Below are 57,671 nucleotides of genomic sequence, written 5' to 3'. Positions count from 1 at the left end.
ACCTGACGGAGGGCGATGTTGATGCCGTTCTTCGGGAACTCGCGGTCGATGAAGCGGTTGATCTCGTCGGTGGCCGGGTTGCGGTCGCCGAGGTCGCGCACGTGGATGCGCAGCTCGTGGTCCAGCGTGCTTTCGCCAAAGTTGAGGAAGTAGACGATTGGCGACGGATCCTTGAGCACCCTTGGGTTTTCCTGCGCCGCTTGCAGCAGCAGCTTGCGCACCAGGTCGAGATCCGAGCCATAGCCGACGCCGACCTTGAGGGTGACGCGGGTGACCGTATCGCTCAGCGACCAGTTGATCAACTGGCCGGTGATGAAGGTCTTGTTCGGGACGATGATTTCCTTGTGGTCGAAATCGGTGATAGTGGTGGCGCGGATCCGGATCCGACTGACCGTGCCCGACAGGTTGCCGATGGTCACCACATCGCCAATGCGCACCGGCCGTTCGAACAGGATGATCAAACCTGAAATGAAGTTGGCGAAGATTTCCTGCAGGCCGAAACCCAGGCCGACCGACAGCGCCGCCACCAGCCATTGCAGCTTGTCCCAGCTCACGCCAAGGGTCGACAGTGTGCTGACGATGCCGATGCCGACCAGCACATAGGACAACAGGGTGGTCGTGGCATAGGCGCTGCCCTGCGCCAGGCGCATGCGCGACAGCACCAGCACCTCCAGCAGCCCCGGCAGGTTGCGCGCCAGGGCAACCGTAATGGCGATGATGAGAAGGGCGCCGATGACATCCAACAGGCTGATGGGAATCATGGTCGCGGCATCACCCGTGCCACTGCTGTATTGGTAAAGGCTGATGGTCTCGAGGTAGGTGAATACGCCGATGAGATCGGACCAGACCCAGTACAGGCACAGCAGGAAACCGCCCAGCAGTGCCAGGCGGATCAGGCGCAGTGACTGCTGGTTGATCTGTTCGATATCCAGCGTGGGTTCTTCGATCACGGCATCGCTGTCACTGCCCTGTGCCTGACGTTGCGCCAGCGCCCGCTGATAGGCCAGACGACGCGCCGCGACACTGAGGCCACGGACGAAGGCCGCCTCGAGTATCAGCCAGAAGATCAGCAGGTAGAGCGTGTCGATCAGGCGGTCGGTGAGTTTCAGGGCGGTGTAGTAGTAGCCCATCCCGACGGCCACCATCAATACGATGGGGAGCAGGCTGAACAACAGGCCAACGGTGGCGCGCAGGGTTGAGGTGTTCTCCCGTTGTGGCGTGCCGAGCAACAGACGGAACAGTTGCCAGGCCATCAGCGCATAACAGCTCAGTACCACGGCGATGCCGATCACGTCATTGGCCAGACTTGCCGGCTGATGCTCGGCAATGCTGGTGACCGCCACCAGGGCCAGGACCACGAAGCCCAGATTGCGGATATGGCGGCGAATGAAGCTGACACTGGCTGGCGGCCAATGGAAGTGCAGCACCGCAACGCCGTTGGGCGAGAGGATCCGGTGCAGAGTGTAGAACACCAGCCAGGCCTGCGCCATCTCGTACAGTGCCGTACCGAGGTAGAGGCTCTGCCCGCGCGGCTCCATCAGCAGGGCATAGCCGCACAGGCTGAGAAACAGCGCACCGGGTAGGGCCAGGATGAGATTCAGGCCAATGGCGAGTGGCGTATGCAGCTGGCTGTCACGTTTGTAATGGCCAATGTCGTCATGCAGGCTGCCGAGCTTGCCGAACAGATACTGGCGGCGCCAGACGATCAGTGCGCAGAGTAGCAGCAAAGGCAGAAAGACCAGCGGGCGCTCCAGCAGCACTGCGCTCAGTTCTCCGGCGACTTCGCGCCAGGGCAATTGCTCCAGCTGTTGCTGCAGATGCCGGGGAGCGCTCTCGAGCCAGTCGAGGTTCAGCGGTTTGTTGCTGGGGATCCAGAACATCTGCTCCTCGATGGTGGCGCGCAGACTACTGGCCGTGCTGGACAGCTCCTTCTGGTTGAGCTGCAGGGTGATCGATTCGTTGAGCAGCGCATTGAGCTCGCGGTTGAGGCGATCGAGCAATTCACGCCGGGTCGTGAGCTGCGCATGCAGTGCGTTGCGCAGCTCCGGGGTGACCTCCTCACTCGGCTGATCGCTGAGCAGGTTCTCCACGTAGCGGGCGGGGTCGCTGATCTCGTCGCGCTGCTTGTTCAGCTCGAACTGGTAGAGGCGAATGTCGGCGATCTCGTCGGCCAGCGAGCCGTCTTCTAGCTTGAGTTTCGGCAGCGCCTGTTTCTGCTGGTAGAGAATCTTCGACAGCAGGAGGCTGCCCTGCAGTACCCGAATCTGCTCGTCCAGCGCCTGGTTGGCCTGATTGAGGTTGTCCAGTTGCTGGCGGATTTGCAGGTTCTGCTCGGTCAGGTCATTGAGGCGTTCCGTTGCGCGCAGCAGGTAGTCGGAGAGCTTGAGATTGAGCGAGCTCTCTCTGGCCAGCAATCGATCGGAGCTGGCGCGTTCGGCCTCGAGCGATTGTTCGGCGACGGTCTGTTCCGATTCTGCACGGCGTCGTTCGTTGATCAAGCCTTGCAGGGCCTGGCGCTCCTGCTCGGCACGATTGATACGTTCTTCGAGCAGGGCGCGCTGGGCGCTACCGAGGTCCTGCAGCACGCTGTTGCCGGCCAGCTCCTGGCGGCGCAGCTGAGTTTGCGCGGCGAGCAGCGACAACTCCGCGTTGAGCTGGTCGCGGAGCTCCTGCGTCAGCGCCTTGCCGTTGTAGCGGCCACTCTTGAGCGCATCGTTGATCAGTTGGCTGCGTGCCTGGTTCTGGCTGATCTCCGCCTGCGCGCGCTCCGGGCGGGTCTGTGCGGTGATCACCAGGCTGTTGGCCTCGATGATCGCCTTGTTCCATTCGCTGATCTGACTGGAGCGTTCGTTGAGCAGCTGTTCGAGCTGAGCGAGTGGGGTGCGCGCATGGCGCGTGGAGATTTGTTGCGGGGGCGTCGCCTTGAGCCTGTCCAGATCGCGCTGGGCTTCGTTGATCAGGCGGGGGGCTTCGTCCAGCTGCCGGCGCAGATCGCTCAGACGCTGCTCGACAGCCTGGCTGTCCTGGAGCATGCGCAGGGTCTGCTCGAGGGTCTGTTTCAGGGCCGCTTGCTCGGCTTCCGGCAGTTTGCGGTCTGCCAGGCTGTCGAGGCTCTGCTGCACGTTTTCGATGTTTGGCGGTTCTTCGGCCAGAACAGGGGAGATGCCGAGACAAAAAGCAAGGAAGGCAGCAATCAGGGGACGACGCAAAAGGGACATGGTCGATCTATCTAATGAGTTGACGATGGCAGTGTAGGCCGTTTGCTGCACAACGAATACGCGGGCCATGAGGCCCGCGTGCAAGAATGTCGAATGTTGGCAGCGCGCTCTGGGTTCTGTACGGAAAGTGCCTGCGTGCGCTCATGCTGCGTTTGAACAGGCTGGAACGCCAGCCCGGTCAAATGCTCATTGACAGTGCGATGGCTCGAATGCGCGTGCAAAGCGTTCCTCGCCTGTTTACGGAGCCGCTACCGATATCGCATGAGCTGCGCGCGAGAACCTTTCGTGCGAACTCTAGAAGTGCAACCCGGGGTTCGGGCGACTGTCTTCGGGGAATTTGACGCCGACCTTGCGTATCTTGTTCCCTTCCATCTGCGCCACTGTCCAGGTCAGGCCCTGCCATTCGATCTGGTCGCCGACGATAGGTTCGCCGCCAATTGCCTGAGCAATGAAACGCCCCAGAGATTGATTGCCTTCGACATCATTGAGCTTCAGGCCATAGAGAGCTGCGATTGCTGCCAGTTCGGCATCAGCCTCGAGCACGAAGTCGCCGAAAAAACGCAGATCCTGGCCGCGTTTAGGCGCCTGGCTGAAGAGTTTACCCAGCGCCGGCAGGTCGGCGTCATGGCCGATGACGCAGAGAATATCGCCTTCCTGCAGTGTGGTACTGCCGGATGGGTGGAGCAACTCATGACCACGGAACAGCGCGGCGATACGCGTGCCCGGCGGCATATTCAGCGCCCGCAGCGGCGCCCCGATGCACCAATTTTCGGCACCCAGACGGTAGACGAACAGCTCCCACTGGCTGGTCAGGTGGATTTCCAGGCCGGCACGCGATATCGGCAAGGGCACTGGCGGCACTTCCACCCTGGCCTTGCGCGCAGCCCAGCCCAGCGTGGTGCCCTGCAGCAGCAGGGAAACCAGCACGATGAAGAAGGCGACGTTGAAGAACAGTTGTGCATTCTCCAGGCCGGCCATCAGCGGGAACACCGCGAGGATCACCGGCACTGCGCCGCGCAGGCCGATCCAGGAGATGAACACGCGTTCACGCAGGTTGAAGCTCTTGAAGGGCAGCAGGCCGATGAATACCGACAGTGGCCGCGCGAAGAAAATCATCCACAGCGACAGCAGCAGCGCCGGTACGGCGATCGGTAGCAGATTGCTCGGGGTCAGCAGCAGGCCGAGCACCAGGAACATGCCGATCTGGCTGAGCCAGGCCAGGCCATCGAACATATGCAGAATGCCGTGACGGTTGCGGATCGGCCGGTTGCCCAGCAGCAGGCCGCAGACATAGACGGCGAGGATGCCGCTGCCGCCAATAATGCCGGAAATCGCGTAAATCATGATGCCGCCGCTGACGGCAAGCAGTGGGTACAGGCCGTCAGCCACCGACAGGCGGTTGATCAGCTGCAGGAGCAGCCAGCCGCCCAGCGCGCCCAGGGCGATGCCCAGAGCGAACTGCTGAACCAGGCTGCTGAGAATGCCCCAGCTAAAGCTGTTCTGCCCTGAGGCGATCATGCTGATCAGGGTGACCGTGAGGAACATGGCCATCGGGTCGTTGCTGCCCGACTCGATTTCCAGTGTCGGGCCAACACGCTCGTTGAGCCCCTTACCGTTGAGCAGGTTGAACACCACGGCGGCATCGGTGGAGCCGACGATGGCGCCGATCAGCAGGCCTTCGATCAGGCTCAGGTTGAACAGCCAGGCGGCCGCCACGCCGGTTAAGCCGGCAGTGATCGCCACGCCCAGTGTGGCCAGTGACATGGATGGCCACAGCGCAACGCGGAAGGTCGAGGCGCGTGTACGCATGCCGCCGTCGAGAAGAATGACAGCCAGCGCCAGGTTACTGACCAGGTAGGCCAGGGAGTAGTCGTTGAAGACGATACCACCAATGCCGTCGACGCCGGCGAGCATGCCGACACCGAGGAAGATGACCAGAATTGGGATGCCCACGCGGGTGGACACCGAGCTGACCATGATGCTTAAGGCAACCAACAGGGCACCGATCAAGAACAGCTGATTGATGGCGCCTGCGTCCAATGTCTAACTCCTTGCGATGGTCATATATGCATTCAGCGTGCCAGCGATTCTAACCCGACGCCTGACGCCGCTGTCAAAAAAAACCATCCTCCTTGTTTCATTAGGTTGCGCAGGGCTTGCCAGGGCTCAGAACCAGGCGTCCTGCATGCCCAGGCAGGTGTCGTCGCGGGCTTCGAGAATGGCCAGGTCATGGTGGCAGCTGGGTACTTCCCAGGTCAGGAAGTAACGCGCCGCTTGCAGCTTGCCGCGATAGAAATCCTGTTCCTCGGCATTGTTGCTGCGGGCCAGACCCTGCTCGGCACGAATCGCCTGCTCCAGCCAGCGCCAGCCGATCACCGCGTGGCCGAACACCTTCAGGTACAGCGCCGAGTTGGCCAGCCCCTGGTTGACCTTGCCGCTCATCAGGTCGCCGAGCAGGGCCAGGGTCACCGCCTGCAGGCGTGCCAGCAATTGTTCGAGTGGCTGACGCAGGGCTGTGAGCGACTCATGTTCGCTGGCGCGCTGGCAGCAGTCGTTGATCAGCTTGAGCAGTTGCTTGAGCGCGGCGCCACCGTTCTGCGAGACCTTGCGCCCGAGCAGATCGAGCGACTGGATGCCGTGCGTGCCCTCGTGGATCGGATTGAGGCGGTTGTCGCGGTAGTACTGCTCCACCGGGTACTCGCGGGTATAGCCGTGGCCACCGAGGATCTGGATGGCCAGTTCGTTGGCCTTGAGGCAGAACTCCGACGGCCAGGATTTGACGATGGGGGTGAGCAGGTCGAGCAGTTCCAGTGCTCGGGTGCGGTCTTCGGCGGTTTCCAGGGTATGGGTGTCGTCGAACAGGCGTGCGGCGTACAGACCGAGGTCGAAAGCGCCTTCGACGTAGGCTTTCTGCGTCAGCAACATGCGCCGTACGTCGGCGTGCTCGACGATGGAAATCTGCGGGCTGTTCGGGTCCTTGCCATCGGGCTGACGGCCCTGCGGACGGTTGCGCGCGTAGTCCAGCGAATACAGGTAGCCGGCGTAGCCAAGCATGATCGCCCCCATGCCGACACCGATGCGCGCCTCGTTCATCATCTGGAACATGTAGGAAAGGCCGTGGTGCGGCTTGCCCACCAGGTAGCCGACGCACTCGCCGTTGTCGCCGAAGTTCAGCGCGGTGGACGTAGTACCGCGCCAGCCCATCTTGTGGAACAGGCCGGCCAGCGTGACGTCGTTGCGCGCACCCAGACTGCCGTCGTCATTGACGTGGAACTTGGGCACCAGGAACAGGCTGATGCCCTTCACCCCAGGCGGTGCGTCCGGCAGCTTGGCCAGCACCATGTGCACGATGTTCTCGGAGATCGGCTGGTCGCCACCGGAGATGAAGATCTTGTTGCCCTTGATGCGGTAGCTGCCGTCGGGGTGCGGCTCGGCGCGGGTTCTGATGTCCGACAGCGAGGAGCCGGCGTGCGGCTCGGTCAGCGCCATGGTGCCGAAGAAACGGCCATCGATGATCGGCTGCAGGTAGCGGGCTTTCTGCTCCTCGCTGCCGAAGGCCTCGATCAGGTTGGCCACGCCCATGGTCAGCATCGAGTAGGAGCTGGTGGCGATATTGGCCGACTGGAAATGGGCGAAGCAGGCCTGCGACAGCAGGTTGGGCAGCTGCATGCCGCCATGCTCGAAATCGCGCGTCGCATTGAGGAAGCCCGCCTCGTGGAAGGCGCGCAGGGCCGGCTCGACCTCCGGGATCAGTACCGCGCCGCCGTCGACGTACTGCGGCTCGTGTTCGTCGTTCTTGCGGTTGTGCGGGGCGAACAGCTCTTCGGCGATGCCGCGCGCGGTGCTGATCGCCGCCTCGAAGGTCTCGCGGTTGTGGTCGGCGAAGCGCGGGCGCTGGGTCAGGGCTTCGGCGTCGAGCACCTCGAAGAGTTCGAACGCCAGGTTGCGGGAGCTGAGCAGGGTCTCGGACATGGGGCGGGCCTCCAGATGATCGACCGAGTCTAGGCAGGCGGTCGCCCGGCTGCCCAGCATCATCATCGGTGGTGATAATCGCTCGTTGGTGGAAGGTAGGGCGGGTGAAACCCGCCGCTCCGGGAATGGCGGGTTGCACCCGCCCTACCAGGCTGTCAGGCGAAGCCCCGCGCCAGTTCACGGGTCAGCTCGGCCGCCGGCATTGGCCGGCAGCTGGCGACGTTCTGCCCGGCCCACAGTGGCGAGAAGTCGCCGCTGCCCTGGGCCTCGGCCGCCGCGCGCAGCGGCGCGATGGCCGCGGTGGCCAGGGGGAACTCCGGCGCCTGCGTGCTGATCGGCCCCAGCTCACGCATCAGCCGGTTGACGATGCCGCGCGCAGGGCGCCCGCTGAACAGGTTGGTCAGCGCGGTATGGCGCGCCGCCGGGCTCTGCAGGGCAGCGCGGTGAATGGCGCCGGTAGCGGCCTCCGGGCACAGCAGGTAAGCGCTGCCGACCTGCACCCCGGCAGCGCCGAGGGCCATGGCGGCCGCCACACCGCGGGCATCGCCGATGCCGCCGGCGGCGATCACCGGCACCGACAGTGCATCGACCAGTTGCGGCAGCAGGGCGAAGGTGCCGAGCTGGCGGCTCAGGTCGTGATCGAGAAAGTGCCCGCGGTGGCCGCCGGCTTCCAGCCCCTGAGCGATCACCGCATCGACGCCGTGTTCCTGCAGCCACAGCGCCTCGTCCAGCGTGGTAGCGCTGGAGAGGATCTTCGCGCCGCTGCGGCGGACTCGCTCCAGCAGGTCCGGCTGCGGCAGGCCAAAGTGGAAGCTGACCACCGCCGGGCGGAACTCCTCCACCAGCGCGGCCGCCTCGTCGTTGAACGGCAGGCGCCCAGGCCCGCTGGCGATGCTCGCCGGGTCCACGCCCAGCTCGTCATAGTAGGGCGCCAGCGCTTCGCGCCAGCCAGCCTCGCGGGGCGCGTCCGGTTCGGGCGACACATGGCTGAAGAAATTGAGATTGAACGGCCGTTCGGTCAGGCCGCGCATCGCTTGCAGTTCCTGGCGCAGGGCGGCAGGTGTGAGCATCGCGCAAGGGATCGAGCCAAGGCCACCTGCCTCGCATACGGCGGCGGCCAGGCGGTGATCCTGCGAACCGGCCATTGGCGCCTGGATCAGGGGAAGTTCGCTGCCGAGCAGCTTTTGCAGGGGCATGGCGGGGGTCTCGCTGTCCGTGGAGGAGCAGGCAGCCTAGGCCTTGAAGGTGCAATGGAGCAAGTCACGATGCGAGTCGTCAGCGGCCTGTTAAACTGCGCGCCTGATTCGAGGACTCCCGCATGAACTACCGCCACGCCTTCCATGCCGGCAACCACGCCGATGTGTTCAAGCACCTGGTGCTGACCCGCCTGATCGCCCTACTGTCGCGCAAGGAGGCGCCCTTCGCCTACCTCGACAGCCACGCTGGCATTGGCCTCTACGACCTGCGAGGCGACCAGGCCAGCCGTACTGGCGAATATCAGGACGGCATCGCTCGTCTGTGGCAGGCCACGCAGCTGCCGGATGCGGTGGAAGCCTATCTGGAGGTGGTGCGGGCGATGAACCCCGATGGTGAGCTGCGCTATTACCCCGGCTCGCCGGAGCTGGCGCGCCTGCTCAGTCGCGAGCAGGATCGCCTGCAGCTTAACGAGAAGCATCCCGAGGACGGCCGCCTGCTCAAGGACAACATGCGCGGCGATCGCCGCGTCGCCGTGCACCTGGGGGAAGGCTGGCATGTGCCGCGGGCGCTGATGCCGACCCGCGAAAAACGCGTGCTGCTGCTGATCGACCCGCCGTTCGAGAAGGGCGATGAGCTGCAGCGCTGCGTCGAGGCTTTGAACGAAGCGCACGGGCGTATGCGCCAGGCCATCGTGGCGATCTGGTACCCGATCAAGGATGAGCGCCAATTGGCGCGCTTCTATCGCGATCTGAGCAAGAGCGCCGCGCCCAAGCTACTGCGTGCCGAGCTTTACGTGCACGCGCCGGACGACGCCGCGCGCCTGAGTGGCTCGGGCCTGGTGATCAGCAATCCGCCATGGGGCCTGGAAGATGAGCTCAAGCAGCAGCTGCTGCCCTGGCTGGCCGATGTGCTTGGCCAGAGCCAGGGCGGCTGGCGCCTGGATTGGCTGATAGAGGAAGCGCCAAGCGGCAAGTCATAAGCGCGTAGCACGGATGAAATCCTGGAGCCGCGGCCCCCGATCCGCGGATTGCAGCCGGGCTACAAGGGGCTCAAGCGGGCTTGTGGTTGGGCTCGATGTGGTAGTTGAGGTTGCGCCGCGGGCTGAGGTACTCCAGAACCTCCAGCGGTAGCTGCGCGGGGCGCAGGCTGCGGACGATGGCGAGCTTCGGCTCCTGGCCGAGATCGACGATCAGGGCTTCCTGCTTGGGAATGTCGGCGTCGTAGAGAATCAGCGTCGGCTTCAACGCCTGAGTCGGGTCCATGCCCAGCCCAGCCCAGCCCAGCCCAGCCCAGCCCAGCGCATAGCGCTCATCTTCCAGCTGCACCAGGCTGCAGCGTCTTTCGCAGCAGCACAAGGGACATCTGCGCCGATGCCTGACTCGATACCTGGCTGAAAATGCTGCTCAGCTCCACGACCCGTTACCCGTGCTCAAGATTCAGGGGGTAGACATACGCCTGTTCCGCCGAGGCCGCAATAGCCGCCCGGATTCTTCGCCAGGTATTGCTGGTGATAGGTCTCGGCGTAGTAGAAGGTCGGTGCCTCGGTGATTTCAGTGGTGATGCTGCCCACTCCGGCCTTGTCCAGCTCAGCCTGGAAGCGTGCCTGGCTGGCTTTGGCGGCGCTCAGCTGCTCCTCGTCCTGGCAGTAGATCGCCGAGCGGTACTGGGTGCCCTGGTCGTTGCCCTGGCGCATGCCTTGGGTCGGGTTGTGCGCTTCCCAGAACACCTTGAGCAGCGCTTCGAAGCTGGTCTGCTGCGGATCGAACACGACCAGTACCACTTCGGTGTGTCCGGTCAGGCCCGAGCAGACCTCCTCGTAGGTGGGGTTGGGTGTGAGGCCACCGGCATAGCCGACCGCCGTGCTGAACACGCCAGGCTGTTGCCAGAAGCGCCGCTCGGCACCCCAGAAACAGCCCAGACCGAACACCGCCTGTTGCAGGCCGGCGGGGAAGGGCGCCTTGATTGGGTTGCCGTTGACGTAATGAGTGTCCGCTACTGGCATCGCCTCTGTACGGCCGGGCAAGGCCTGCTCGGCAGTCGGCAATGCATGTTTGTTTACGAGAATCTGGGAACGCAGAACCATGGCGGTCTCCTGAAAGTGAGTAGGTCGTGGACTATGCGCAGGGCGGTGTATTACGTCCGTTGGTCGGCCTGTGGCCGGCAGGGGTAGCGGCGCAGGCTGTCGATCAGTTCGCGGCCAGGAATCGGCTTGTCGAACAGGTAGCCCTGACCTACGTCGCATTGCTGGCGGCGCAGGAAACCGAGCTGGGCGCCAGTTTCGATGCCTTCTGCGACCACCTTGAGTTTGAGGTTGTGGGCCATGGCAATCACCGCTGAGGTGATCTCCATGTCGTCCTGGTTCTCGGGGATGTCCTTGATGAAGCTGCGATCGATCTTGATCACGTCGATGGGGAATTTCTTCAGGTAGCTGAGCGAGGAATAACCGGTGCCGAAGTCGTCCATGGCCAGGGTCAGGCCCAGGCTCTTGAGACGACCCAGTTGGTGGCGGGTGTCGTCGGTGGCCTCCAGCAGCAGGCTTTCGGTGAGTTCCAGTTCCAGCAGCCTGGGGTCGAGCTGTTCTTCATGCAGGATGGCGGCGATGGAGCCGACCAGATCCGGGTCGGAGAACTGTTTGGGCGACAGATTGATCGCCACCTGCAGTTGCCCCAGGCCAATGGCGGCGATCTGCTTGCTCATGCGGCAGGCCTGGCGCACCACCCACTTGCCGATGGGGATGATCAGGCCGGTTTCCTCGGCAACGCCGATGAACTGATCCGGGCGGATCATGCCCTTCTCCGGATGCTGCCAGCGCAGCAGCGCCTCCATACCCAGCAATTGCCCGCTCTTGAGGCAGAGTTTGGGTTGGTAGAAGACTTCCAGCTCGTTCTGAGTCAGCGCGCGACGCAGGTTGTTCTCGACGAACAGCTTGTAGTTGGCCTCGGCGTTCAGCGCTTCGGTGAACAACTGCATCTGATGTTTGCCGTTGGCCTTGGCTTTGTGCAGGGCGAGACCGGCGTGCTTCATCAGGGTCTGCGGGTCGTCACCGTGTTTCGGGGCGATGGCCAAGCCCACCGAGCCGGTGATGCTGATCAACTGGTTATCGACGAACAGCGGCTTGTCCAGGGTTTGCAGTACCTGATGAGCGACACGCAGGCCTGCGTCCTGATCGCAACCGTCGAGCAGGATGGCGAATTCGTTGCTGGCGAAGCGTGCCAGGGTGCCCTTGGCACCAAGACTGTTGCGCAGGCGCCGGGCCAGGGCCGAGAGCAGTTTGTCGCCGGTCTGGTGGCCGAGGCTGTCGTTGATCCGCTTGAAGTTGTCGATGTCCACCAGCAGCAGCCCGAGCGACTGAACATTGCGGGCGAAGCGCTCTTCAAGGCTGCGGATGAACGAAGGGCGATTGCCCAGATTGGTCAGGTTGTCGGTATAGGCCAGGCGTTCGATGCGCTGCTGGGCCAGCTTGGCCTCGGTAATGTCTTCGTAGATGCCGATGTAGTGGGTCAGTTCGCCATCGTCGCCATACACCTTGGAGATCGACAGATGGCCCCAGTAGGGCTCCTGATTCTTGCGCCGACTGCGGAATTCGCCTTGCCAGCTGCTGTGTTCGGCCAGGCTGGACTGTGCGTCGAACAACAGGTCGCTAAGGTTGGCCATGGCCGGTAGCTCGGACAGGCGGTGACCGCAGACCTCGTCGCTGCTGTACAGGGTGATGGCCGTGAAGCTGGGGTTGACGTACTCCACCCGGCCGTCGCGGTCGACCAGCAGAAAGGCGCTGGCGCTCTGTTCGACGGCGCGCTGGAACAGATGCAGGGCGCTGGTGGCGCTGCGTTTTTGCTGGTTGATCAGCGCCTGGGCGAACTGGTCGGCCAACTCGCCGGCGAAGGCGATCTCGTCGGCCTGCCAGGTGCGTAGGCCGCCGATATGTTCCAGGCAGAGCACGCCGACCACTTCGCCTTCGATGCGTATGCTGGCGTCGAGCATCGAGCAGATATCCAGCGGCTGCAGGTAGCTGGCGGCCAGTTCGCAGGTGCGCGGATCGTGCTGGGCGTCGTGCGCGTCGATGGCGCGGCTGCTGTGCAGTGCTTGCAGATACTGCGGGAAATTACGTGCGTTTATCGACGGTAGTTGTTCGTGGCGGTCCAGGTCGCGGCGGTACAGCGACACGGAATCCAGGTGATGACCGCCCAGCTTCCAGATGCCGGCGCGAGCGACACCGTAGACCTCGCAGGCGGCCTGGGTGATCAGTTCGGCCGCTTCCTGCTGAGGGTCGCTGGAGGTGTAGCGCTGGCGCGCCAGACGCACGATCAGCTGCTGCTGGGTATGTGAACGGGCGAGGTGTTGCAGGTGGTCATTCTGGGTGCGCTGATATTGCTGCAGCGAGCTGCGCAGTTGCTGATTCTGCGTGTACAGCTCCCGTTCGGCAGGGGCGAACTGATCGAGGCTCTCGTCTGCTACCAGCAGATAGCCGCGCAGCAACTGGCGGTTGCGCTGTTTGAAGGGTTCGCCCATCTCCAGCAGGGTCAGAGCACCTTGCGGGGTATGCAGGGTGTAGCGCACCAGGTAATGCGGGCCTTGCAGCAGTTGCTGCTGGATGGCGTCGTGCAGGCGATAGCGCGCCTCGGGCTCCATCAGGCTGGCGTAGGGGGCATCCACCAGTGCACAGAGATCGCTGGCGCTGATACCTAGCTGGCGTTCACAGGCCGGGTCGAGAAACAGCAGTGCCCAGCTTGGCTCGTTCAAGCGCTCGAAACGCAGCATGCCGAGCCGCGAGGGCACTGGCAACTGCGTCACAACCTCGGCTGCCGAGCGTGCGCTGGCATCGGGATGGCTTTTCATTGGGCGGTGGGCTTCCAGTATGCTGACCAGGCGAGGCATCCGTTCTCAGTACAGGGCCGCTGCCGCCAGAGGGCGCAGCGGCACTGACGGAGGCTGAGGCTCAGGCCTACTTCACTATAGCGTTCGGCAAGGGTGCATCATGCAAGCGAGACTGACAAGAAAACTGATGGCCGTGCTCCTGGGGGCGGTGCTGGCTTGCGTGCTACCCGGCACCGCCAGCGCTGACGACAAGGCGTTGCTGCAAGGCGCCGAACAGGCCGCTTACCTGGACGGGCTCAAGCGCCTTTACCTGACTGACAACGAGCGCCAGGCGCTGCTCGCACACAGCAACGCCTTGCTGGAAACCTACGCCCTGCGTGCCGGTTACCAGGTTGGCCAGGCGCAACGGGATGATCTCTTGTACCGCTTCGCGGTCGGCAATGCCGGCGAGTTGATCCTGCGTGAAGAGACCCGTGACACTCAGGGCACCGCCATCGCAGTGCGCAATCAGCGTCTGCCGGTATTCGGTATTGATCCGTTCATCCGTTATGAGTGTCCGACCGGCGGTATTCGTTGCGTGCTGTTCAACCCGCTCGATGACACGCCGTTGCTGAGCATTCTGCGTGATCACAAGGGCGCGGGTGAGCTGGCCAAGGCGCTGAGCTTTCTGATTCGCAACGTGCAGAAGGGCTGATTTGCCCCGCTCACAGGTTCAGCAGAAACATGGCCTTGGCTAGGAACAGAATGGCCAACATGTGCAGCAGCACGCTCAGGTGAATACGGCGCGAGCGTGGCGCGGTCATGCGGCCGTTGCGCATCAGGAAAACCACCAGCAGAAAATGCCCCAGGATGCTCAGCGCCAGGATGATTTTCAGGCTGAGCAGAATGCCGAAGCTGCTGGCCAGTGGCGCATGCAGGGCTGCGCGGTAGTGCCAGGCCAGGCCCAGGCCGGCGGCGTAAAGCACCAGTATGACCCAATGCATGACCTGCCTGGCGCGCTGGCCCAGCGCGCGTGAGAAGCCTGCCTTGGTTGCATCCGGCAGTGCCTGTGTGGCACGGCTGAGAATCATCACTTCGAAGAAGACGCCACCGATGAAGAATGCGGCTGCAGTCAGGTGGGCGAATTTGAGCAATAGATAGAGCATGAGGCGCGCACCGGATCGTGATCGATGCAACGATCATGGCGCTTGCTGCGTTCAGCGCCATGATCAGGATCAAGCCGGCCCTGATTCGTGCAGGCAAAAAGAACCCCGCCTGGATGGGCGGGGTTGAGGGTGCGAGCGTGGCGTGCTCGAAACGGTTTACAGCAGGATGGTGCGGATGTCGGCCAGCAGCTGCGACAGGCGCTGAGTGAAGCGTGCGGCAGCCGCGCCGTTGATCACCCGGTGATCGTAGGACAGCGACAGCGGCAGCATCAGCTTGGGCTGGAAGGCCTTGCCATCCCACACCGGCTGCATGGTTGCCTTGCTGACACCGAGGATCGCCACTTCCGGCGCGTTGACGATCGGCGTGAAGCCGGTGCCGCCAATGTGGCCGAGGCTGGAGATGGTGAAGCAGGCGCCCTGCATGTCATCAGCCGAGAGCTTCTTGGTGCGCGCTTTTTCCGCCAGGGCGGCGGCTTCAGCAGCCAGTTGCAGCAGACTCTTCTGGTCGACGTTCTTGATCACCGGCACCAGCAGGCCGTCCGGCGTATCGACGGCGAAGCCGATATGCACGTACTTCTTGCGGATGATCGCCTTGCCGCTCGGCGCCAGCGAACTGTTGAAGTCCGGCAGTTCCTTGAGCAGGTGGGCGCAGGCCTTGAGCAGCAGCGGCAGCACGGTCAGCTTGACGCCGGCCTTTTCCGCCACGGCCTTTTGCGCGACGCGGAAGGCTTCCAGGTCGGTGATGTCGGCCGAATCGAACTGGGTCACGTGCGGCACGTTGAGCCAGCTGCGGTGCAGGTTGGCAGCGCCGACCTGCATCAGGCGGGTCATCGGTACTTCTTCGATTTCACCGAACTTGCTGAAGTCCACGGCCGGGATCGGCGGGATGCCGGCGCCGCCGGTAGCAGCTGCAGCAGGCGCCTGCGGTGCGGCCTTGGCCTTGTGCATCATGGCCTTGACGTAAGCCTGCACGTCTTCCTTGAGAATGCGGCCTTTCGGGCCGGTGCCGGCGATATCCGCCAGCTCCACTCCGAACTCACGCGCCAGCTGACGCACGGCAGGGCCGGCGTGCACCTTGGCGCTGCTGCGCTTGGGTGCATTGGCCGGGTCGGCAGCTGCAGCCGACAGCGAGGCGATGGCGCGTACTTCTGCGGCCACTTCCGGTGCGGCGCCTTCCGGTACGCGGTGCACTTCCTGGCTGGCTTGCGCCGGCGCAGCGGCCGGTGCAGCGCCCGCGACCTTGAGCTTGAGAATCAGGTCGCCGGTGCCGATCTCGTCATCCAGCTTGACCAGCACTTCTTCCACCACGCCGGCAGCCGGCGAGGGGATTTCCATGGAGGCCTTGTCGGACTCCAGGGTCAGCAGGCTCTGGTCGGCTTCGATGCTGTCGCCGGCCTTGACCATGATCTCGATGACCTTGCCCTTGGCGCTGGAGCCGATGTCCGGCACGCGCACGTCCTGCACGCTGCTGCCGCTCGCTGCGGCGGCCGGTGCAGGGGCTGCGGCGGGTGCGGCAGCTTGCGCCGGCGCGGCCGCCGGAGCCGAGGCCGCCGGAGCAGCTCCTTCGACTTTCAGCTTGAGGATCAGGTCGCCAGTGCCGATTTCATCATCCAGCTTGACCAGCACTTGCTCCACCACGCCGGCAGCCGGCGAGGGGATTTCCATGGAGGCCTTGTCGGACTCCAGGGTGATCAGCGACTGGTCGGCTTCGATGGTGTCGCCGGCCTTGACCATGACTTCGATGACCTTGACCTTGCCGTCGGTGCCGATATCCGGCACGTGCACGTCCTGCACGCTGCTGCCGGTGGCAGCAGCGGCGGGCGCGGCTGCCGGAGCGGCCGCTTGCGGTGCTTCGGCAGGGGCGGCTGCGGCTTTCGGCGCAGGCGCCGCTTGCGCAGCACCTTCGACTTCCAGCACCAGCAGCTCGTCGCCTTCCTTCAGGCGGTCACCGATCTTGACCTTGATTTCCTTGATCACGCCGGCCTTGGGCGAGGGCACTTCCATGGAGGCCTTGTCGGACTCCAGGGTCAGTACGCTCTGATCGGCTTCGATACGGTCGCCGACCTTGACCAGCAGTTCAATCACCTCGCCTTCACCGCCGAGGTCGGGTACGCGAATCAACTCACTCATCGCTACGCTCCTTAGCAGTCCAGGGGGTTGGCTTTGTCGGCGTCGATGCCGAACTTGGTGATGGCATCGGCCAGCACCTTGGCTTCGATTTCGCCGCGGTCTACCAGGGCTTCCAGGGCGGCGAGCACGACCCAGTTACGATCCACTTCGAAGAAGTGACGCAGCTGCTTGCGGCTGTCGCTGCGGCCGAAGCCGTCGGTGCCCAGGACCTTGTATTCCTTGCTCGGTACCCACTGACGAACCTGTTCGGCGAACAGCTTCATGTAGTCGGTCGACGCGATGACCGGACCCTTGCGACCGCTCAGGCACTGCTCGATATAGGTCTGCTGCGGCTTCTGGCCCGGGTGCAGGCGGTTGCGGCGCTCCACAGCCAGACCGTCACGACGCAGTTCGTTGAAGCTGGTGACGCTCCACACATCGGCGCCGATGTTGTACTCGTCACGCAGGATCTTCGCCGCCTCGCGGACTTCGCGCAGGATGGTGCCGGAACCCAGCAGTTGTACGTGGTGCGCGGCCTCCTTGTTGTCTTCCTCGAGCAGGTACATGCCCTTGATGATGCCGTCTTCCACGCCTTGCGGCATGGCCGGCTGCTGGTACGACTCGTTCATCACGGTGATGTAGTAGAAGATGTCCTGCTGCTCTTCGATCATCTGGCGAATGCCTTCGCGGATGATCACGGCGAGCTCGTAGCCGTAGGTCGGGTCGTAGGTACGGCAGTTGGGGATGGTCGAGGCCAGAATGTGGCTATGACCGTCTTGGTGCTGCAGACCTTCACCGTTGAGGGTGGTACGGCCGGCTGTACCGCCGATCAGGAAACCACGGGTGCGGCTGTCGCCGGCGGCCCAGGCCAGGTCACCGATACGCTGGAAGCCGAACATCGAGTAGAAGATGTAGAACGGCAGCATCGGCTGGTTGTGGCAGGAGTACGAAGTACCGGCGGCGATGAAGGAACTCATGGCGCCGGCTTCGTTGATGCCTTCCTCGAGGATCTGACCCTTCTTGTCCTCTTTGTAGAACATCACCTGGTCTTTATCGACCGGCTCGTACAGCTGGCCGACCGAGGAGTAGATGCCGAGCTGACGGAACATGCCTTCCATACCAAAGGTACGGGCTTCGTCCGGGATGATCGGGACGATGCGCTGGCCGAGTTCCTTGTCCTTGACCAGTTGCGCGAGGATGCGCACGAAGGCCATGGTGGTGGAGATTTCGCGGTCGCCCGAGCCGTCGAGGATGGCCTTGAGGGTATCCAGCGGCGGGGTGGGGATGCTGAAGCTCTTCTGCCGGCGCTGCGGGACGAAGCCACCCAGCGCGTTGCGACGCTCGTGCAGGTACTTGTATTCGGCGCTGCCCGGCTCCGGGCGCACGAAGGGCAGGTTTTCCAGCTCTTCGTCCTTGACCGGGATGTCGAAACGGTCGCGGAACTGACGCAGGCTGTCGACATCGACCTTCTTGGTGTTGTGCGCGGTGTTCTTCGCTTCACCGGCGCCGGTACCGTAGCCCTTGATGGTCTTGGCCAGGATCACGGTCGGCTGGCCGCTGTGGTTCACGGCCTGGTGGTAGGCTGCGTAGACCTTGTACGGGTCGTGGCCGCCACGGTTGAGCTTCCAGATCTCGTCGTCGGAGAGATCCTTGACCATCTCCTTGAGCTCCGGGGTGTTGAAGAATTTTTCGCGCACGTAGGCGCCGTCTTTGGCCTTGTAGTTCTGGTATTCACCGTCGACCACTTCGTCCATGCGACGCTGCAGGGCACCGTCCTTGTCCTTGGCGAACAGCGGATCCCAGAAGCGACCCCAGACCACCTTGTTGACGTTCCACTGCGCACCGCGGAACACGCCTTCGAGTTCCTGGATGATCTTGCCGTTGCCGCGCACCGGGCCGTCGAGGCGCTGCAGGTTGCAGTTGATGACGAAGATCAGGTTGTCCAGCTTCTCGCGGCCGGCCAGGGAGATGGCGCCGAGGGATTCCGGCTCGTCGCACTCGCCGTCGCCCATGAAGCACCAGACTTTCTGCTTGCCGGCCGGGATGAAACCGCGGGCTTCCAGGTACTTCATGAAGCGGGCCTGGTAGATCGCCTGGATCGGGCCGAGGCCCATGGACACGGTGGGGAACTGCCAGAAGTCCGGCATCAGCCAGGGGTGCGGGTAGGACGACAGACCTTTGCCATCCACTTCGCGACGGAAGTTCTTCATCTGGTCTTCGCTGATGCGGCCTTCCATGAAGGCGCGGGCGTAGACGCCAGGGCTGGCGTGGCCCTGATAGAACACCAGGTCGCCGCCGTGTTCGTCGGTCGGGGCCTGGAAGAAGTAGTTGAAACCGATGTCATACAGCGTCGCGGAGGAGGCGAAGCTGGAAATGTGGCCGCCCAGATCCGGGTCGTCCAGGTTGGTGCGCATCACCATGGCCAGGGCGTTCCAGCGCACCAGCGAGCGAATGCGGCGTTCCACGAACAGGTCGCCGGGCATGCGCGCTTCGTGGGTTACCGGGATGGTGTTGCGGTAAGGCGTGGTGATCGCGTAGGGCAGTTGCGCACCGCTACGGGTGGCCAGCTCGCCCAGACGGGTCATCAGGTAATGGGCGCGGTCTTCACCCTCACGGTCGAGGACGGATTCAAGGGCGTCCAGCCATTCCTGGGTTTCGATCGGATCGAGGTCTTGCATGGCTTGCTCCAGGGCGGAAAGGCTTCCAGAATCGGAGGCCAGTTGGGTCTCGCCGGCTTTGTGGGCGGGCGAGTTGAAATTCTTGGATTTACCGGGGGTAGGGCCGGCCGCTTGTAGTTTTACTACATTCCGACGACGGATTCAGCCCTCTGGATACAATTCTTTCGTAGTAAAACTACAATCCGCGGCACCGCCGGCCGCGCGTGCCCCGCTGGAGCGGGGCTGCGGGCGATTGCACCGTGCGTCCGGCAGTCCGCTAAAAGGATAGACCATGAGCCTGCCGTTGCTGGTCGAGTTGCCCCCTTCCCTTATCCCCCTGGCCGAACGTGCCGAGCAGTCACTGCAAACCGCTTTGGCCGAACATCAAGCTCTGGCTGAGCGTGTCGCCGCCTGGCCGCAAGAACGCCGCAATGCCTGGCGGCAGGTTTCGGCCTTGAGCGACTTCGTTGCCGAGCAGGCTCAGCGTGATCCGCAGATGTTCGTCGCCCTGGCGGAATCTGGTGAGCTGGAGCGTAGCCTGGCGCCGGGCGAGTTGCGCCAGCAACTGGAAGTGCAACTGAATGAATGCGCCGATGAGGATGCCCTCGGGCGCTGCCTGCGGCGCTTTCGCAATCGCCAGCAGCTGCGCATTATCTGGCGCGACTTCAGTCGCCAGGCGGCGCTCGGTGAAACCTGTCGCGACCTTTCCGATCTTGCCGATGCCTGTATCGATCTGGCCTATCACTGGCTGTATCCGCGTCACTGCGCGCAGTTCGGTACGCCGGTCGGGCGGCGCAGCGGCCAGGCGCAGCACATGGTCATTCTCGGCATGGGCAAGCTGGGCGCGCACGAGCTCAACCTGTCTTCGGATATCGACCTGATCTTTGGCTACCCGGAAGGCGGCGAGACCGAGGGCGTCAAGCGCCCGCTGGACAATCAGGAGTTCTTCATTCGTCTGGGGCAGAAGCTGATCAAGGCGCTCGATGCGATCACCGTCGACGGTTTCGTATTCCGCACCGACATGCGCTTGCGTCCCTATGGTTCCTCCGGCGCACTGGTGTTCAGCTTCAATGCGCTGGAGCAGTACTACCAGGATCAGGGGCGTGACTGGGAGCGCTACGCCATGATCAAGGCGCGCGTGGTCGGCGGTGACCAGGCCGCCGGTGCCGAGTTGCTGGAGATGCTGCGGCCCTTCGTTTATCGCCGTTATCTGGACTTTTCCGCCATCGAAGCGCTGCGTGCGATGAAGCTGCTGATCCAGCAGGAGGTGCGGCGCAAGGGCATGAGCGAGAACATCAAGCTCGGCGCGGGGGGTATTCGCGAGATCGAGTTCATCGCCCAGGCCTTCCAGCTGATCCATGGCGGACGTGACCTCAGTCTGCAGCAGCGGCCGCTGCTCAAGGTGTTGACCACGCTGGAAGGGCAAGGCTACCTGCCGCCGGCGGTGGTTGCGGAGATGAAGGAAGGTTATGAGTTTCTGCGTTATACCGAGCATGCCCTGCAAGGCATCGGTGACCGGCAGACGCAGATGCTGCCGGCCGATGCGCAGGATCAGGCGCGGGTGGCGGCGATCATGGGCTTTGCCGACTGGTCGAGTTTCCATGAGCGCCTGATGCATTGGCGTGGCCGCATCGAATGGCACTTCCAGCAAGTGATCGCCGATCCCGATGAGGATGAGGCGCAGGCCGGCGAAACCGCAGTCGGCGCCGAGTGGCTGCCTTTATGGCAAGGCGCACTGGATGATGAGGCTGCCGTGCTGCAGTTGCAGGAAGCCGGCTTTGTCGAGGCCGTCACGGCCAATCGGCGCCTCGTCGATCTGCGCAGCGGGCCGCAGGTGCGTGCCATGCAGCGGCTCGGGCGCGAGCGTCTGGATGCCTTCATTCCGCGCTTGCTGGCGCAGACCGTCGAGCACGACAAGCCGGATCTGGTGCTGGAACGGGTGCTGCCGTTGGTAGAGAAGGTCGCCCGGCGCTCGGCCTACCTGGTGCTTCTGACTGAAAACCCAGGGGCGCTGGAGCGACTGATCACGCTCTGCGCCGCCAGTCCCTGGATTGCCGAGCAGATAGCCCGCTACCCGTTGCTGCTCGATGAGTTGCTCAATGAAGGTCGGTTGTATTCGCCGCCGCTGGCACCGGAACTGGCGGCCGAGTTGCGTGAGCGACTGGTGCGCATTCCCGAGGAGGATCTGGAGCAGCAGATGGAGGCGCTGCGTCATTTCAAGCTGGCCCACAGCTTACGCGTGGCCGCCTCGGAGATCGCCGGTACGCTGCCTTTGATGAAAGTGTCGGATTACCTCACCTGGCTGGCCGAGGCGATTCTCGATCAGGTGCTGGCTCTGGCCTGGCAGCATACGGTGCAGCGTCATGGTCGGCCGTTCCGTGCAGACGGCACACCGTGCGACCCGGACTTCATCATCGTCGGCTACGGTAAGGTCGGTGGCCTGGAATTCGGCCACGGCTCGGATCTGGACCTGGTGTTCATTCATGATGGCGACCCGCAGGCCGAGACCGACGGCGCCAAGCCCATCGACGGCGCGCAGTTCTTCACCCGGTTGGGCCAACGCATCATCCATTTGCTGACCACTCAGACCACCTCCGGCGCCCTGTATGAAGTGGATATGCGTCTGCGACCATCGGGCGCAGCCGGGCTTCTGGTCAGCTCGCTCGGTGCCTTCCAGCGCTATCAGGAGAACGAGGCCTGGACCTGGGAGCATCAGGCGCTGGTGCGCGCGCGGGTGCTGGTGGGATGTTCGCGTTTGGCCGGCGAATTCGCTCGCGTGCGCGCCGAGGTGCTCGGTCGTCAGCGCGATATCGAGGCGCTGCGCGTCGAGGTCAGCGAGATGCGGGCGAAGATGCGTGACAACCTTGGCAACAAAAATACCGCGGCCGGAACGGCGCCGAATGCCTTCGAGGCCACGTCCTCCTTCGATCTGAAGCAGGACGCCGGTGGTATCGTCGATATCGAATTTATGGTGCAATACGCCGCTCTGGCTTGGTCGTGGCAACACCCGGAGCTACTCGAGTTCACCGATAACATCCGCATTCTGGAAGGTCTGGAGCGGGTCGGTCTGATGGGCGCCGAGGATGCCGCGTTGCTGCGTGAGGTCTACAAAAATTACCGCTCGGCGGCCCATCGCCAGGCGCTGCAGAAGCAGCCTGGAGTGGTGCCGGGGGATCAGTTCCAGGATGAGCGCCGCGCTGTGATGCGCCTGTGGCGCGAACTGGGATTGAGTTGAATGACGGGGCCGCGGCCCCATCTTATTGTGCGAACCGTGAAGCGAATTTGAGGAGCAGGCAAGATGTCGATGTCCGACCGTGATGGCGTGATCTGGTACGACGGCAAACTGGTGCCGTGGCGCGAAGCCAACACCCATGTGCTGACCCATACCCTGCACTACGGCATGGGCGTGTTTGAGGGTGTGCGTGCCTACAACACCCCGGACGGCACCGCGATCTTCCGCCTGCAGGCGCACACCGACCGTCTGTTCGACTCCGCGCATATCTTCAACATGCAGATTCCTTTCACCAAGGAAGAGATCAACGAAGCGCAGCGTGCCGCTGTGCGCGAGAACGGCCTGGAAAGCGCCTACCTGCGCCCGATGGTGTTCTTCGGCAGCGAAGGCATGGGGCTGCGCGCCGCTGGCCTGAAGGTGCACGTGATCGTCGCCGCCTGGCACTGGGGCGCCTACATGGGCGAAGAGGCGCTGGAAGCAGGCATCAAGGTGCGTACCAGCTCCTACACCCGTCACCACGTCAACATCGCGATGACCCGTGCCAAGGCCAACGGCAACTACATCAACTCGATGCTGGCCCTGCAGGAAGCCATCTCTGGCGGTGCCGACGAAGCAATGCTGCTGGATCCGGAAGGCTACGTGGCCGAAGGTTCGGGCGAGAACATCTTCCTGGTCAAGGACGGCGTGGTGTACACCCCGGAAGTGACCTCCTGCCTCAACGGCATCACCCGCAGCACCATCCTGACCCTGGCTGAAGAGCATGGCATCAAGGTGGTCGAGAAGCGCATTACTCGCGATGAGGTGTACATCGCCGACGAGGCGTTCTTCACCGGTACTGCCGCTGAAGTCACGCCGATTCGCGAAGTCGACGGCCGCAAGATCGGCGCCGGCCGCCGTGGTCCGGTCACCGAGAAGCTGCAGAAAGCCTACTTCGACCTGGTCACCGGCAAGACCAGTGGCCACGCCGAATGGCGTACGCTGGTCAAGTAAGCGATTGCTCGAAGGCTCGACGGGGAGGCCTCAAGAGTCCGCCGGTAATCTTGCGAGCTAGCGTCAGGCTAGGCGCAACAGGGGCGAGGGCGTGAGTTTACTGCGGTAAATGAACGCCCGAGGCCCTTTGCAACGACGCATGACCGACGCGCAGCTGATTGCAGGCGGGCTCTGAGCCTCCCCGGTCGTTTCTGGAAAAGATATGAAGATACTGATCGTTGGGCCAAGCTGGGTAGGCGACATGGTGATGGCGCAGACGCTGTTCCAGTGCCTGAAACAGCGCCACCCCGAGTGCGAAATCGACGTGCTGGCGCCGGACTGGAGTCGGCCGATCCTCGAGCGCATGCCCGAGGTGCGTGCCGCGCTGAGCCTGCCGCTGGGGCATGGCGTGCTCGACCTGGCCACGCGCCGGCGTATCGGCAAGTCGCTGGCCGGCCAGTACGACCAGGCGATCCTGCTGCCCAACTCGCTCAAGTCCGCCTTGGTGCCCTGGTTCGCCGGCATCCCCAAGCGCACAGGCTGGAAAGGTGAGATGCGCTATGGCCTGCTCAACGATATCCGCACGCTGGACAAGGAACGCTACCCGCTGATGATCGAGCGCTTCATGGCGCTGGCCTATGAGCCAGGGGCTGTGTTGCCGCAGCCTTATCCGCAGCCGCGCTTGCAGATCGACGAGTCCAGCCGCGACGCGGCATTGGCCAAGTTCGGCCTGCAATTGGATCGCCCGGTGCTGGCGCTGTGCCCCGGCGCGGAGTTCGGCGAGGCCAAGCGTTGGCCGGCCGAGCACTATGCCAAGGTGGCCGAGGTCAAGATTCGCGAGGGCTGGCAGGTGTGGCTGTTTGGCTCGAAGAACGACCATGCCGGTGGCGAAGACATTCGCCTGCGCCTGATCCCTGGGCTGCGCGAGGAAGTCAGCAACCTCTCCGGGCAGACCAGCCTGGCCGAGGCCATCGACCTGATGTCGGCGGCCACGGCCGTGGTGTCCAATGATTCCGGGCTGATGCACGTGGCAGCGGCGCTGAACCGCCCGCTGGTGGCGGTCTACGGTTCCACCTCGCCGGGTTTCACGCCGCCGCTGGCTGATCGTGTCGAGATCGTGCGTCTGGGGCTGGAGTGCAGCCCCTGCTTCGAGCGTACCTGCCGCTTCGGTCACTACAACTGCCTGCGCGAACTCAAGCCGCGGCCGGTGATCGAGGCGCTGGAGCGTCTGGTTGGTGATGCCCTGACCTTGGTTGAGGGCGACTGATTTGCGGGTACTGATCATCAAGACCTCGTCGCTGGGCGACGTGGTGCACACCCTGCCGGCGTTGACTGATGCCGCGCGCGCCATTCCCGGTATTCGCTTCGATTGGGTGGTGGAAGAAGGCTTTGCCGAGATTCCCGCCTGGCATCCAGCCGTGTCCCAGGTGATCCCGGTGGCCATTCGCCGCTGGCGCAAGCATCCGCTGCGCACCTGGCGTAGCGGCGAATGGGCACGCTTCAAGCGGCGTCTGCGGGAAACCCGCTATGACCTGGTGATCGATGCCCAGGGCCTGCTCAAGAGCGCCTGGCTGACCCGTTATGTGTCGGCACCGGTCGCGGGGCTGGATCGCGACTCGGCGCGTGAGCCGCTGGCCAGTCGCTTCTATGATCGCCGCTATGCGGTACCCAAGGATCAACATGCCCTGGAACGGGTGCGCCAGCTGTTCGCCAAGGCGCTCGGTTACACGCTGCCGTCCGGCACGGGTGACTACGGCCTCAACCGTACGGCGATGATGGATGCCGCCGCGCAGCCGTACTTGGTGTTCCTGCATGGCACCACCTGGGCCAGCAAGCACTGGCCCGAAGCTGATTGGCGTGCGCTGGCCGAACGCATGGACGAGCTGGGCTGGGCCGTGCGCCTGCCCTGGGGTAACGAGACGGAGAAGGCGCGTGCCGAACGCATCGCTGCTGGTCTGACACATGCCGCCGTGCTGCCGAAGCTGAATCTGGCTGGTGTGGCCAAGGTTATCGCTGGCGCTAGCGCCTGCGTCTCCGTCGACACCGGGCTCGGCCATCTGGCTGCTGCGCTGGATGTGCCGAACATTTCCCTCTACGGTCCAACCTTGCCCGGCAAGGTGGGCGCCTATGGCCGTAGCCAGATTCACTTGTGCGCCAGCGGCCCGAACGCCGGCAGCGGTGACCGTGACAAGCCCTGCTTCGATGGTCTCGGCGCCGAGCGCGTCGGCCTGGAACTGGAGGCGCTGCTGCTCGCGCCTCCTGGCACCCTATAAGGAGCGGCTATGCAACTGGCCTTCGTTCTCTACAAATACTTCCCGTTCGGCGGGTTGCAGCGCGACTTCATGCGCATCGCCCTGGAATGCCAGGCGCGTGGCCACGCCATTCGCGTCTATACACCGATCTGGGAAGGGGATAACCCCGGCGGCTTCGATGTGCGCGTAGCGCCGGTACGCGCGCTGTTCAACCATCGCCGCAACGAAAAATTCAGTGCCTGGTTGCAGGCTGACCTGAAGCGCGATCCGGTCGACCGGGTGATCGGTTTCAACAAGATGCCGGGGCTGGATGTTTATTACGCTGCCGATGGCTGCTTCGAGGACAAGGCGCAGACCCTGCGCAACCCGATCTACCGCCGCTGGGGCCGCTACAAGCACTTCGCCGATTACGAGCGCGCGGTATTCGCGCCGGAGTCCAAGACCGAGATTCTGATGATCTCCGAGGTGCAGCAGCCGCTGTTCGTCAAACACTACAAGACCCCGCTGCATCGCTTCCACCTGCTGCCGCCGGGCATCGCCCAGGATCGCCGCGCGCCGGCCAATGCTGGCGAGATTCGCGCCGAGTTTCGTCGCGAGTTCAAGCTGGCCGACGATGACCTGCTGCTGGTGCAGATTGGCTCCGGCTTCAAGACCAAGGGCCTGGATCGCAGTCTCAAGGCGCTGGCCGCGTTGCCGCGCGAGCTGCGCAAGCGCACCCGGCTGATCGCCATCGGCCAGGACGATCCCAAGCCCTTCCTGCTGCAGATCAAGGCGCTGGGGCTGTCCGATCAGGTGCAGATTCTCAAGGGACGCAGCGACATTCCGCGCTTTCTGCTGGGGGCCGATCTGTTGATCCACCCGGCTTACAACGAGAACACCGGCACCGTGCTGCTCGAAGCACTGGTTTCCGGCCTGCCGGTGCTGGTAACCGATGTCTGCGGCTACGCCCATTACATCGCTGATGCTGATTGCGGCCGGGTCGTGCCCAGCCCCTTCGAACAGGAACAGCTCAACCGCATGCTCGCCGATATGCTGGCTGATCCCGAGCGCCGTGCATTCTGGGGGCGCAACGGCCTGGCCTATGCCGACAGCGCCGACCTGTATTCGATGCCGCAGAAGGCGGCCGACGTGATCCTCGCTTCGAGGTGCGCGTGAAGCTGATTCTCGCCGAGCCGTTCAAGCGCCTGTGGGCGGATCGCGATGCCTTCGAGGCTGTCGAGGCTTTGCAGGGCCAGGTCTATCGTGAGCTGGAGGGCCGCCGCACCCTGCGTACCGAGGTCGAAGGGCGTGGCTACTTCGTCAAGATCCATCGTGGCATCGGCTGGGGCGAAATCGTCAAGAATCTGCTCACCGCCAAGGCTCCAGTGCTGGGGGCTGCGCAGGAATGGCAAGCCATCCAGCGCCTGACTGAAGCCGGTGTGCCGACCATGACTGCCGTGGCTTACGGTGAGCGCGGCAGCAACCCTGCACGCCAGCACTCCTTTATCGTCACCGAAGAGCTGGCGCCGACCGTCGACCTGGAACAGCTCAGCCTGAACTGGGCACAGCAGCCGCCGAAGCCGACGCTGAAGTGGGCATTGATTCGCGAAGTGGCGCAGATGACTGGCAGTATGCACCGTGCCGGGGTCAATCACCGCGACTGCTATATATGCCATTTCCTGCTGCACACCGATCGACCGATTCAGGCCAGTGATCTGCACTTGTCGGTCATCGACTTGCACCGCGCCCAGGTGCGCAGCACCACGCCACGGCGCTGGCGCGACAAGGACCTGGCCGCGCTGTACTTCTCGGCGTTGGACATCGGCCTGACCCGTCGCGACAAGCTGCGTTTTCTGCGCACCTACTTCCAGCGTCCGCTACGTGAGGTGCTGCGTGAAGAGGCAAGCCTGCTGGCCTGGCTGGAGCGCAAGGCGACGAAACTGTATGAGCGTAAGCAGCGTTATGGGGATGCGCTCTGATGGCTAGCTGGAACCTAGCTCCCGAATATCGTGCGCTCGCAGCAGACTTCGGATCTCTCGAGGCTGTTTTTGCTATCGAAGGGGAGCGCTTGACCAAGGATCCACTGTCGGAGGTCGTGCGCATCGAACGTGACGGTGTTCGCTATTACATAAAGCGCTACTGGGGGGCGGGTAAAGGTCTGCGCCGTTATCTGGGGCGTCCGCGGGTCAAGGCCGAATGGCAGAACCTCAAATTGTTCGCCAAGTGGGGCATCCCTACCGCGCCTATTGTTGCGCATGGTCTTGAGCGCAAGGCAGGAGCGTTTGTGCGTGGCGCGCTGATCACGCGTGAACTGGAGAATACAGTCGATCTTGCTGAAGTCGCCAGTCGTCAGGATCTGCGCTTGGCTGATCGGACATGGGTTCAAATCATCAGTCGGCAGTTGGCCAAGTGCACACGGACGCTGCACGATCACCACTTCACCCACAATGATCTGAAGTGGCGCAATCTGCTGGTCAACGACAAGGCCGAACTGTACTTCATCGATTGCCCCACCGGCAGCTTCTGGTGGGGGCCCCTGCTGCGTTACCGCATCGTCAAGGATCTGGCCTGCCTGGACAAGGTCGCCAAGTACCACCTGTCGCGCACGCAACGCCTGCGTTTCTACCTGCAATACCGCCAGCGCAGTCGGCTGAGTCGTGGTGACAAGCAGCGTGTCCGGCAAATCCTCAAGTTCTTCGAGGGACGTGAATGACGGATTTTATCGCGGCGCAGGATCGCGCCCTGCTCGAACGCCATGGGTTGGCCAGCTTCGATGCCTTGTGGGCACTGAAGCTGGAGGCGGTGGACGTGCCCAATACCGAGCGCGGTGGCTGGAGTACGGTCTATCGTCTTGAGCTGGATGAGCGTGCCTTCTATCTCAAGCGGCAGAGCAATCACCTGACACGCAGCCTACTGCACCCTTTCGGTGAGCCGACCTTCGCCCGCGAGTTCCGCAATATTCGCCGTTATGCCGAGCTGAACATACCGGCCCTGCAGGCTGCTTTCTTTGCTGAGCGCCGAGTTCCGGGCGAGCGGCGTGCTGTTCTCCTGACCCGCGCATTGGACGGCTGGCAGGATCTGGATAGTTGGCTGCCCCGCTGGCACGAGCTCGATGCTCTGCATCGCGGGGCGATCCTGCGCGCCTGTGGTGAGCTGGCGCGACGTCTGCACCAGGCCGGGCAGATGCATGGCTGCTTTTATCCCAAGCATATTTTCCTCCGTGAACAGGACGGCCGGGTCGACGCGCAGCTGATCGATCTGGAGAAAACCCGGCCGCTGCTTCTGGGACGGCGTGATCGGATCAAGGATCTCGAACCGCTGTTGCGTCGCGCCAGAATCTGGAACGAGGCTGAAGTGCGTGAACTGTTGGCGGCCTATCTTGGTGGGGCGGCGGATGTCGACGCCTGGTGGCGCCGGCTCGGTGCGCGCCAGCGTAACAAGGAGGCACGGTGATGAGCTTGCGCGAACTGAGTCAGGCAGGGCGTGCGCCTGCATTACCGCTGACGCTGCAGATCGCTGGTGAGACACTGGTGCTCGAGCGCCTGCTGCGTGTGCTGCCTGGGCAGCGTTATGTCGCGCAGGCTCATTGGCAGGGGCGTCCGGTGCTGGCCAAATTGCTGGTAGGCAGCAAGGCGCAGCGGCATTTTCAGCGTGAGCGGGAGGGTGCCGAGCTGCTGGCCCGACAGGGGCTGGTCACGCCCGAACTCTTGGCGCAGGGCTTCGTCGAGGGGCAGGGCGGTTGGCTGCTGTTCGATTACCTGGACGGCGCGCAGAGCCTCTGGGAGGCCTGGCGCCAGGCGGCTCGCGAGCCGTTGCTGAGCGATGCGCAACAGGCGATCCTGGCTGAGGCGCTGGGGGCGATTGGGCAGATGCATGCTCAGGGCCTGTGGCAGGCCGACCTGCATCTGGACAACCTGCTCCAGCATGAAGGCCGCCTGTATCTGATCGACGGCGGCGGCGTGCGCTGCGAGACGCCTGGGCAGCCACTGTCGCGCGCGCGTGTGCTGGAAAACCTCGGCGTGTTCTTCGCCCAGTTGCCGGCTGAGCTGGACGAGCATCTGGAAGAGTTGTTGATTCACTACCTGCTGGCCAATGGTGAGCATGCGCTGCCGCTGGAAATGCTCCAGGCCGAGATTGCCAAGGTGCGCCGTTGGCGCTTGCGCGACTACCTGAAGAAGGCGGCGCGTGATTGCAGTCTGTTTGCTGCGCGCATTGGCGCCTTCGGCCTGCGCGTGGTGCGCCGTGAGGCAGAGCCGGCGTTGCAACCGCTGCTGGCCGATCTGGACGCTCGCATCGATGCCGGGCATATCTACAAGACCGGTGGTGCCGCTACGGTGGCACGTGTTGAGCTGGACGGTCGGCTGCTGGTGGTCAAGCGTTACAATGTGAAGAGCTGGCTGCACTGGCTCAAGCGCTTCTGGCGGCCCAGTCGCGCCTGGCATAGCTGGATCGAAGGCAATCGCCTGCAACTGCTAGGGTTCACGACGCCGACGCCGCTTGCCGTGATCGAGCGGCGCTGGTGCTGGTTGCGCGGGCGCGCTTACCTGATTACCGACTATTGCGGCGGGCAGGATATAATCGCGCGTTTCGAGGCATACAAGCAGGCCACACCCCCGGAAAACGAGCTGCTGGCGCTTGATCGCCTGTTCGCCGCCCTGTTGCGCGAGCGCATCAGCCACGGTGATTTCAAGGGGCACAACCTGTTCTGGGATGACGTGCAGGGCGCCTGGTCGCTGATCGACCTGGACGCCATGCGCCAGCATCACAGTACGCGCAGTTTCGCCCGGGCCTATGTCCGCGACCGCGCCCGTTTTCTGCGCAACTGGCCGGCGGATTGCGCCTTGCACCAGTTGCTCGACCAACGTTTACCGCAGGTGCCCGGCACCTGCCCGAATTAGAGGCTCAAACCTGTGGCACTGACCATTCTCGGCCTGTCCGGCGCCCTCAGTCACGATCCGTCCGCTGCGCTGTACATCGACGGCAAGTTGATCGCGGCGGTGGAGGAGGAGCGCTTCGTGCGCGACAAGCACGCGAAGAACCGCATGCCCTACGAATCGGCCAAGTTCTGCCTGGAACAAGCCGGGATCAAACCGTCGGACGTCGACGTGGTGGCGATTCCCTTCGCCCCCATCAGCATCTTCGAAAAGGCCCGCTGGCAGTACGCCAAGCGCTATGCCTACGCGCCGGATCGCGCCCTCGATGCGATCCTGTTCGGCAACCGCCGTTACAAGCGCTACAAGAAGCGTATCGAGTGGTGCCTGGTGCAGCTGGGCTTCGACCTGAAGAAGGTCAAGATCGAGCCGGTCGAGCACCACCTGGCCCACGCCTCCAGCGCCTACCACTGCTCGGGCTTCAGGGAAAAGACCGCGATCCTCGGCATCGACGGCAAGGGCGAGTACGCCACCACCTTCTTCGGCTGGGGCGAGAACGGCAAGATCCACAAGATCAAGGAATTCTACGATCCGGATTCCCTCGGCGGCCTGTACGGCGCGATCACCGAGTACCTGGGCTTCGAGATGCTCGATGGCGAGTTCAAGGTCATGGGCATGGCGCCCTATGGCGATGCTGCCAAGTACGACTTCTCGCGCCTGGCCAAGTTCGAGAACGGCGAGCTGATCATCAACACCGAGTACGCCAACGTCATCGGTTTCCGTCGCTACAAGGAAAATGGCAAGGGCTACTACTTCTCGCCCAAGCTGATCGAATGGCTGGGGCCGAAGCGTCAGGGCGACATCGCCGACGATCCCTACATCCATTACGCGGCCAGCATGCAGGCACTGTTCGAGAAGCTGGCGCTGGAGATGATGGAGTACTACTTAGGCGACATCCTCAAGGAAACCGGCAAGATCGCCTTCGCCGGCGGCTGCGCGCTGAACGTCAAGCTGAACCAGAAAATCATCGCCCGCGACGACGTCAAGGAGCTGTTCGTGCAGCCGGCCTCCGGCGATGCCGGCACCGCCGTCGGCGCCGCCGCCTATGTCTCGCACCAGCGCGGCGTACCGGTGGAGAAGATGGAGCACGTCTACCTCGGTCCCTCGTACAGCAACGAGGAGGTCATCGCCGCCTGCGCCAAGCACCCGAACAAGCCGGTGTTCAAGCGCATCGACAATACCCCCGAGCGCATCGCCAAGATCATGGTCGACGGCAACCCGGTGGCCTGGTTCCAGGGCCGCATGGAGTTCGGCCCGCGCGCCCTCGGCGGCCGCTCCATCATCGGCTGCCCGAGCGTGCCGGGCGTGGCCGACCGCATCAACGAGCAGATCAAGTTCCGCGAGCGCTGGAGACCCTTCTGCCCGTCAATGCTCGACACCGTGGCGCCGAAGATGCTCAAGGTGGATCACCCGAGCCCATTCATGACCTTCACCTTCGAGGTGAACGAGGAGTGGAAGGAGCGCGTCGGCGAAGTGGTGCACGAGGATGGCACCTCGCGCGCCCAGGTGCTGGAGCGCCAGTACAACCCGCGCTGGTACGACCTGATGCTGGAGCTGGAGAAGCTCACCGGCAACGGCGTGTCGCTGAACACCTCGCTCAACCGCCGCGGCGAACCGATGATCTGCTCGCCGACCGATGCGCTGAACATGTTCTACGGCTCCGACCTGCAGTACCTGATCATGGAGGACATTCTCGTGGTCAAGGACGGCAAGGACTGGTATGACCAAGTCTGACCAGGCTCATGGCGAGCCCGAGCGTTGGGTGCTGCAGTTCTGCCATGGCTATGACGGCCCCTTCCTGGATTGCGCGCGGCAATACGCCGTGCTGTTCAAGGGCACGCCCTACAAGGTCTGCACGGTTTACCTGACCGGCAAGCCGAGTGCCGAGGTCGAGCGCGGCTCGGCCTCCGACGAGGTGATTTTCCTCGACTACTCCAGCGCTCAGGTGCGCGGCCTCAAGCTGGGGGCGATCCGCGATTTCCGCCGGATCGCCACCTCGCGCCACTTCGCCCTGTGCATCGCCCACCGCTTCAAGCCGATCTACGTCGCGCTGCTCGGCAGCAACCTGCCGGTGATCGGCGTGCATCACGCCTTCGGTGACTACAAGCGTCCTTCCCGACAGCTGTTCGCCAACTTCTTTCGCAAGCGCCTGGCGCTGCTCGGTGTATCCAACGCCGTGCGCGACGACATGCGCGCCTGCCTGCCCGACTGGCCGGCCGAACGCATCGAAACCCTCTATAACCGCATCGACGTCGAGGCCGTGCAGGCCGAGCAGGTATCCCGCGAGGTCGCGCGCGACCATCTGGGTATGCCCCAGGATGCCTGGGTAGTCGGCAACGTCGGTCGTCTGCACCCGGACAAGGACCAGGCCACCCTGATCCGCGGCTTCGCTCTGGCGTTGCCGCAACTGCCGGCAGGCAGTCTGCTCGCGATCATGGGCAGCGGCCGCCTGGAGGTGCAGCTCAAGGCACTGGCGGCTGAACTGGGCGTCAGCGAGGCGGTGCGCTTTCTCGGCCAGGTGCCGAATGGTCGTCGTTATTTCAAGGCGTTCGACGTGTTCGTGTTGACCTCCGACCACGAGCCGTTCGGCATGGTGCTGCTGGAAGCGATGGCGGCCGGGCTGCCGGTGCTGGCGACCGATTGTGGCGGTGCTCCCGAGGTGGTGGGCGAGCCGCAAGCGCTGTTTGCGCTGGGAGACGTAGAGGGCCTGGCGCGACGCTTGTTGGTGCTTCAACAGATGCAAGAAGCGAGAGTGGATGAACCCCGCTTGCGTGATCGTTTCTCCGATGCGCCAGGTCGTACGCGGTTTCATGAAATGATGGGGCGCCTTGGCCTTTTGCCGAATGTCGCCTGATCTCAAAGGTTTACAGACTGGGCCGAGGGCATAGCTTGTGACAACGCGCGGTGCTGTCGCGTCTTTTCAAGAATTTTTCGAGGTGTGCCTTTGAACGTGCTTTTTCTGGTTCAGGCCGAGCAGCGAGCGATATTGGACCGGCTGTACGACGGCATTGCCGAGGCGTGCGACAGCTGCGACATCCGCTGGCTGAGCAGTGACGAGCAGGCCAATCTGAAGCGTTACTTCCGCGAACACGTCGATGTGGCGAAATACGACCGCATCCTGTTCTTTCTGCGCTTCAAGAAGGAAATGCGCCAGTGGCGGTTCATTCGGACGCTGCCGAACCTGGTGATCCTCGAGCATGACGCCTACCAGAACTACATTCCCTGCAAGTACACGGGCAAGTTCAGCGCCCACTATCGCCGCATGCCCTGGGTGCGCGTCATCAGTTCCGGCGCTGATGTCAGCCAGCGTCTGCGCGAAGAGGGCTTCGATGCCTGCTTCGTCCCCAAGGGCTATGACCAGGCCTTGCTGACCTGCTCGGATCGCGAGCGAGACATCGAGCTGGCGTTCGTCGGCAGCACCAAGAGCGTCGCCTATAGTGGTCGCAAGGCGCTGCTGGACGAATTGGGGCGCCACGAGAACCTGCTCGTCACCAAGACCAAATCGGGTGAGGAGTACTGCGAGACCCTCAATCGCATCCGATTCTTCGTCAGTGCGGATGTGGGCATGGGCGAGTACATGATCAAGAACTTCGAGGCGATGGCCTGTGGTTGTGTGCTGCTGGCCTACGACCATGGCGAGGTGGAGAACTCGGCGCTGGGCTTCGTCGACATGGAGAATCTGGTTCTGTACCGAACTGTCGACGAGTTGCGTGAGAAGCTGAACCTACTGCGGCAGGACCTGCCGAGAGCGGCTGCCATCGCCGAGGCCGGACGGCAATTGGCCGAGCAACGCTATGGTTTTTCCTCCATCGGCCGTCAGATCGTAGAGCTCATGCGTCCGCCGTTGCGTCAGGCGCCACAAGCCTCCTGGCTACAAACCCAATTGCGCAGAATCGGCGTTTACTGATGCAAGCACCAGTGGACATCCTCAATATCATGTGGGGCGGGGGAAGCGCATTCGTCTCCGTGCACAAGGTGCACCGTGATGTTCTGCGGTTCGCCGAGCCTGGCGTGGCGGTCGGTAGTCTCTTGTTGCAGGGGGGGGAGGCCCAGCCCCTGGCAGAAATCGGCGAGGTTTCGCGTCTCGAGCTCTCTTCGGCGCGTATCAAGGGGCGTGGTCTTGCTGCGCTGAGGCGCTGGTTCGACCGCCGCCGTCTTGCCGGCTGGTTGGCCGCCCACCAGCCACGGCTGGTGCTACTCGACGGCATCGGTGTAGCTGCCTACATGCTTCCGTTGCTGGCTGCATTGAGCAGCACGCGTGTAGTCGTGCTTTTCCATGGGCACAGGCGCCTGAGGCCTGATCAGATCAGGCTTCTGCAGGGTTTCCCTTCTGAACGGCTGGATCTGGTTGCGGTTTCAGCGACATTGGCGAGCGACCTCGAGCGTCAGATCGGGCGCAGCGTGGCAGGCGTACGCATCGCTCTGGAGCCAGCTTCGCTACGGGCGTCGCTCCGAGCGCGAGACGAGGCCTTGCGTACTTTGGGCCTCCCAGAGGTCGTGGAGGGCCGCGTAGTCGGGGCTGTAGGGCGACTGGTCAAGGAAAAGGGCTTCGCTCTGCTGATCGAAGCGGCAGCTGGCTGGCTGAGGGGGCATCCCGAGGATCGCCTGGTGATAGTTGGTCAGGGGCCGCAACGAGAGGAGTTGGCCAGGCTGGCACAGACGCTCGGTGTCGCCGCACAAGTTCATCTGCCTGGGCATGTGGCAGATGCGCCCAGCCTTTATCAGGCATTCGATCTGTTGTGTATCCCTTCTAGCCAGGAAGGCTTGGGGCTGGTGTTGCCTGAGGCCGTGATTGCCGGTGTGCCGGTATTGGCGACGGATTTGCCGGTTTTTCGCGAACAGCTAGATGGTGATTTCGGCTTGCTTGCGCTTGATCAAAAGAGCTGGGAGGCTGCTCTGAATCACTATCTGTCGAGCGATCTGAGTGCATTGGCGCGAATGCAGTGTGCAGGCCTCGACCCAGAACGCGCCTGGGCGCGCTTCTGTGAGTTTTATCGGGCGTTGTTGCGCTAGTCATCCAGAACGGCCGCGGTCAGAGCGGCTATGGGGAATTGTTCGGCGATGCCGAGATTGTCCAGTAAGCGCGAGAAGTGTGCGAGGTTGCGTCTGGCTTTGGCTTTTGACAGCGGCCGGCGCTGAAAACTGAGATCCGCAATGTCGATCAGCCCCAAAGGGCCTTCTGGCGTTCGTACGATATTGCCCAGGTGCAGGGATCGGAAATAGATGCCAAGGCGGTGCAGGTTTCGGATGAAAGCGATCAGGTCCGGTAACAGCTCGGCGAAGGCCTCCGGCTCATTCAAATAGATGTCCTTGAGCGTTTTACCCTGCAACGGGCTGTATAGCACCGCGCTCAGTGACGGGGCGTCCAGCTGGTATAGCTCCAGCGGTGAGAGGGTGGGTATGCCAAGTGAGTTCAGGCGCTTGGCATTGCGCCAGAAACGCTGCGAGTAAGGCACCAGCAGAGCCGAGGAGAGCAGGCGTTTGCGCCTGAACATCTTGAGAAAATTGCCGTCCCTCAGCCTGTACACCTTGGGGCCGAGACTGTCCTCCTCCATTACCTGCGCGCCAGCCGTCAGCTTGGCCAGCATGTCGTTAGTCAGTTTGGTTTTGATAGGCATGAATAGGGCGGACGTTCAGTTGGCTGCGAAGCGGGCGAGTATATGAGAGTGCAGAGCCTGATAATGGTTTCCGGCCAGCATTTTCAGTACAGGGTCTTTGAGCCATAGCTGCAGCTCCGCGGCCGTCAATGGTCGTCCGAGTCGTTCCTGGGCATTGATGACAGCCTTGTCCCACCAGGCGCTGGCGCATGCACGGTCGAACTCGTTGGGGTAGCTGTGGCACCCATAAAGCAGTTCACGTAAGAACTGTCGGCGCTCGCTTGGAACCAGCCGGGTTACAAGCTTTTGCCAGCTACGGTACGGCTGAGGTGGGCGCGGCAAACGGTCATTCAGAAGGAGGGTGTCTTGCATTGCCTCCTGGCTGAGGGGGGTCATGTGATGCTTGCTGAACCATGCCTCCACCTTCGCGCGAAACTGTGCCTTGCGGCTCCAGTAGTGATGAATCACATCGGTGCAGGCATTGAGTTCCATCCGTCCGTGTGCGGCGAGAGCCAGGCAAAGCTCTTCCAGGGTGTAAAGCTCTGGTGCCATCGGTCGCAATTCATCCATCCAGGCGATGGAGCGCTCCAGCAGGCTCTGATCGCTCTGCATTAGCCCTATGACCCCGGAATTGGTCTGGCGCAAGGTCGTGAGAGGAAGCTTGGCCTGTTCCAGCCGAGCCAGCATCTCGGCAGGCAGGGGAGAGGCTTCGCTGAGTGGTCGTCCTATCGCATTGCAGAGAAGTTTTCCCGGAGCGACGCGATTGAACAGTGCGGCGGGCGATTCGCGAAAAAAAGTATCGGTATCAATCAGAACGGCCTTTTCGCAATTCTGCAATGCCTCCTTGAGCACCATGTGCTTGATCCGGAAATGGTAGCGGTGCGGGCCCGCCCAGCTCGGATCGATCGCACAGATCTGCACCGGGAGTTTGTCGAAAAAGCTCGGGTCATCAGTGAATACCCGAATACTGAAAGGCTCGGTGCGTTTGCATTCATGGGCATGCGTCAGTGCACTGACGATGCTGAACACGGCTTCGCGTTGATAGGTCGCTGCGCCGAAAGCCAGGTAGACCAGTTGTGTAGCGTGGGTCATTGAGGAAGAGCCAGTATCTTGATGGCGTGTAGAATACCATCCCTGAATACAAGGCTGTCGTCAGATGGCTCATCTTAACGGAGTGAAGATGGTAGGCGTTCGCAGTACCTGGGCCGTTGGCGTCCTGTTCGCGGGTTATCTGTGGTTTTTGTTTGGCATTGTCTGGTTGCCTAGCAACAAACTTTACCAGCAAGGGTTGGTATTACTGCTCTGGCTGCCGGCACTGGTCGCATTGTTTGCGTTGTACAAACGGTTGCAGCCGATCTGGTCGGCGAACAAAGTGTTTCTGGGGTTATTGTTGGCACTGTTGGCTTGGGCGGCGCTGAGCACGCTGTGGACGGTGGCCGAAGCGCCGCCCAAGGAGCTCAAGCGGGTTGTCTACGTTGCCTTGTTTCTGGCTTTTTTTCTGATCCTGGCGGAGTTGCGCCCAGCATTCGTATGGAAGGGCTTGGGCCTGGCATTCGTTGCGCTGGCGCTGTCCTGTCCGGTCAGTTTCTATCTGTTCTATGTGCAAGGCATGAACCCGCTGGAAGCAAGGCTCGATGGTATAGGGCAGGCAGGTCATCCTATCCTCGGCGCTTATGTGATGGCGTTGGCCGTGATGTGGGGGCTGCAGTTCATACCGCGTCAGCCTTGGCAACGCCTCGTATGGGCCGGGTTGATCTCTTTGCTGATCGCATTTGTCGTGCTCGGGCAGAGCCGCGGTGCCATGTTGGCTCTCGCATTGGCTCTGCTGTCTATGCCGCTGTGGAACGGCGGGCGCATCGCCTGGCTGGTCGCGCTGATTACCTGCGCCTTGGCTGTTGTTGGTGCGGTTCTGTTCATGCCGTTCATTCTGCAGCGGGGGTTCTCCTATCGCCCGGAGATATTCGCCTCCAGCGTGCAGATGATCATGGATAATCCTTGGCTTGGTCTGGGAATTGGCTCGGAGTACCGCGTTTATACCGCCAATTTCCCTGATGGGTTCGATCATTCTCATAACGCTTTCACTCACGCTGCCATCGAACTGGGGATTCCGGGGTTGCTGCTTTGGAGTGGGCTGTGGCTTGCGGCTTTCCGTGTTGCCTGGCTTGAGCGATTTTCATGGGAGGGGCGGCTGTTGCTGAGCAGTCTTCTGGTTTCCTTTGTCGCCCTGCAATTCGATGCGGCTAGTCTCTGGGATAGTCCTCGCGCTGAGTGGTTTGTCACCTGGCTGCCCATCGGGCTGGCAATGGCACTCGCTGTCCGTCGGGGCGGCGCCGGGCCTGGCATTCAGCGGCTCGATTGAATTGGCCGGTCTTATGCCCAGTGCTGCACCATGCCTGGGTATAAAACTTCTGAGCGTGCTGGGATGCGTAACGGAAGCGTGCTGGTACAATCCGCTCCTTGCTAATCCTGCCAGTGCGTGAGGCGAGCCGAATGGCCAATTCCAACCAGCAATCCAGCATGAAGGTGTATCTGCGGTTGCTGCGCTACGTGGTCCCCTACTGGGGGCTTTTCACCATCAGTATCTTCGGCTTCCTGATCTTCGCCTCCACCCAGCCGATGCTGGGTTACATCCTCAAGTACTTCGTCGACGGTCTGTCCAACCCCGATGCCAGCCTGTTCGCAGGCGTGCCCTGGTTGCTCGAGCATGCGCCCTGGCTGGCCCATCTCAAGCTGCTGCAGGCCGTGCCGTTGCTGATCGTGCTGATCGCCCTGTGGCAAGGCGTCGGCTCGTTCCTGGGCAACTACTACCTGGCCAAGGTCTCCATGGGGCTGGTGCAGGACCTGCGTGTGGCGCTGTTCAACAACCTGCTGACCTTGCCCAATCGCTATTTCGACAACCACAACTCCGGTCACCTGATCTCGCGCATCACCTACAACGTGACCATGGTCACCGGTGCCGCCACCGATGCGATCAAGGTGGTGGTGCGCGAAGGTATGACGGTGGTGTTCCTTTTCGCCACCCTGCTGTGGATGAACTGGCGGCTGACCCTGGTGATGGTGGCGATCCTGCCGGTCATCGGCCTGATGGTCACCAGCACCAGCAAGAAATTCCGCAAGCAGAGCAAGAAGATCCAGACCAGCATGGGGGATGTCACGCATGTGACCTCGGAGAGTATTCAGGGGTATCGCGTGGTACGCAGCTTCGGTGGTGAGGACTACGAGAAACAGCGTTTTCTTGAGGCCAGCGAGGAGAACAAGCTCAAACAGTTGAAGATGGTCAAGACCAATGCCGTCTATACGCCGTCACTGCAACTGGTGATTTACAGCGCCATGGCGGTGCTGATGTTTCTGGTATTGCTGTTGCGTGGCGATGCTTCGGCGGGTGATCTGGTGGCCTACATCACGTTGGCCGGTTTGCTGCCCAAGCCGATTCGCCAGTTGTCCGAGGTCAGTTCGACGATTCAGAAAGGCCTGGCGGGTGCCGAGAGTATCTTCGAGCAACTCGACGAGGAGCCGGAAGATGATCGTGGTACCCAGGCTCGAGAACGCATCAGCGGCCGGCTGGACGTCAAGGATCTGAGCTTCAGCTACCCCGGTGCGGAAAAACCTGTGCTGAACAACATCTCTTTCGTCGCCGAGCCAGGGCAGATGGTGGCGCTGGTCGGCCGCTCCGGCAGCGGCAAGTCGACCCTGGCCAACCTGATTCCGCGTTTTTATCACCATGAGCAGGGGCAGATCCTGCTCGATGGTGTCGATGTCGAGGATTACACCCTGAGCAATTTGCGTCGCCACATTGCTCTGGTGACTCAGCACGTCACCCTGTTCAATGACACGGTGCGCAACAATATCGCCTATGGCGATCTGGCCGGCGCGCCGCTGGAAGCGGTGCAGCAGGCGGCCGCCGATGCCTATGCCGCCGAGTTCATCGAGAAGATGCCGCAGGGATATGACACCCTGGTCGGCGAGAACGGCGTGTTGCTCTCCGGTGGCCAGCGTCAGCGCCTGGCCATTGCCCGTGCGCTGCTCAAGGATGCGCCGCTGCTGATTCTCGACGAGGCCACTTCGGCCCTGGATACCGAGTCCGAGCGGCATATCCAGGCGGCGCTGGATCAGGTGATGCAGGGTCGTACCACGCTGGTGATCGCCCACCGCCTGACTACCATCGAGAAGGCCGATCTGATTCTGGTGATGGATCAGGGGCAAATCGTCGAGCGCGGTACGCATACCGAGTTGCTGGCACAGAATGGCTACTACGCCAGATTGCATGCCAAGCAGTTCGAGGATGGCGACGAGTCCGTCGTAGCTGAGCTGAACGCCTGATGCTGAATCGTCTGCAATTCTGGCGTGAGCGCGGCTGGACGCCAATCAATGCGGCTGACTACGCCGAGGTCTGGGCGCGCTTCGGTGGCAGCGTTGCCACTCACCCCGAGGTGGTGGCACGGCTGGCCGATCTGGCCGGTATCCCGGTGCGCTATCTGGGATGGCAGTCAGGTGGTGAGCTAAAAGCTGCTATCCCGACCTGGGGGCGACACCTGGCCCTGTCCAAGGATGTGCTCAAACAGCAGGGCAAGCGTGGCCTGTTCGACCTGGGCAATGCCGAGATCATCCTGCCGCTGGCTGCCGATGCGCATGTGCCGTTGCGTCATCGGGTGCGCTATCTGTCCGAGCTCAATGCCGCTCAACTTACCGGCATCAGCGAGCAGCCCGAAGGGCTGGCATTGGCCCGCGAGCCGGAGCAGTACAGCAAGAAGTTCCGCTACAACCAGCGCCGTGAACAGCGTTTGCTGGAGGAGGCGGGCGGGGTGATCCGGCCGATGCTGGAGCTGACGCCTGAGGAGCAGGCGCGCATCTACGCCGATCTGTTCCAGCGCCGCTGGGGCTTCGCGGCCACCGGCAAGGATCATCTGGCCGAGGTGTTCACCCGGCTGCGCGATTTCATGACCGGCTCGCTGATCTATCTCAACGACGAGCCGGTGGCGATCCAGGTGCTCTATCGCGTCGAGGCGCCGCAATGGGTCAGCCTGGAATACATCAACGGTGGGGTCGACCCACAGCAGCGCGAGTTCAGCCCCGGCAGCGTGCTCAGCTTCGTCAATACGCAGAGTGAATGGGAGCAGGCGCGGGCGCTGGGCAAGCCGCTGCGTTACTCCTTCGGGCGCGCCGACCGCGAATACAAGGATCGCTGGTGCAACCGGGTGCCGGTCTATCAGGTGTGAGGCGATGAACGGACGCAAGCAACAACTGCTCAGGCGCCACCGGCGCAACAAACGTATCGGCTTGTCAGTGGCGCTGCTGGCCCTGCTGGTACTGGGTGTGTGCGTTGCCTGGTGGCTGCCGCCTCTGCTGCTGGTGCTGGGCTGGGTGGCGCACGAGGCCTGGTTTGCCGATCACCTGTTCTATTCGCCGCGCGACGACTATCGCTATGACTTTCCCGATGACTGTCTGAGTCTGCCGGCGCGTATCGAGCAAGGCGTCCTGCATGTCGAGGCGGGGCTGGAGGGCCGTGACACGCAGATCCTCGAGCTGCGTCTGACGGCAACATGGCTCGGGCGCTGGCTTGACCCGCATGTTCTGCTCGGCGATGACCGTCAGGATTTCGAGCGCGGCGTTGCCGGGCGTCGTTACCTCAATTTATCCGGACAGCAGGCGAACGGGCTAAGCATCGTTCCACGGTTTTGCCGAATAGATGGCGAGCTGCGCCTGCACGCCATGCGTAACCCGGACTTCAGTAAACAGCGCATGCTGATCATCGCGCCGCATGCCGACGATGCCGAGTTGGCGGCTTTTGGTCAGTACAGCCGCTCGTCCGACACGGCAATCGTCACCCTGACTCAGGGTGAGATCGAGGCCGAAAACTATCAGCGCCTCGGCCTGGACAAGGCTGCCGCCGCTCGCCTGAAGGGGCGGCTGCGCGCCTGGGACAGCCTGGCCGCGCCGCTCTGGGGAGGGGTCACTCAAGCGCGTTGTGTGCAGCTCGGTTACTACTGCCTGCAACTGCCGGCCATGGCCGAGCAACCGCAAACGCCGTTTGGCTCGCGGGAGTCGGGCGAGAGCGATATTCGCAGCGTGCGCTGTCACAACCCGCTGACGCTGCCGGCGGACGCCGATGGCCAGCCGACCTGGAACAACCTGATCGCCGATCTGGTCGCCGTGATCGAGCATTACCGCCCCGAAGTGCTGCTCACCCCGCACCCTGAGCTGGACCCGCACCACGATCACGTCGCCAGCACCCGCGCCGTGCTCGAGGCCTGCCAGCGCACGAGCTGGCAGCCGACAACACTCTTACTCTATGCCAATCATCTGCATGACAACGACCGCTGGCCGATGGGCCCGGCCGGTAATGGCATTGCCCTGCCGCCGGCGCTGACGGCGCTGCCGGCTGATCGCTTGTGGAGCCCGACGCTGGATGCCGAGCGGCAACTGGACAAGGCCATGGCACTCGGCCTGCAGCATGATCTGCGAGGCCCGCTGCCGCTGAAAAGGCGCCTGCGCCGCTTGATTCAGCAACTGTTGGCCGGACGTCGCTGGCCGGCCACGGGCGAAGACGAGTTCTTCCGCAAGGCCGTGCGTCGCCACGAACTGTTCTGGGTTCGCCCGCTCTGAGCTGCCCGCCGTATTCGCCATGCTATGATTTTTCCCGTTTTTCTCCCCTTCTGGAGCTGCCATGAAACTATCCATGCCCCGCTATGACCAAGCCACCGTTCTGGTGGTGGGCGATGTGATGCTCGATCGCTACTGGCATGGCGGCACCTCGCGGATTTCTCCCGAAGCCCCGGTGCCCGTGGTGCGTGTCGACCAGATCGAGGACCGCCCAGGTGGTGCTGCCAACGTGGCACTGAATATCGCGGCACTTGGTGCGCGGGCGCTGCTGGTTGGCGTCACGGGTGAGGACGAAGCCGCCGACAGCCTCAGCGACAGCCTGCAGGGCGTGGGGGTGGAAACCCATTTCCAGCGTATCGATGACCAGCCCACCATCGTCAAGCTGCGGGTGATGAGCCGCCACCAGCAGTTGCTGCGCATGGACTTCGAGGAACCGTTCAGAACCGACGCCGCCGCTCTGGCACGTGAGGTCGATGCACTGCTCGATGGGGTCAAGGTGCTGGTGCTGTCGGACTATGGTAAGGGGGCGCTGCAGAACCATCAGGTACTGATCCAGGCGGCGCGCAACAAGGGCATTGCGGTGTTGGCCGATCCCAAGGGCAAGGACTTTTCCATCTACCATGGTGCCAGCCTGATCACGCCTAACTTGCACGAGTTCGAGCTGATCGTCGGCGGTTGTGCCGATGAGGCCGAGTTGGTCAGCAAAGGCGCCAAACTGATGCGCGAATTGGAGCTGGGCGCTTTGCTGGTAACCCGTGGCGAGCACGGCATGACCCTGCTGCGCCCCGAACATGCGCCGCTGCACCTGCCGGCCCGGGCCCGCGAAGTGTTCGACGTCACCGGTGCCGGAGATACGGTGATCTCTACCTTGGCTGCGTCGATCGCCGCTGGCGAAGAGTTGCCGAACGCCGTGGCTCTGGCCAATCTGGCGGCCGGCATCGTGGTTGGCAAACTGGGCACGGCGGCCATCAGCGCACCGGAACTGCGCCGCGCCGTGCAGCGCGAGGAAGGTTCCGAGCGTGGTGTGCTGAGCCTGGATCAACTGCTCATCGCCATCGAGGATGCGCGGGCTCACGGCGAGAAGATCGTATTCACCAATGGCTGCTTCGATATTCTCCATGCCGGCCACGTGACCTATCTGGAACAGGCCCGCGCGCAGGGCGACCGCCTGATCGTGGCGGTCAATGACGATGCCTCGGTCAGTCGCCTGAAAGGTCCGGGGCGTCCGATCAATGCCGTCGACCGGCGCATGGCAGTGCTCGCCGGCCTGGGGGCGGTGGATTGGGTGGTGAGCTTCGGTGAAGACACGCCCGAGCGCCTGCTCAAGCAGGTGCAGCCGGATGTGCTGGTCAAGGGCGGCGACTACGGTATTGATCAGGTGGTAGGTGCCGATATCGTCCAGGCCTATGGCGGCGAAGTGCGCGTACTCGGGCTGGTGGAGAACAGCTCCACCACCGCCATCGTCGAGAAGATCCGCAGCAAGTAACGCATTGCGTATGGCATCGCCCGTTGGCTCTGGTGTGCGCAATGTCTGTCAGTTGGCAGCAGAGAATCGTTCGGGCGCACACTGCAAACGCCTGCATGCCCATGCAGATGGGCATCCACAGCCCACACCCCCATCCAGGCTCCCGCTTTTGCGGGAGTGGCGTTGAATGGATGGAGGATATCCCTAGAAACGGAAGACTTCGGTGTCGATCTTGATCGGTTCTGCCACCGGAATCTTCGGCCCGGCTGTGTCAGGTTCCTGCGGTTTGGCTTTGGCCACCGGCGCCTTCTTGCGCGGCGCTTCGGGTGCCGGATCGGCGGCGGCGATGGGTTGAATGGCCACTGCCAACTCAGCGGCCAGGCGTTGCAGCAGCAGACTCTGAGCCTTGACCTGTTCAGCCAGGGCGCCGCCGTGTGCTTCTTCCAGGCGGATCAGGCGGCTGTCGCGCAGTTGTCCACGGCGGTCTAGCAGGCGCCATTGCGCCTCAAGCACGGCGGGTTGAGTCGGGCCGGAATCCAGGCGGGTGATGGTCAGCATGACCTGTGCATCGGCACTGAAGCCTGGTGCCGCCGGCGCCAGGGCCAGGCGCTGGCTGTCCAGGCGCCAGGCCAACTGGCGCAGCAACTGCTGGTCGATGTCGTTGGCCAGGCCGCTGGCCCAGCGAGCGTCCTGCGCGGCCACCAGGCTGCCATCGGCCTGACGTTGCAGCAGATTTTGCTGGCGCAGGTAATCGGCCACGCTGATCGGGCCGACCAGTACGGTCACACCGTTGTCCTGGGTCGGCGTCACGGCCTGGCCGCTGTCGAGTTGGTAAAGGGGAACCGGCTTCTGCTGCAGCAGACTGCAACCACTCAATACGAGCAGCGTGGTCAGAAGCAGAGCCACAGGGCGTACTACAGTCATCATTAATTCCAGGCAGCCGCTTCTGGGGCAGCTGCATATCGATCCCATATCATGCTGTGGGGTCATTTGTGCATGACCCGGGGCGCGTATCATCCGTCAAACCGCGCGATGACTCCAGCCTTGCCTGCTGGCTGGTAGCGCGGATATCCCGGACGAACGGGGGCGTGTTGCCGACGCTATTCCACCAGCAGCTGGTCGACACGCTGGAAGCCGCGCGGCAGCTTGTTACCGCGGCGGCCGCGCTCGCCCTTGTAATGCTCGAGGTCGTCGGCTTTGAGTGTCAGGGTACGCTTCCCGGCCTGCAAAACCAAACTGGCGCCGCTGGGCAGTACGGCCAGATCGGTCAGATATTCCTCACGCGAGGCCACTCGCTCGCCTGGAATGCCGATGATCTTGTTGCCCTTGCCTTTACCCAGTTGCGGCAGATCGGCGACCTTGAACAGCAGCAGGCGACCTTCGGTAGTCACCGCGGCCAACCAGTCGTCTTCCAGACTGGTGACCGGCTTGGGTGCGACCACCCTGGCGCCGGTTGGCAGGCTAAGCAGGGCCTTGCCCGCCTTGTTCTTGGCCTGCAGATCCTCGCCTTTGACCACGAAGCCGTAGCCGGCGTCCGAGGCGATCACATACAGCGCGCCGTCTTCCGGCAGCAACACGCATTCGAAGGTGGCACCCGGCGGTGGGGTCAGGCGACCGGTGAGCGGCTCGCCCTGGCCACGTGCCGAAGGCAGTGAGTGGGCCGCGAGCGAATAGCTCCTGCCGGTCGAGTCGATAAACACCGCGTACTGGTTCGAGCGCCCGGGCGCGGCGGCCTTGAAGCCGTCGCCGGCCTTGTAGGACAGGCCGGTGGCATCGATATCGTGGCCCTTGGCGCAGCGCACCCAGCCTTTTTCCGAGAGCACCACGGTGACCGGCTCGGTCGGCATCAGCTCGGTTTCCGAAAGGGCCTTAGCCTCGGCGCGGGCGACGATCGGCGAGCGGCGGTCATCGCCGTACTTCTCGGCGTCCTCGATGATTTCCTTGCGTACCAGCTTCTTCAGCTTGGCTTCGCTGCCGAGCAGGGCCAGGAGTTTCTCGCGCTCCTTGGCCAGTTCGTCCTGCTCGCCACGGATCTTCATCTCTTCCAAGCGAGCCAATTGGCGCAGGCGAGTGTCGAGGATGTAGTCGGCCTGCACCTCGGTGAGGCCGAAGCGCTCCATCAGCACCGGCTTGGGATGATCCTCGCTGCGGATGATACGGATGACTTCGTCGAGGTTGAGGAAGGCGATCAGCAAACCTTCCAACAGGTGCAGGCGGCGTTCGACTTTGTCCAGGCGGAACTGCAGGCGGCGGCGCACGGTGCCGACGCGGTACACCAGCCATTCGCTGAGCAGGGTGCGCAGATCTTTGACCTGCGGCTTGCCGTCGAGGCCGATGACGTTGGTGTTGACCCGGTAGCTGGATTCCAGGTCGGTCGTGGCGAACAGGTGGGTCATCAGCTCGTCGGCATCGACACGGCTGGAGCGCGGGATGATGACTATGCGGCACGGGTTCTCATGGTCCGACTCGTCACGCAGGTCGGCGACCATCGGCAGCTTCTTGGCCTGCATCTGCGCGGCGATCTGCTCCAGTACCTTGGCCCCGGAGACCTGGTGCGGCAGGGCGGTGACGACGATGTCGCCGTCCTCGATGCGATAGATGGCGCGCATACGTACCGAGCCGCGGCCGGTTTCGTAAATCTTCAGCAGGTCGGCCTTGGGTGTGATGACCTCGGCTTCGGTGGGGAAGTCCGGGCCCTGAATATGCTCGCACAGCTGCTCGACCGTGGCGCTGGGCTCATCGAGCAGGCGCACGCAGGCCGCCGCCACCTCCCGCAGGTTGTGCGGCGGCACGTCGGTGGCCATGCCGACTGCAATACCCGTCGTACCGTTGAGCAGCAGGTTAGGCAGCCGCGCCGGCAGCGTCGCCGGCTCGTTCAGGGTGCCGTCGAAGTTCGGCACCCAGTCGACCGTACCCTGGCCGAGTTCGGCGAGCAGCACTTCCGAATAGCGCGACAGGCGCGCTTCGGTGTAGCGCATGGCGGCGAAGGACTTGGGATCGTCCGGTGCACCCCAGTTGCCCTGGCCGTCGACCAGGGTGTAGCGGTAGCTGAACGGTTGCGCCATCAGCACCATGGCTTCATAGCAGGCGCTGTCGCCGTGCGGGTGGAACTTGCCGAGCACGTCACCGACGGTACGCGCGGATTTCTTGTGCTTGGAGTCGGCGTCCAGGCCCAATTCGCTCATGGCGTAGATGATGCGCCGTTGTACGGGTTTCAGGCCGTCGCCGATGTGCGGCAGGGCGCGGTCCATGATCACGTACATGGAGTAGTTGAGATAAGCCTGCTCGGTGAAATCGGCGAGTGACCGGCGTTCAACGCCTTCCAGGCTCAAATCGAGGGATTCGCTCATGCGGGCCTCATTGCAAGGTTGATTGGCGCAGCACCAGGGTGCCGCCCTTCTGACTGAATTCGAGTTGTTTCAGGGCGCTCATGCCCAGCAGCACTTCGTCGCCGTCCATGCCTGGGGCGATCAGTGCGGCGACGTCACGCAGTTCGATATCGCCCAGGCGCAGGCTGTCCAGGCGTGTGCGATGCCCGGTGGCACGGCCGTTGGCCGTGCTGATGATGATCGGCGCACCACGTTGCAGGCCAAGACGCTCGGCCACCGCGCTGGGTATTGCCACCTGGGTGGCGCCAGTGTCGAGCAGAAAGGTCACGTCATGCCCATCGATCTGGCCATTGACCAGGTAGTGACCCTGACGACTGCTGGCCAGGCTCACCTCGACGAAACCATCGCCATGCACCGACTGCGGCGTCTGGTTGGGGTTGCGCTGGCGATCTTCCCAGTTACCGAAGAAGTGCGTGGCCAGCAGCAGGCCGGCGCCCCAGGCGAGCACCAACATCACTCGTCCGGCACGACGGCCCGGCGTCTGTTCGCTCACGGGCGCCGGCTCCAGCCGCCCTTGGGCGCGGCAAAACGCCAGACGATGGGGCGCTCTTCGCCATCGGCGCGGGTCTGGCTGCCGTTGTCGACGCCGATCCAGGCGCCATCCTTGTCGATCCACAGCGCTTCGGCCATGCCGTAGTCCGGTGCGTAGCGGCGTGGTTCGCTCAGGGCTTCGCTGGCGAACGACCAGCAGATCTCCGCGACACCATCGCTCAGGGTGCGCCGGCAGATACGGTGGGCCTGACGCTCCAGGGTAAAGAGCTTTTCACCGAAATAGGCCAGGCCGGAGAAGTCGCGTGGCGCCATATGGCCGCCGAGCGCTTCGGGCGACGCCTCGTCACCGCTTTCGCTGGTCAGCACGCAGCCGCCGGTACAACGCCAACTGCTGCCGCGACGATGCAGTACAGTGAGGCCGCGGCGGCGCTGTTCGGCAGCCAGCCACAGGCGGTCACCGGCCGGATCGATGGCGATGCCTTCGAAGCCCTGGTTGAAATGCAGCAGCATGCCGCTGGCGCGCGCCTGGCGTACCAGGCCGCTGGGCAGGTTGAGCCACTGCGCATTGCCGTTGCTGCTCACCTGCAGTACGGCGGCGCGGGTTTCGCTGACCAGATAGCGGTTACCCTGCGCGTCGCAGGACATTCCCTCGAAATCCAGTGCGCCACCGCGTACCAGGCCGGCCGCCCAGTTGCGCATGCGCAGGCCCCAGGGCAGGGCGCTCTCGGGGGGGTCGGGGGCGACGAAGGTTTCTGCTTCGGCGCGCAGCAGGCCTTCTTCGCGGTGCAGTTGATAGAGGCGGTCATCGTCACGGTCGGATACTGCCCACAAGGTCTCGCCGCACATCGCCAGGCCCGACAGGTTGCCATTGGGCATCTCCGTCACCGGATACTCGGCCTGCAGTTGCAGCTCTTCCAGCACTACTGGCTCGGCATTGGCCACGCCAGCCAACAGACCGAGTGCAAGGAGGTGGTTGCGCATCAGGCCAGTACCTCGGCCAGGTTGCCCTTGGTTTCCAGCCAGCTCTTGCGATCACCAGCGCGCTTCTTCGCCAGCAGCATGTCCATCACTTCGCGGGTGCCTTCGAAGTCATCCAGGGTCAGCTGCACCAGGCGCCGGGTGTTCGGGTCCATGGTGGTTTCGCGCAGTTGCGGCGGGTTCATCTCGCCGAGGCCCTTGAAGCGGGTGACCTGCGGTTTGCCGCGGCGTTTCTCGGCCACCAGGCGGTCGAGGATGCCGTCGCGCTCGGCGTCGTCCAGAGCGTAGAAGATCTCCTTGCCCAGGTCGATGCGATACAGCGGCGGCATGGCCACGTAGACGTGACCGGCATCCACCAGCGGGCGGAAGTGACGGACGAACAGGGCACAGAGCAGGGTGGCGATGTGCAGGCCGTCGGAGTCGGCGTCGGCAAGGATGCAGATCTTGCCGTAGCGCAGCCCGGAGAGGTCGCTGGAGCCGGGATCGATACCGACGGCCACGGCGATATCGTGTACTTCCTGCGAGGCCAGGACTTCGCTGCCGTCCACTTCCCAGGTGTTCAGGATCTTGCCGCGCAGCGGCATGATGGCCTGGAACTCCTTGTCGCGTGCCTGCTTGGCGCTGCCGCCGGCCGAGTCACCCTCGACCAGGAACAGCTCGCAACGCAGCGGGTTCTGCCCCGCGCAGTCGGCCAGCTTGCCGGGCAGCGCCGGGCCCTGGGTGATCTTCTTGCGTTCGACCTTCTTGCCCGCCTTGAGGCGACGACCGGCGTTGCTGATGGCCAGCTCGGCCAGTTGCAGGCCGGTTTCCGGGTGGGCGTTGAGCCACAGGCTGAAGGCGTCCTTGACCACGCCGGAGACGAAGGCGGCGGCCTCGCGGGAGGACAGGCGTTCCTTGGTCTGGCCAGAGAACTGCGCGTCCTGCATCTTCATCGAGAGGACGAAGGCGATGCGCTCCCAGACGTCTTCCGGTGCCAGCTTGACGCCGCGCGGCAGCAGGTTGCGGAACTCGCAGAACTCGCGCATGGCATCGAGCAGCCCCTGGCGCAGACCATTGACGTGGGTGCCGCCCTGCGCAGTGGGAATTAGGTTGACGTAGCTTTCCTGTACCGCGTCGCCGCCCTCGGGCAGCCACAGCAGCGCCCAGTCCACGGCTTCCTTGTTGCCTGCCAAGCTGCCGCAAAACGGCTCGGCCGGCAGGCGCTCGAACTCGCTGACGGCATCGACCAGGTAGGAGCGCAGGCCGTCCTCGTAATGCCACTCGACCTTCTCGCCCGAGGCTTTGTCTTCGAAGCTGACGTTCAGGCCCGGGCAGAGTACGGCCTTGGCCTTGAGCACATGCTTGAGGCGGCTGACGGAGAACTTGAAGGAGTCGAAATACTTGGCATCCGGCCAGAAATGCACGCTGGTGCCGGTGTTGCGTTTGCCGACAGTACCGATGACTTGCAACTCGCTGGCCTTGAAGCCATCGGCGAAGCTCATCTGGTACTCGTTTCCGTCACGCTTGACGGTGACCACCACGCGGGTCGACAGGGCGTTGACCACGCTGATGCCGACGCCATGCAGGCCGCCGGAGAACTGGTAGTTCTTGTTGCTGAACTTGCCGCCGGCGTGCAGCTTGGTGAGGATCAGCTCGACGCCCGGCACACCTTCTTCCGGGTGGATGTCCACCGGCATGCCGCGACCATCGTCGAGCACCTCCAGCGAGTTGTCCTCGTGGAGGATCACCTGGATCGACTTGGCGTGCCCGGCCAGGGCTTCGTCGACGCTGTTGTCGATCACTTCCTGGGCCAAGTGGTTGGGGCGCGTGGTGTCGGTGTACATGCCCGGGCGCTTGCGCACCGGGTCGAGGCCGGAAAGGACTTCGATGGCGTCTGCGTTATAGGCGTTCTGCTGGGCCATAGGGTCTCTTGGTCATCAATTGAATGCGGAAAAGTCGGTATCACGCCAGAGTGTGGCGTTAATACCGGCAAAAGCGAAGAGGGTCGGCAGGCGTTCGGCAAAACCCTGGAAACCGTGGTCGCCACCGGCCTGGATGCGCAGGGCGCAGGCACGGTAGTAACGCTCGGCGTCGCGGTAGTCGAGGGTTTCGTCGCCGGTTTGCAGCCATACCTGGTAGCGGCTGGCGTCCAATGGCGGCGCCACCTCCAGTTCGGCCAGGGCGTGGACGTGATCCGCGGTCAGGTCCCAGGTCTCGTCGCTGTAGTAGTTCTTTTGCGGGCCCAGGTAGCCATCGAAGCGCAGGTGCGGCTTTACGGCTGGATTGATCAGCAGCGCCTTGAGCCCGTGCTGCTCGGCCAGGTAAGTGGCGTAATAGCCGCCCAGGGAGCTGCCCACCAGCAGCGGCGCGCCGAGTTCGCTGATCAGCGCCTGCAACTGGGCGATGGCCTGACGCGGATGATGATGCAGGGCCGGTACGCGCAACTGGTTTTCCAGACCCAGGTGGGCCATGGCGCGGCTCAACTGGCTGGCCTTGTGCGAGGCCGGCGAACTGTTGAGGCCGTGAATATAGAGAATGGATGCAGTCATGGTGCGGGAGGCTACTACAAAAAGCAGCGCTAAGCTGTAAGCGGCAAGCTGCAGGAAACAGCAGAGCGTGTCTGTCAGGATACGCGTTTGGCGTGGGCCTGCCGCTGTTTCAATATCCTTTGACGCTGTAATCGATTTCGAACGTGATGCCGGTTACGCGCGAGACGCCGGTATCCAGCGTGCCATCGGCATACAGGCGCAGCCAGCGGTAGCCAGGGGCTTCGCTGCTGACCTGGAACTCTTCACTGCCCGGCGCGAACTGCACGCAGGTCGAAGGTGAGGCGAGCAGGCGCAGATTGCCGCGCTGCTGGTCGAACTCCTGATGGATATGCCCCCAGAGCACGGTGCGCGCCTGCGGGTAGCGGTCGAGCACGGCGAACAGGGCGTCGGGGTTGCGCAGGCCGATGGGTTCCATCCACTTGCAGCCGATGGCGACCGGATGGTGGTGCAGGCAGATCAGGTGATGGCGCTGCGGTGCTTCGCTGAGGGCGCGTTCGAGCAGTTCGAGTTGGCCGTCGGCAAGAAAGCCGGGCACCGCGCCGGGGATCGAGGAGTCGAGCATGACGATGCGCCAGGCGCCAAGGTCGATTACTGGCTCCAGCAGCTCGCTGCCCTGGCAGGCAGCCTGCATGGGGGGGATTTCGTCATGGTTGCCGGCCAGCCAGCGGGTTGGTGCGTCGATGGCTGAGGTGAGTTGGCGAAAGCGCTGATACGACGCTTCGCTGCCATCCTGCGAAAGATCACCTGTAGCCAGAATCAGGTCGATCTGCGGCTGCTCCTGCAGGACCCGTTCGATCACCCGCTGCAGGCTGTCGCACGTATCCATGCCCAGCAGCTTGCCGTCCGCTTCGGCGAACAGATGGCTGTCGGACAACTGCACCAGCAGTACCGAGGAATCAGTGGATTGGGTGGGCAGGCTCGGCAAGACCGTCTCCTAGGGCGCAATCGGGTGAATTATGGTGGTTGCCGCAGTAAAGGGAAAACCCGGGAAGCAGACGCAGGTCACAGAAAAACGCCAGAAGCGCTTTTTGCCATCGTTCGCGACAGTCGTCAGGCAGGGCGGGCCATCCAAACAATACAACGCCGCGCTATCGGCCAGGCACCGAAAAGCTTGATCGCCGGCTTACATCACCGGCTGCGGTTCGTGCCCGCAGGCCAGGCAATGGCTCAGCCATTCGCCGAGGAACAGGTTGAGCTGACTCTTCTCGTCCGGCTGGTGCATGGCCGCGTTGGGATAGGGGTAGCGAATATGCAGGCGGCGCGCGTTCTCTGCGCTGACGACCTCGGCCATGCGCGCATCGTGATAGACCCGCACTTCCAGCTGCGGCACCGGCAGCCAGGGCAGGCTGTGTTCCTGGCGCACGCACAGGGTGGTGGTGTAGGGGCAACTTTCCAACACGTCCAGCGCCAGCACGCCGAGCAGATGCTCACCCTGGCTCAGCGCCACGCGGCGGCTTTCCGTGTGCTCACGCATGTTCGGCAGCAGGCGCATCAGGCGCGCGTAGTTGGCCTCGCAAGCCGCTTGCAGCTCGACCAGGTCGACCCGATAGCGCTCGCGTAGCAGATTCACGACCACATCCCCCGCACTTCGTCGCGGTTCAGCGCCAACCATTGCAGGGCGATGATGCTGGCGGCGTTGTTGATGCGTCCGTCGCGCACGGCAGCCAGGGCATCGGCCAGCGGCATCACGTGCACGCGAATGTCCTCGCCTTCCTCGGGCAGGCCATGCACGCCACCGGCACCGCTGCTGTCGCAGCGACCCAGAAACAGATGGACGAACTCATCGGAGCCGCCAGGGGAGGGGAAATACTGGGTAATTGGCCACAGCGGGCCAAGAATCAGATCGGCTTCTTCGACCGCTTCGCGGCGGGCGACTTCTTCGGGCTCCTCGTTCTTGTCGATCAGCCCGGCGACCAGCTCCAGCAGCCAGGGATTGGCGGCCTTGTCCATGGCACCGACGCGAAACTGCTCGATCAGCACCACTTCATCGCGCTGCGGGTCGTAAGGCAGCACGCAGACGGCATCGTGACGCACGAACAGCTCGCGGGTCAGCTGCGGGCCCATGTTGCCGGCGAACTGGCGATGGCGCAGCTTGATCCGGTCGAGGCGGTAGAAGCCGCGAAAGCAGTTCTCGCGCTCGATGATGTCGATGTCGTCTTTGCCCATGGCAGCTCCCCAGATAGTCGTAACGGGCCAAACTGCGGCCCGTTACGCATCACACTAGCGAGCATCCGCCCCGCCGATCAAGCCTGGCTGACGGAAAGTACGCCGTTACACCTTCTGGTACAGCTGGCTACCCTGCGCCTTGAACTCCGCAGCCTTGGCCTGCATGCCCTGTTCGGCGTCCAGGTCGACGGCGTCGATGCGCTGATCCTTGGCGTATTCACGCACTTCCTGGGTGATCTTCATCGAGCAGAACTTCGGCCCGCACATGGAGCAGAAGTGCGCGACCTTGGCCGAATCCTTCGGCAGCGTCTCATCGTGGTAAGCGCGTGCAGTGTCCGGGTCCAGCCCCAGGTTGAACTGATCTTCCCAGCGGAACTCGAAGCGCGCCTTGGACAGTGCGTTGTCGCGGATCTGTGCGCCCGGGTGACCTTTTGCCAGGTCGGCGGCATGCGCGGCGATCTTGTAGGTGATGATGCCGGTCTTCACGTCATCCTTGTTCGGCAGGCCCAGGTGCTCCTTGGGTGTGACGTAGCAGAGCATGGCGCAGCCGAACCAGCCGATCATCGCCGCGCCGATGCCGCTGGTGATGTGGTCATAACCCGGGGCGATGTCGGTGGTCAGCGGACCGAGGGTGTAGAACGGCGCTTCGTCGCAGCATTCGAGCTGTTTGTCCATGTTCTCCTTGATCAGTTGCATCGGCACGTGGCCGGGGCCTTCGATCATGCACTGCACGTCGTGCTTCCAGGCGATCTTGGTCAGCTCGCCGAGGGTTTCCAGTTCGCCGAACTGCGCTTCGTCGTTGGCGTCGGCAATCGAGCCCGGACGCAGGCCGTCGCCCAGCGAGAAGCTGACGTCGTAGGCCTTCATGATTTCGCAGATGTCGTCGAAATGGGTGTAGAGGAAGTTTTCCTTGTGGTGCGCCAGGCACCACTTGGCCATGATCGAGCCGCCGCGCGAAACGATGCCGGTGACGCGTTTGGCGGTCAGCGGCACGTAGCGCAGCAGAACACCGGCGTGGATGGTGAAGTAGTCCACACCCTGTTCGGCCTGCTCGATCAGGGTGTCACGGAACAGCTCCCAGGTCAGGTCCTCGGCGATGCCGCCGACCTTTTCCAGGGCCTGGTAGATCGGCACGGTGCCGATCGGCACGGGGCTGTTACGGATGATCCACTCGCGGGTCTCGTGGATGTGCTTGCCGGTGGACAGGTCCATCACCGTATCCGAGCCCCAACGGATGCCCCAGGTCAGCTTGGCCACTTCTTCCTCGATGCTCGATCCCAGCGCCGAGTTGCCGATATTGCCGTTGATCTTCACCAGGAAGTTACGGCCGATGATCATCGGCTCCAATTCGACGTGGTTGATGTTGGCCGGGATGATGGCGCGGCCACGGGCGACTTCGCTGCGCACGAACTCGGGAGTGATTTCTTTCGGAATGCTGGCGCCGAAGCTGTGGCCGGCGTGCTGCTCATTGAGCAGGCCGGCTTCACGCGCTTCGGCCAGCTTCATGTTTTCGCGGATGGCGACGTATTCCATCTCCGGAGTGATGATGCCTTTCTTGGCGTAGTGCATCTGGCTGACGTTGTGCCCGGCCTTGGCCCGGCGCGGGTTGCGCACGTGGGCGAAGCGCATCGCCGACAGCTCGGCATCGTTGAGGCGGCGCTGGCCGAACTCCGAGGACAGGCCCGGCAGCTTTTCGGTATCGCCGCGATCCTCGATCCAGGCGCTGCGCACGTCGGCCAGGCCCTTGCGCACGTCGATGGTGACGTTCGGGTCGGTGTAGGGGCCGGAGGTGTCGTAGACGGTGACTGGCGCATTGATCTCACCGCCAAAGTCGGTCGGCGTCACGTCCAGGCTGATCTCGCGCATCGGCACGCGGATGTCCGGGCGCGAGCCTTGTACGTAGACTTTCTGCGAACGGGGGAAGGGCTGTACCGACTGCTGGTCGACCTGGGCGCTTTCGCTCAGGTTCTTTTGTTGTTGTGTGCTCATCAAGGCTCTCTCCGGGATAGATGTCGGAGTTGGAACCTGAGCGGACGAAGGGCGCGAGATACACCGTGGGCGGTGCCGAGAGGACTCGCCGGTACACTGGCGAGGACATCTTGTTCCCTACGCAGGCCTTAACCTGATCAGGTTCAACGGGATCCGGCAGCTGCCAATCTCAGCCCCGCATTTGGGGCACCCCGACAAGAACTTGGGCAGTCTAAACAAGCTGATAGGAGAAAACCAACTCGGTGGTCAATAAATATCGACCCATGCGTCGGAAAGCGACTGCTCACGCTGCTGATGGCGGATTGTTGCCGACGAGCAACATAGCTTGCCGCCTGCTAGACTGATGCCGTCCATGGCGCGCTTGACCCCTGCCTGCAGCGGGCCGTAGCCTTGCCGATTACCGCCTACTCAAGGATCGACATCCATCATGTTGCGCAGACTTTCCCTGGCAATCGCCGTGGCCGCCGCTTCGGTGGGCCTGGCTCAGGCCGCAGAGGCCCCGCTGTCGAGCAAGACCGATCTGGTCACCGTGTATCAGGAAGCGGCGAAGAACAACGCAGATATTGCTGCCGCGCGCGCCGATTATCAGGCTCGCCGTGAAGTGGTGCCGCAAGCACGTGCCGGCCTGCTGCCCAACCTGTCCGCGGGCGCCAACTACGGCGATACGCGCACCGAAATCGATTCGCCCAGCGCCACCAGTTCGCGCAGTGGTCTGGTCTATCAGGCCAACCTCAGCCAGCCGCTGTTCCGCGCTGATCGCTGGTTCCAGCTGCAGGCGGCCGAGGCCACCAGCGAGCAGGCTGCGCTGGAATTGTCTGCCACCGAGCAGAACCTGATCCTGCAGAGCGCCGAAACCTACTTCGCCGTGCTGCGCGCCCAGGACAACTTGGCCTCGACCCGGGCCGAAGAGGCGGCCTTCAAGCGTCAGCTGGATCAGGCCAACGAGCGCTTCCATGTCGGCCTGTCCGACAAGACCGACGTGCTCGAAACGCAGGCCGGTTTCGATACCGCCCGTGCCAATCGCCTGCTCGCCGAGCGCGCGGTAGATGATGCCTTCGAAGCGCTGGTGACCCTGACCAACCGCGATTACGTGGCGGTCGAAGGGATCGTGCACAGCCTGCCAGTGCTGGCGCCAACGCCGAACGATGCCAAGTCCTGGGTCGATACGGCGGCGGCGCAGAACCTCAACCTGCAGGCCAGTTTGTATGCGGTGACGGCTGCCGAAGAGAACCTGCGGCAGCGCAAGGCCGGCCATGCGCCGACCCTGGATGCCGTGGCCAGTTACCAGCAGGGCGACAACGACAGCCTGGGCTTTACCAACAGTGCGGCGACTGGGCGTCCCTTCAGTGGCGACGTTTCACAGCGTTCCATCGGTCTGCAACTGAACATTCCGATCTACAGCGGTGGCCTGACCAGCTCGCAGGTACGCGAGGCCTACCAGCGCCTGGGGCAGACTGAGCAGCTGCGCGAGAGCCTGCGTCGTCAGGTGGTGCAGAATACCCGCAACCTGTTCCGTGCGGTGAACACCGATGTGGAGACCGTGCAGGCGCGGCGCCAGTCGATCATCTCCAACCAGAGTGCGCTGGAAGCCACCGAGATTGGCTATCAGGTCGGTACCCGCAATATCGTCGACGTGCTCGACGCCCAGCGTCAGCTGTACAGCGCCGTGCGCAACTACAACGATGCGCGCTACGACTACATCCTCAACAACCTGCGCCTCAAACAGGCCGCCGGCACCCTCAGCCCGGCCGATCTGGAAGCGCTGGGCAGTTTCCTCAAACCGGACTACAACCCGGACAAGGATTTCCTGCCGCCGGACCTGGCGTCTGCCGCCGAAGCACGCCTGCAGAACGCTCAGGATTTCTGAGGCAAGCGCTGGACCTTTCAAGTGCGGTTGCGTATCAGACAGAGCGTAGGGGGCGGGTGGCGAACCGCTTCAGCCAACCAACAGTGGCCGCTCTGGATGTGGTGGGCTGAAGCCCACCCTACCC

Annotated in this window: 43 protein-coding genes and 1 riboswitch (1 of these 44 running past the window's edge); of the genes, 21 read left to right on the top strand and 22 right to left on the bottom strand. The window is 63.2% G+C overall.

All coding sequences use genetic code 11. The annotated features are described in order from the left end of the window. From mscK to PSOLE_RS11540, 4 genes are all read right to left on the bottom strand, one after another. On the bottom strand, window positions 1-3,218 hold the 5' portion of the coding sequence (gene mscK / locus PSOLE_RS11555; RefSeq protein WP_074855126.1) for a mechanosensitive channel MscK. 124 nt of this gene lie to the left of the window's left edge; the window shows 3,218 of its 3,342 coding nt (coding positions 1-3,218); its start codon is at window positions 3,216-3,218; its stop codon lies beyond the left edge, outside the window. Window positions 3,219-3,512: 294 nt separating this feature from the next. After that, entirely contained in the window at window positions 3,513-5,258 is a 1,746-nt protein-coding gene (locus PSOLE_RS11550) for a potassium/proton antiporter (RefSeq protein ID WP_074855125.1), read from the bottom strand. Between the two features lie 126 nt (window positions 5,259-5,384). Continuing rightward, a complete protein-coding gene (locus PSOLE_RS11545; RefSeq protein WP_074855154.1) occupies window positions 5,385-7,190 on the bottom strand; it encodes an acyl-CoA dehydrogenase in 1,806 nt (601 codons plus the stop codon). Window positions 7,191-7,345: 155 nt separating this feature from the next. Further along, window positions 7,346-8,386, bottom strand: coding sequence for an NAD(P)H-dependent flavin oxidoreductase (locus PSOLE_RS11540; protein ID WP_074855124.1), 1,041 nt, complete (start codon window positions 8,384-8,386; stop codon window positions 7,346-7,348). 122 nt (window positions 8,387-8,508) lie between these two features. On the opposite strand from PSOLE_RS11540, the gene PSOLE_RS11535 reads away from it, so the two are divergent. Further along, window positions 8,509-9,366, top strand: coding sequence for a 23S rRNA (adenine(2030)-N(6))-methyltransferase RlmJ (locus PSOLE_RS11535; RefSeq protein WP_074855123.1), 858 nt, complete (start codon window positions 8,509-8,511; stop codon window positions 9,364-9,366). Window positions 9,367-9,436: 70 nt separating this feature from the next. Here the strand turns inward: PSOLE_RS11535 and PSOLE_RS11530 are convergent, their stop codons facing one another. From PSOLE_RS11530 to PSOLE_RS11520, 3 genes are all read right to left on the bottom strand, one after another. Further along, window positions 9,437-9,712, bottom strand: coding sequence for a hypothetical protein (locus PSOLE_RS11530; protein WP_244597241.1), 276 nt, complete (start codon window positions 9,710-9,712; stop codon window positions 9,437-9,439). A 104-nt stretch (window positions 9,713-9,816) separates the two neighbouring features. Then, window positions 9,817-10,470: a peptide-methionine (S)-S-oxide reductase MsrA gene (gene msrA / locus PSOLE_RS11525; RefSeq protein ID WP_074855122.1), complete on the bottom strand. Its 654-nt coding sequence runs from the start codon at window positions 10,468-10,470 to the stop codon at window positions 9,817-9,819. Window positions 10,471-10,520: 50 nt separating this feature from the next. Next, a complete protein-coding gene (locus PSOLE_RS11520) occupies window positions 10,521-13,223 on the bottom strand; it encodes a putative bifunctional diguanylate cyclase/phosphodiesterase (RefSeq protein WP_074855153.1) in 2,703 nt (900 codons plus the stop codon). Between the two features lie 166 nt (window positions 13,224-13,389). On the opposite strand from PSOLE_RS11520, the gene PSOLE_RS11515 reads away from it, so the two are divergent. Further along, entirely contained in the window at window positions 13,390-13,896 is a 507-nt protein-coding gene (locus PSOLE_RS11515; RefSeq protein ID WP_074855121.1) for a hypothetical protein, read from the top strand. A gap of 10 nt (window positions 13,897-13,906) precedes the next feature. On the opposite strand, the gene PSOLE_RS11510 is transcribed toward PSOLE_RS11515, so the two are convergent. The 3 genes from PSOLE_RS11510 to aceE form a co-directional block, all read right to left on the bottom strand. Next, window positions 13,907-14,347, bottom strand: a complete 441-nt coding sequence (locus PSOLE_RS11510; RefSeq protein WP_074855120.1) for a CopD family copper resistance protein — start codon at window positions 14,345-14,347, stop codon at window positions 13,907-13,909. A gap of 156 nt (window positions 14,348-14,503) precedes the next feature. Further along, window positions 14,504-16,477 (bottom strand): dihydrolipoyllysine-residue acetyltransferase, encoded by a 1,974-nt coding sequence (aceF, locus tag PSOLE_RS11505; protein WP_074855119.1) that lies wholly within the window; start codon window positions 16,475-16,477, stop codon window positions 14,504-14,506. An 11-nt stretch (window positions 16,478-16,488) separates the two neighbouring features. Next, the gene (gene aceE / locus PSOLE_RS11500; protein WP_074855118.1) at window positions 16,489-19,134 is read right to left on the bottom strand and encodes a pyruvate dehydrogenase (acetyl-transferring), homodimeric type; all 2,646 of its coding nucleotides are present in this window, start codon (window positions 19,132-19,134) and stop codon (window positions 16,489-16,491) included. Between the two features lie 271 nt (window positions 19,135-19,405). Between aceE and glnE the strand changes: the two genes are divergently transcribed. The 13 genes from glnE to PSOLE_RS11435 all read left to right on the top strand — a co-directional run bounded on the left by glnE (window position 19,406) and on the right by PSOLE_RS11435 (window position 35,489). Then, complete coding sequence (gene glnE, locus PSOLE_RS11495) at window positions 19,406-22,348, top strand: bifunctional [glutamate--ammonia ligase]-adenylyl-L-tyrosine phosphorylase/[glutamate--ammonia-ligase] adenylyltransferase (protein ID WP_074855117.1); 2,943 nt, start codon at window positions 19,406-19,408, stop codon at window positions 22,346-22,348. A gap of 63 nt (window positions 22,349-22,411) precedes the next feature. After that, window positions 22,412-23,335 (top strand): branched-chain amino acid transaminase, encoded by a 924-nt coding sequence (locus PSOLE_RS11490; protein WP_003459089.1) that lies wholly within the window; start codon window positions 22,412-22,414, stop codon window positions 23,333-23,335. Between the two features lie 202 nt (window positions 23,336-23,537). Beyond that, window positions 23,538-24,581 (top strand): lipopolysaccharide heptosyltransferase II, encoded by a 1,044-nt coding sequence (waaF, locus tag PSOLE_RS11485; RefSeq protein WP_074855116.1) that lies wholly within the window; start codon window positions 23,538-23,540, stop codon window positions 24,579-24,581. Window position 24,582: 1 nt separating this feature from the next. Beyond that, window positions 24,583-25,587 carry a lipopolysaccharide heptosyltransferase RfaC gene (gene rfaC / locus PSOLE_RS11480; RefSeq protein WP_074855115.1) on the top strand — a complete coding sequence of 335 codons (1,005 nt, stop codon included), beginning with the start codon at window positions 24,583-24,585 and terminating at the stop codon, window positions 25,585-25,587. A gap of 9 nt (window positions 25,588-25,596) precedes the next feature. Beyond that, window positions 25,597-26,721: a glycosyltransferase family 4 protein gene (locus PSOLE_RS11475; protein ID WP_074855114.1), complete on the top strand. Its 1,125-nt coding sequence runs from the start codon at window positions 25,597-25,599 to the stop codon at window positions 26,719-26,721. Beyond that, window positions 26,718-27,524, top strand: coding sequence for a lipopolysaccharide core heptose(I) kinase RfaP (rfaP, locus tag PSOLE_RS11470; RefSeq protein WP_074855152.1), 807 nt, complete (start codon window positions 26,718-26,720; stop codon window positions 27,522-27,524). The genes PSOLE_RS11475 and rfaP overlap by 4 nt, the downstream gene beginning before the upstream one ends. Next, window positions 27,524-28,258 (top strand): lipopolysaccharide kinase InaA family protein, encoded by a 735-nt coding sequence (locus PSOLE_RS11465; protein ID WP_074855113.1) that lies wholly within the window; start codon window positions 27,524-27,526, stop codon window positions 28,256-28,258. The genes rfaP and PSOLE_RS11465 overlap by 1 nt, the downstream gene beginning before the upstream one ends. After that, window positions 28,255-28,998, top strand: a complete 744-nt coding sequence (locus PSOLE_RS11460) for a lipopolysaccharide kinase InaA family protein (protein ID WP_074855112.1) — start codon at window positions 28,255-28,257, stop codon at window positions 28,996-28,998. Before PSOLE_RS11465 ends, PSOLE_RS11460 begins: the two co-directional genes overlap by 4 nt. Continuing rightward, window positions 28,998-30,443, top strand: a complete 1,446-nt coding sequence (locus PSOLE_RS11455) for a lipopolysaccharide kinase InaA family protein (protein WP_074855111.1) — start codon at window positions 28,998-29,000, stop codon at window positions 30,441-30,443. The genes PSOLE_RS11460 and PSOLE_RS11455 overlap by 1 nt, the downstream gene beginning before the upstream one ends. Before the next feature lie 12 nt (window positions 30,444-30,455). Beyond that, window positions 30,456-32,210, top strand: coding sequence for a carbamoyltransferase family protein (locus PSOLE_RS11450; RefSeq protein ID WP_074855110.1), 1,755 nt, complete (start codon window positions 30,456-30,458; stop codon window positions 32,208-32,210). Further along, complete coding sequence (locus tag PSOLE_RS11445) at window positions 32,197-33,330, top strand: glycosyltransferase (protein WP_074855109.1); 1,134 nt, start codon at window positions 32,197-32,199, stop codon at window positions 33,328-33,330. The genes PSOLE_RS11450 and PSOLE_RS11445 overlap by 14 nt, the downstream gene beginning before the upstream one ends. Window positions 33,331-33,420: 90 nt before the next feature. Further along, on the top strand, window positions 33,421-34,383 hold the full coding sequence (locus PSOLE_RS11440) for a glycosyltransferase family protein (protein WP_074855108.1): 963 nt from the start codon (window positions 33,421-33,423) through the stop codon (window positions 34,381-34,383). A gap of 11 nt (window positions 34,384-34,394) precedes the next feature. Then, a complete protein-coding gene (locus PSOLE_RS11435; protein ID WP_074855151.1) occupies window positions 34,395-35,489 on the top strand; it encodes a glycosyltransferase in 1,095 nt (364 codons plus the stop codon). Here the strand turns inward: PSOLE_RS11435 and PSOLE_RS11430 are convergent. Together PSOLE_RS11430 and PSOLE_RS11425 are read right to left on the bottom strand one after the other, a co-directional pair. Continuing rightward, the gene (locus PSOLE_RS11430; RefSeq protein WP_074855107.1) at window positions 35,486-36,094 is read right to left on the bottom strand and encodes a BUD32 family EKC/KEOPS complex subunit; all 609 of its coding nucleotides are present in this window, start codon (window positions 36,092-36,094) and stop codon (window positions 35,486-35,488) included. The two genes, PSOLE_RS11435 and PSOLE_RS11430, sit on opposite strands and share 4 nt — an antisense overlap. Window positions 36,095-36,109: 15 nt before the next feature. Further along, on the bottom strand, window positions 36,110-37,165 hold the full coding sequence (locus tag PSOLE_RS11425; RefSeq protein WP_074855106.1) for a hypothetical protein: 1,056 nt from the start codon (window positions 37,163-37,165) through the stop codon (window positions 36,110-36,112). Between the two features lie 64 nt (window positions 37,166-37,229). On the opposite strand from PSOLE_RS11425, the gene PSOLE_RS11420 reads away from it, so the two are divergent. The 5 genes from PSOLE_RS11420 to hldE all read left to right on the top strand — a co-directional run bounded on the left by PSOLE_RS11420 (window position 37,230) and on the right by hldE (window position 44,159). After that, window positions 37,230-38,432: an O-antigen ligase family protein gene (locus PSOLE_RS11420; RefSeq protein ID WP_084343983.1), complete on the top strand. Its 1,203-nt coding sequence runs from the start codon at window positions 37,230-37,232 to the stop codon at window positions 38,430-38,432. A gap of 131 nt (window positions 38,433-38,563) precedes the next feature. Beyond that, the gene (gene msbA, locus PSOLE_RS11415; RefSeq protein WP_074855104.1) at window positions 38,564-40,393 is read left to right on the top strand and encodes a lipid A export permease/ATP-binding protein MsbA; all 1,830 of its coding nucleotides are present in this window, start codon (window positions 38,564-38,566) and stop codon (window positions 40,391-40,393) included. Continuing rightward, window positions 40,393-41,289, top strand: a complete 897-nt coding sequence (locus tag PSOLE_RS11410; RefSeq protein ID WP_074855103.1) for a GNAT family N-acetyltransferase — start codon at window positions 40,393-40,395, stop codon at window positions 41,287-41,289. The genes msbA and PSOLE_RS11410 overlap by 1 nt, the downstream gene beginning before the upstream one ends. A gap of 4 nt (window positions 41,290-41,293) precedes the next feature. Further along, window positions 41,294-42,676 (top strand): PIG-L deacetylase family protein, encoded by a 1,383-nt coding sequence (locus tag PSOLE_RS11405; RefSeq protein WP_074855102.1) that lies wholly within the window; start codon window positions 41,294-41,296, stop codon window positions 42,674-42,676. A gap of 61 nt (window positions 42,677-42,737) precedes the next feature. Next, window positions 42,738-44,159, top strand: a complete 1,422-nt coding sequence (gene hldE / locus PSOLE_RS11400) for a bifunctional D-glycero-beta-D-manno-heptose-7-phosphate kinase/D-glycero-beta-D-manno-heptose 1-phosphate adenylyltransferase HldE (RefSeq protein WP_074855101.1) — start codon at window positions 42,738-42,740, stop codon at window positions 44,157-44,159. 183 nt (window positions 44,160-44,342) lie between these two features. On the opposite strand, the gene PSOLE_RS11395 is transcribed toward hldE, so the two are convergent. The 10 genes from PSOLE_RS11395 to thiC form a co-directional block, all read right to left on the bottom strand. Then, a complete protein-coding gene (locus PSOLE_RS11395) occupies window positions 44,343-45,065 on the bottom strand; it encodes a PqiC family protein (RefSeq protein WP_074855100.1) in 723 nt (240 codons plus the stop codon). 173 nt (window positions 45,066-45,238) lie between these two features. Further along, a complete protein-coding gene (gene parC, locus PSOLE_RS11390) occupies window positions 45,239-47,488 on the bottom strand; it encodes a DNA topoisomerase IV subunit A (RefSeq protein ID WP_074855099.1) in 2,250 nt (749 codons plus the stop codon). A gap of 7 nt (window positions 47,489-47,495) precedes the next feature. Beyond that, window positions 47,496-47,981, bottom strand: a complete 486-nt coding sequence (locus tag PSOLE_RS11385; RefSeq protein ID WP_178112468.1) for a TIGR02281 family clan AA aspartic protease — start codon at window positions 47,979-47,981, stop codon at window positions 47,496-47,498. A gap of 35 nt (window positions 47,982-48,016) precedes the next feature. Then, entirely contained in the window at window positions 48,017-49,000 is a 984-nt protein-coding gene (locus tag PSOLE_RS11380) for an esterase-like activity of phytase family protein (protein WP_074855097.1), read from the bottom strand. Next, window positions 49,000-50,898 (bottom strand): DNA topoisomerase IV subunit B, encoded by a 1,899-nt coding sequence (gene parE, locus PSOLE_RS11375; protein WP_074855096.1) that lies wholly within the window; start codon window positions 50,896-50,898, stop codon window positions 49,000-49,002. Before parE ends, PSOLE_RS11380 begins: the two co-directional genes overlap by 1 nt. Window positions 50,899-50,913: 15 nt before the next feature. Next, window positions 50,914-51,525 carry a YqiA/YcfP family alpha/beta fold hydrolase gene (locus tag PSOLE_RS11370; RefSeq protein WP_074855095.1) on the bottom strand — a complete coding sequence of 204 codons (612 nt, stop codon included), beginning with the start codon at window positions 51,523-51,525 and terminating at the stop codon, window positions 50,914-50,916. Window positions 51,526-51,634: 109 nt separating this feature from the next. Next, window positions 51,635-52,450, bottom strand: coding sequence for a 3',5'-cyclic-AMP phosphodiesterase (gene cpdA, locus PSOLE_RS11365; protein WP_074855094.1), 816 nt, complete (start codon window positions 52,448-52,450; stop codon window positions 51,635-51,637). Window positions 52,451-52,648: 198 nt separating this feature from the next. Continuing rightward, on the bottom strand, window positions 52,649-53,101 hold the full coding sequence (locus PSOLE_RS11360) for a DUF1249 domain-containing protein (RefSeq protein ID WP_021487849.1): 453 nt from the start codon (window positions 53,099-53,101) through the stop codon (window positions 52,649-52,651). Further along, window positions 53,092-53,691: an NUDIX domain-containing protein gene (locus PSOLE_RS11355; protein ID WP_074855093.1), complete on the bottom strand. Its 600-nt coding sequence runs from the start codon at window positions 53,689-53,691 to the stop codon at window positions 53,092-53,094. Before PSOLE_RS11355 ends, PSOLE_RS11360 begins: the two co-directional genes overlap by 10 nt. 105 nt (window positions 53,692-53,796) lie before the next feature. After that, window positions 53,797-55,680: a phosphomethylpyrimidine synthase ThiC gene (thiC, locus tag PSOLE_RS11350; protein WP_074855092.1), complete on the bottom strand. Its 1,884-nt coding sequence runs from the start codon at window positions 55,678-55,680 to the stop codon at window positions 53,797-53,799. A gap of 97 nt (window positions 55,681-55,777) precedes the next feature. Further along, window positions 55,778-55,884, bottom strand: a riboswitch (TPP riboswitch). Window positions 55,885-56,107: 223 nt separating this feature from the next. Here thiC and PSOLE_RS11345 point away from each other — a divergent pair. Next, window positions 56,108-57,547 carry a TolC family outer membrane protein gene (locus PSOLE_RS11345; RefSeq protein ID WP_074855091.1) on the top strand — a complete coding sequence of 480 codons (1,440 nt, stop codon included), beginning with the start codon at window positions 56,108-56,110 and terminating at the stop codon, window positions 57,545-57,547. Window positions 57,548-57,671 lie beyond the last annotated feature (124 nt).

The organism is Pseudomonas oleovorans subsp. oleovorans (assembly GCF_002197815.1).
Lineage (GTDB): Bacteria > Pseudomonadota > Gammaproteobacteria > Pseudomonadales > Pseudomonadaceae > Aquipseudomonas > Aquipseudomonas oleovorans.
This window is presented reverse-complemented; position numbering and strand designations above follow the sequence as displayed.

Excerpts from the sequence above, each read along its gene's own strand:
- PSOLE_RS11545 (WP_074855154.1), bottom strand. The coding sequence starts at position 7,190 with ATGTCCGAGACCCTGCTCAGCTCCCGCAACCTGGCGTTCGAACTCTTC.
- PSOLE_RS11540 (WP_074855124.1), bottom strand. The coding sequence starts at position 8,386 with ATGCCCCTGCAAAAGCTGCTCGGCAGCGAACTTCCCCTGATCCAGGCG.
- PSOLE_RS11535 (WP_074855123.1), top strand. The coding sequence starts at position 8,509 with ATGAACTACCGCCACGCCTTCCATGCCGGCAACCACGCCGATGTGTTC.
- msrA (WP_074855122.1), bottom strand. The coding sequence starts at position 10,470 with ATGGTTCTGCGTTCCCAGATTCTCGTAAACAAACATGCATTGCCGACT.
- PSOLE_RS11520 (WP_074855153.1), bottom strand. The coding sequence starts at position 13,223 with ATGAAAAGCCATCCCGATGCCAGCGCACGCTCGGCAGCCGAGGTTGTG.
- PSOLE_RS11515 (WP_074855121.1), top strand. The coding sequence starts at position 13,390 with ATGGCCGTGCTCCTGGGGGCGGTGCTGGCTTGCGTGCTACCCGGCACC.
- PSOLE_RS11510 (WP_074855120.1), bottom strand. The coding sequence starts at position 14,347 with ATGCTCTATCTATTGCTCAAATTCGCCCACCTGACTGCAGCCGCATTC.
- aceF (WP_074855119.1), bottom strand. The coding sequence starts at position 16,477 with ATGAGTGAGTTGATTCGCGTACCCGACCTCGGCGGTGAAGGCGAGGTG.
- aceE (WP_074855118.1), bottom strand. The coding sequence starts at position 19,134 with ATGCAAGACCTCGATCCGATCGAAACCCAGGAATGGCTGGACGCCCTT.
- glnE (WP_074855117.1), top strand. The coding sequence starts at position 19,406 with ATGAGCCTGCCGTTGCTGGTCGAGTTGCCCCCTTCCCTTATCCCCCTG.
- PSOLE_RS11490 (WP_003459089.1), top strand. The coding sequence starts at position 22,412 with ATGTCGATGTCCGACCGTGATGGCGTGATCTGGTACGACGGCAAACTG.
- waaF (WP_074855116.1), top strand. The coding sequence starts at position 23,538 with ATGAAGATACTGATCGTTGGGCCAAGCTGGGTAGGCGACATGGTGATG.
- PSOLE_RS11475 (WP_074855114.1), top strand. The coding sequence starts at position 25,597 with ATGCAACTGGCCTTCGTTCTCTACAAATACTTCCCGTTCGGCGGGTTG.
- PSOLE_RS11465 (WP_074855113.1), top strand. The coding sequence starts at position 27,524 with ATGGCTAGCTGGAACCTAGCTCCCGAATATCGTGCGCTCGCAGCAGAC.
- PSOLE_RS11460 (WP_074855112.1), top strand. The coding sequence starts at position 28,255 with ATGACGGATTTTATCGCGGCGCAGGATCGCGCCCTGCTCGAACGCCAT.
- PSOLE_RS11455 (WP_074855111.1), top strand. The coding sequence starts at position 28,998 with ATGAGCTTGCGCGAACTGAGTCAGGCAGGGCGTGCGCCTGCATTACCG.
- PSOLE_RS11445 (WP_074855109.1), top strand. The coding sequence starts at position 32,197 with ATGACCAAGTCTGACCAGGCTCATGGCGAGCCCGAGCGTTGGGTGCTG.
- PSOLE_RS11430 (WP_074855107.1), bottom strand. The coding sequence starts at position 36,094 with ATGCCTATCAAAACCAAACTGACTAACGACATGCTGGCCAAGCTGACG.
- PSOLE_RS11425 (WP_074855106.1), bottom strand. The coding sequence starts at position 37,165 with ATGACCCACGCTACACAACTGGTCTACCTGGCTTTCGGCGCAGCGACC.
- PSOLE_RS11420 (WP_084343983.1), top strand. The coding sequence starts at position 37,230 with ATGGCTCATCTTAACGGAGTGAAGATGGTAGGCGTTCGCAGTACCTGG.
- msbA (WP_074855104.1), top strand. The coding sequence starts at position 38,564 with ATGGCCAATTCCAACCAGCAATCCAGCATGAAGGTGTATCTGCGGTTG.
- PSOLE_RS11410 (WP_074855103.1), top strand. The coding sequence starts at position 40,393 with ATGCTGAATCGTCTGCAATTCTGGCGTGAGCGCGGCTGGACGCCAATC.
- PSOLE_RS11405 (WP_074855102.1), top strand. The coding sequence starts at position 41,294 with ATGAACGGACGCAAGCAACAACTGCTCAGGCGCCACCGGCGCAACAAA.
- hldE (WP_074855101.1), top strand. The coding sequence starts at position 42,738 with ATGAAACTATCCATGCCCCGCTATGACCAAGCCACCGTTCTGGTGGTG.
- PSOLE_RS11395 (WP_074855100.1), bottom strand. The coding sequence starts at position 45,065 with ATGATGACTGTAGTACGCCCTGTGGCTCTGCTTCTGACCACGCTGCTC.
- parC (WP_074855099.1), bottom strand. The coding sequence starts at position 47,488 with ATGAGCGAATCCCTCGATTTGAGCCTGGAAGGCGTTGAACGCCGGTCA.
- PSOLE_RS11385 (WP_178112468.1), bottom strand. The coding sequence starts at position 47,981 with ATGTTGGTGCTCGCCTGGGGCGCCGGCCTGCTGCTGGCCACGCACTTC.
- PSOLE_RS11380 (WP_074855097.1), bottom strand. The coding sequence starts at position 49,000 with ATGCGCAACCACCTCCTTGCACTCGGTCTGTTGGCTGGCGTGGCCAAT.
- parE (WP_074855096.1), bottom strand. The coding sequence starts at position 50,898 with ATGGCCCAGCAGAACGCCTATAACGCAGACGCCATCGAAGTCCTTTCC.
- PSOLE_RS11370 (WP_074855095.1), bottom strand. The coding sequence starts at position 51,525 with ATGACTGCATCCATTCTCTATATTCACGGCCTCAACAGTTCGCCGGCC.
- PSOLE_RS11355 (WP_074855093.1), bottom strand. The coding sequence starts at position 53,691 with ATGGGCAAAGACGACATCGACATCATCGAGCGCGAGAACTGCTTTCGC.
- thiC (WP_074855092.1), bottom strand. The coding sequence starts at position 55,680 with ATGAGCACACAACAACAAAAGAACCTGAGCGAAAGCGCCCAGGTCGAC.
- PSOLE_RS11345 (WP_074855091.1), top strand. The coding sequence starts at position 56,108 with ATGTTGCGCAGACTTTCCCTGGCAATCGCCGTGGCCGCCGCTTCGGTG.